The following is a 57,671-nucleotide window of genomic DNA, read 5'->3' as shown; positions in this document are numbered from 1 at the left end:
CGCGCAGTGCGGGCATCGCCTTGGTTCCGTCGCTGACCACAGCGGTTTCGAACCCTTCGCCCCGCAGGACGATGGTCAGCATTTCGGCCAGGGCCGGATCGTCGTCCACCACGAGCACGCGCGCCTTCATGCCCCACATGGTTGCACTTCTCACTCCTGGGCCGGACAGCACCCGCCGATCGTCACCGCAGGTCGTCATGCCTGCACCGAACGCGGAGGGACTTGTACCGCCGAACGGGGTACTCAAGGCGTGGACCAGCCGCGGCGCGCGCACCGCCCGCGATCACCGAGGGCGTCCGGGCGCTTCAGCCGGTGATCTCGGCCGCCAGCTCGGCGTAGTCCAGGCGCTCGGCGCCGTCGATCACCCGCCACGGCGACCACCAGCCGATCTCGGCGAGCTGCGCGTACACCGCGCCGCAGCGCCGCTGCAGCGAGGAGTCGGATTCGAAGTTGTCGCGGCGCCGGGTCTCGGTGCGCTCCCGGTGCTCGGCGCGGGAGGCCGCCACGTCGGCCGGGACCCGCAGCAGCAGCTGCAGATCGGGCCGCGGCACGGCGAACCTCTCGACCTCGAGTTCCCGCACCCACCGCACGAACTCCCCGTCGGCGTCCTGGTGCAGCCGGGCGGCGCCGTAGGCGGCGTTGGAGGCGACGTAGCGGTCCAGCAGCACCACGTCGTGCGCGGCGAGGTCCGCGCGCAGCTCCTCGGCCGCGTCCCGCCGGTCCAGCGCGTAGAGCACGGCCATGCCGTGCACGGACTCGCCGAGGTCGCCGTGGCCGCCGTGCAGCGCTTCGGCGACGAGTTCGGCGTGCACGTCCGCGGAATACCGCGGGAACGCGGCGTGCGCGACGGTGCTGCCGCCCTGGCGAAGCCGCTCGGTGAGCCCTGCGGCGAGCGTGCGCTTGCCCGCGCCGTCCAGTCCTTCGATCACGATCAGCCGCCCCACGCCGAGGACGATACGCAGCGACCGCGCGCAGACCGCCGATAGGGTTGACGTGGCGCGAAAACGGTTCACATCCGGGTGCGATGCGGCAAAACTCGACACCCGTGGCGCCCACCCCGCTCGACGGCTACCGCACGTTCCGCGATCACCTCGCCGCGGACGAGTGGCGCGACCTGCTGCGCGTCGGCGCTCCGGTCCGGTACGAACCGGGCGACGTGCTGCTCAAGGAGGGCGACGACGGCGATCACGTGCTCGTGCTGCTGTCCGGCGCCTGCCAGATCGTCGGCGCGCGGCTCGATCAGGGACGGGCGCTGCTCGCGGTGCGCTGGGCGGGCGACGTGATCGGCGAGCAGGCGGATCTGGACCAGCAGCCCCGGTCGGCCAGCGCCTACGCCCTGTCGAAGTGCGCGGTGCAGCTGCTGCGCGGCACCGAGTTCGCCGCCTTCATCCGCCGCCGCAGGCTCGAACGGCAGCTCACCCGCTACGTGAGCGCGAAGTTGCGGTCCAACAGCACCATGGTCGCCGAGCTGGCCGGGTTGTCGGTGAAGTCGAAGGTGGCGTGGCTGCTGTGCCGGCTCGCCGCGGCCGACGAGGTGGACTGGTTCGTGCAGCTGTCCCAGCGCGAACTGGCCGATCTGCTGGGGATGTCGCGGACGTCGGTGGCGGCGAGCCTGTCCGACTTCCGCGCCCTGGGGTTGCTGCGCACCGAGCCGCAGGGAGTGCAGGTGCTCAAGATCGACGCGTTGCGGGCCGAGATCAGCCCACCTGACCACGTGTGATCCACTTCATAGTCGGGGGTGTCCGAAATCGGACACCCCCCCAGCACACCCGCTCGATGCTGGATCTCGACGAGCCGGGCGGCGCCGATCCGGCGCAGCGCTCGGCCGAGGCAGGAAGGAAACACCATGTCGACCGGTACCAGCCCCCACGTGCGACGCACCAAGCAGCTGCCGCCGTACCGCGCGGTGTTCGCCGTGGACACCAAGGACTTCAGCAACAGCCCCAGCGCGCACCAGCAACAGCTCAGCCGGGACATCCCGGACCTGCTGGCGCAGGCCCTCGACCAGGCCGGGCTGTCGCGCCTGTGGGAGAACCGGGTGTTCGGCACCTCCACCGGCGACGGCTACTACTTCGGCGTCGACGCCACCGACGTGCCCTTCCTCGTCGACCCGTTCCTCACCGAACTCGACGAGGTGCTCCAAGACCACGACGAGGTCGTGCGCGCCCGCGACCGCGCCCTGCGCCTGCGGCTGCGCGCCAGCATCCACCTCGGCCCCATCCCCGACAGCGGACTGTCCACCGCGATGAACGAGACCCACCGCCTGCTCGACTCCGCACCCGTCCGCAAGATCCTCGAGGAATCCGACCCGGACTCGACCTTCCTCGCCGCGATCCTGTCGCAGCGGGTGTTCACCGACGTCATCCGCGGCGCCTACGTGAAACTCCGCCCGGCCCGCTTCGCCGAACGCGCCGTCAAGGTCAAGAGCTACGAAGACGTCGGCTACCTCTACACGCCCACCGCCTCGGTGAACCCGGACTCGCTCGACGGGGTCGACGCCGCACCGGTCGACGCCGCGCAGCTCCAGAAGGACCAGCAGGGCGCACCGGAACAGGCACATCCGCCGCAGCCGATCACCAACACGGTGAACAACACGGTGCACAACGAGTTCTCCGGCTCCACCGGCGGTTCCGTGCTCCAGGTCGGACAGGCGCGGGACATCGGCTTCAACGGGCAGAACTGAGCGAACGTGCGGGAGCGGCGCGCGGCCCTGCGCGACGGGGCGCAGGGCCGGGTCCGAGGAACCGCGGAGGGGACGGTTCCTCGGACCGGCGGCCCACGTTCGCCTTCCTGGGGGTAGGCGAACCCGGCCGCCCCGCGGCCGGTACCGGCCGCGACACGCCTGGGATCACCCGGACGGTGCTGCCGCCCGGACCCGCGCGACGCGCGGTGCACGCCCCTGACCTGGATCTCCGCGCCACTCCTGGCGAACCGGGGACAGGCAGGGGCGAGGGCCGTCACAATCGGGTGTCGGAGGGCTCGCCACGAGTCGATCTGCGGTGGACAATCACTGCCAAGTGATCATCACCGATCCGATGGCCAGGAGGCACAAGTGCAGATACCGGGGCCCGACACCCGCGTGGTCGAGCTGCGGGTGCACGGCATCCTCGGGACCACCGGGGATGCGCTGACCGACTCGGTGGCCTCGGTCGACGTCGCGGGTGACGGGGTGGGGCGCATCGTCCGGCCCGCGGATCGGCTGCGCCGCCCGGTGCCCGGTCCGATGCTCACCGCCGGCGACCGCACGGTGCCCCGGATCGTCGAAGGCTACGTCTGGGGCGGGATGACCTCCGGCGGCTGGGCGAAGGCCAGCTGGGCGCTGATGTTCCCGTTCGCGCTGAGCAACGTCGCGCACTGGATGCTGCCCCCGCCCAAGCCCGGAAGCGCCGTCGGCGGGGCGCTGTCGCACGTGCTGCGCGCGCTGCTGCGGGTGAGCGCGCTGCTGCTGACCATGCTGTTCGTCGCGCAGCTCGCGGTGGTGCTGCTGGATCTGCTCGCGGCGCAGTGCCTGCGGCCCGGAGCGCAATGCCTGACCTACGTGCCGGAGTCGCTGCGCGCCGTTCCCTCGGTACGAGCGGTGCCCGCGATGCTGCTGCTCGGTCTGATCGTCTTGCTGATGCACCGGCTCTCCAGCGTGTCCTGGAAGGTGTCCGGGGCGTGGAAGTCGTTCGGGGGACGCGGCGACAACTCCCGGCACTCGGCGCGGGCCGCGGTGCTGCCGGGCGCCAACGTCGTCGCCGATCCGGACACCCCCGCGCTGCGCGCGCTGCACGTCGTCGGGGCGCTGGCGGTGATCTCGGTGCTGGCGCTGGGCGGGCCGCTGACGCCGAGCGCGGATCCGCGCTGGCTGTTCGCCGAGCTGCTGCTGGTGGTCTCGCTCGGCGGCACGCTGCTGCTCGACGACCCGAGCGGCATGGGTTCGGGCCCGGTCGCCGCGGTGGTGCGCGGGCTGCTGAGCCGCACCGCGCGCCGGAGCGTCGTGGCCGCCGCGGGGGTGCTGCTGTTCTCGGTGGCGATCCTGCCGGGATCGCTGAACGGTCCGCTGCCCGGTTCCGGCTCGACGGTGGACGTGATCACCGTCGGCCTGCTGCTGACCTGCGTGGGCATGGCGGTGCTGCTGGTGCCGGCGGCGCTGCTGGCGCGTCCCGGCTGGTCCTCGGTGCCCCGCGATCTGCGCCCGTGGGCGGGCGGCTGGATGGCGGCACCGGTGCTGATGTTGGCGTGCATGCTGGGCGCCGGGTTCGGCGCGGGCCTCGCGCTGACCCTGCGCCAGGCGCTGGGCGCTCCGGAGTTCCTGCGGCTGCCCGCCGCTTACGACGACGTGGCGTTGTTCTGGGGCAGCGCCGCCGTGCTGCTGGCCGTGGGCGGAGCCGGTCTGGGCTGCTGGATGCTGATCAGGCGCTGGTTCCCGCACGGCACCGACGACGTGCCCGCTCAGGTCGCGCTGCTGCACGCGGGCAGGCAGCAGGACCAGCGCAACGCGGCCGGGTCCTGGCGGATGGCCGACGTGCAGCGCCGCTACTCGCACCACGTGCTGCTGCTGGTCGCGGCGGTGCTCACCGCCAGCACCGTGTTGGCGCTGGGCCTGCGGGCGTGGAACTTCCCGCGCACCGAGTGGGCGGACTGGCTGCGCACGCTGGGCGTGCTGGCCCTGGGCCTGCTCGCGGCGGGGCTGCTGCGGATGGTGCAGCTGGCCGCGAAGGAGCGCACCGCCGGGCGCTACCTGGGGATCCTGTGCGACCTCACGTTGTTCTGGCCGCGCGAGGCGCACCCGGTGGTGCCGCCGTGCTACGCGCTGAAGGTCGTCCCGGAACTGGCGGCCCGCGCCGCCGAGCACTTGGCGGAGCCGGACACCCGAGTGGTGCTGGTCGGGCACAGCCAGGGCAGCCTGCTGGCCGCGGTCGCCACGGCGCGGCTGCTGGAGTCGCTGCCGGAGGCCGACCGGGAACGGGTCGGGCTGGTCACCGCGGGTTCCCAGTTGCAGTGGGCCTATCCGCGGGCGTTCCCCGGAGTGGTGCCGCACGAGTCGCTGCGCGATCTGGCCGGGTCGCTCAGCGGGCGGTGGCGGTCGTTGTGCCGCGGCACCGACCCGCTCGGTGGCGCGGTGACCACGTGGAACCGGCAGGTCTTCGACGGGATGCTGATCGGCGTCGGGCTGCGCCCGGACGGTTCGCACGGCCCGCTGCCGCCCGCGACGCGGGGCCCGACGGGCGCGCTGGTGCTAGGTGGCGATCACTGGCTGCCCGATCCGCAGCGCGGACCGTTCTCGTTCCGCCGCTGGGTTCCGGGCGTGCTGGGGCATTCGGACTACAGCGGGGACCCGGAGTGGGACCGGGCGGTCGCGATGGCCGCCGGATTGGAGATCCCGGTCCGGGGAGCCACGTTGCCGCTGCGCACGCCCGCGGCGACGGCGGTGGCGCAGGCCGCCGACCCGCTCGGCGCGCTGAGCGAGCCGCACCGAGCGAGCGAGGCCGACGAGGCCCGCCGCGGCGCCGCCGCGTCCACCGGGTGCGTGGCGCCGGCGGACGACCCGGCACCGGGCGAGGACGCGACCGTGACGGACCTGCTGGGCTGGGATCCGGACGAGGCCGCCGAGTCGGACGAGGCCGCGGCCTCCACCGCCGCCCGAGCAGCCGACGAAGACCCCCCGTCCCGCTCGGCGCTACCGGAGATCACCGACCCGCGAGGCCGGGTCGCCCCGTGGGAACGCGGCAACGCCCTGCGCGCCGCGGACCGCTGACACCTCCGGAACACGCCCACCCGACCGACGAGACCACCGCACGAACGAACGTGCCCCGGTCACCCCGGCACCACCGGGCGCCTTCCCCCCTGAGTTCCCGGCCCTCGATCCGCCTGCCAGCGGCGAAGCCGCTGAGCAGCGACCGCGCGAGCAACCGGCCACCGCCGCGGGTTCAGCCGCCTCCTCGCGAGGACAGCGACTGCGCGTGCGGCGGAGCCCTTCGCGAAATCGATCCCGGGGCGAGCAGACAGGTGAGGTTCCGCCACCCCGCCCCAAAGCGAACGGCCCCGCTCCCCCGAGCAGGGGAAGCGGGGCCGTTGGTGTGGTCGCTTAGACGGAACCGCCGGAGGCCACGTCGCGCTGCTGCGCGCCGAGGCGGGAGTGCTTGCGGCTGTAGAGGAAGTACACCACCACACCCGCGATCATCCACACGATGAACCGGACCCAGGTCAGCGCGGTCAGGTTCAGCATCAGCCACACGCAGGCGATGATCGCCAGGATCGGGATCAGCGGCACCAACGGCGCCTTGAACCCGCGCGGCAGGTCCGGCCGCGAACGCCGCAGGATGATCACACCGGCGGAGACCAGGATGAACGCGAACAGCGTGCCCACGTTGACCATCTCTTCCAGCTTGTCCGCCGGGAAGAACGCCGCGGCGAGCGCCACGACCAGGCCGACGATCAGCGTCGCGCGCACCGGGGTGCCGTTCTCGCTGTGCGTCTTGGCGAGCCCGCGCGGCAGCAGGCCGTCGCGGGACATCGCGAACAGGATGCGCACCTGGCCGAGGAACATGACCATGACGACCGTCGTGAGCCCGGCCAGCGCGCCGACCGTGATGACCCCGGCCGCCCAGCTGATGCCGTTGAGCTGGAACGCGGTCGCCAGCGTGGCCTTCTCACCGTCGGGCGTGGTGCCCAGCTGCTTGTAGTTGACCATGCCGGTCACCACGATGGCGACGGCCACGTACAGCACGGTGACGATCGCCAGCGAGCCGAAGATGCCGCGCGGAGCGTCGCGCTGCGGGTTGCGGGTCTCTTCGGCGGTGGTGGCGACCACGTCGAAGCCGATGAACGCGAAGAACACCAGCGAGGCGCCCGCGAGCAGGCCGAACACGCCGAAGCTGCTCGTCTCGCCGCCCAGCAGCAGCGACAGCAGCGACTGGTCGAGCTTGGAGGCGTCCTCCGCAGCGGACTCGGCCGGCGGGATGAACGGCTTGTAGTTGTCGGCGTTGATGTAGGACAGGCCCACCACGACGACGAGCAGCACCACGAAGACCTTGATGGCGCTGATGACGAGGCTGACCCGCGCCGAGAGCTTGGTGCCGACCGCGAGCACGGTGGTCAGCGCGCCGATCAGCAGCAGGGCGCCCCAGTCGAACTGCAGCGGCCCGAGTTCGAACTTCGTGGGCACACCGCTGATCCCGACGAGCTCGAGCACCTGCTGCAGGTAGCTCGACCAGCCCTTGCTCACCGCAGCCGCCGCGACCGCGAACTCCAGGATCAGGTCCCAGCCGATGATCCAGGCGATGAACTCGCCGAAGGTCGCGTACGAGTAGGTGTAGGCGCTGCCCGCGACCGGAACGGTCGAGGCGAACTCCGCGTAGCAGACCGCGGCGAGGCCGCAGGCGATCGCCGCGATGACGAAGGACAACGACACCGACGGCCCCGTCGTGTCGCCGGCCGTGGAGGCGGCGAGCGTGAAGATGCCTGCGCCGATGACGACCGAGACGCCGAAGACCATCAGGTCCCAGGCACCGAGGTTCTTCCGGAGCTTCGTGTCCGGCTCATCGGTATCTTTGATCGATTGCTCGACCGACTTTGTTCGCCACAGCCCGGTCCCTGGCACTGTCGCCCTCCTCTTCCAACCCGAATGGTGGAACGCACCCTAGCGGGGGAGTGTTGCACCGGATTCGCTGGAAAACAGTGTGGCCGGAGCAATTCGTTAATGCTCTGTGACCGCTCCGTCCACCCGGCGGACATCGTGATCCTCCGAATGCATCGGATCGATCACTGTCCGTGCGCATATCGCGCGTCGCCGCAGGTAGGAGGCCCGCCAACAAGACAATTTCCCGGTTTTCCCCAGATCATCGGGAAAGCCTGCACGAGCGGATAAATCGCCGAAGATTCAGTCCTGTCCCGAGACCGCGGACGTGTTCTCCGCGGCCGGGTCCACACCTCGGTCAAGGTCGGGTTCGAGGTAGATCAGCCGGGCCGCGGGGACCTTCGCCCGGACCCTGGCCTCCGCGTCGTCGATCTCCGCGGCCACCTCGGCGACGGTGATCGACGGGGCCAGTCCGATCTTCGCCGCGATCAGCAGCTCGTCCGGGCCGAGGTACTGGGTCCGGATGTGGATGACCTTCTGCACCTTGCCGCCACGCAGCTCGCCCACGACGTCGTCGAGCACCGAGCGGGTCGCGCCCTCGCCGATGAGCAGGCTCTTCGTCTCGACGATGAGCACGATCGCGATGACGCCCAGCAGCACGCCGATGCACGCGGTGCCGATGCCGTCGAACACCGGGTCACCGGTGAGCACGGACAGCCCGACGCCGCCGAGCGCGAGCACCAGGCCCAGCAGCGCACCCGCGTCCTCCAGCAGCACCACCGGCAGTTCCGGCGTCTTGGCCTGGCGGATGAACTGCCACCAGCCGAGCCCGCCCTTGATCGCGCGGGATTCCTTGATCGCGGTGGCGAAGCTGTAGGACTCCAGCGCGATGGCGACCACCAGGATCACCACGGCCACGATCGGCGAGGTCAGCTCCTCGGGGTGCTGGATCTTGTGGATGCCCTCGTAGAGCGCGAACACCGACCCCAGGCTGAACAGCATCAACGCCACGACGAACGAGTAGAAGTAGCGGTCCCGCCCGTAGCCGAACGGGTGCTCCTCGGTGGCTTTGCGCACCGAGGTCTTCTGCCCGAGCAGCAGCAGCCCCTGGTTGGAGGTGTCGGCGACCGAGTGCACGGACTCCGCGAGCATCGACGAGGACCCGGTGAACAGGAACCCGCCGAACTTGGCCACCGCGATGCCCGCGTTCGCGGCCAGAGCCGCCAGGATCGCCTTAGTACCGCCGCCTGCTGACACGATGTCGCTCCCGAGTCCGATGGTCGAAAAGTCCTCGGGGAATGTACCGGCATGATCGGCCGACTCAGGTCGATACCGGACAACTCGCGGCCCACCGGCGGCGCGATCGCCACGATCCGAGCGGCTCGTCGGGCGGTGGCTACGCCCCGGCGGCGGCGCGGAACAGCTGCGCCGTCCCGTCCTGGCACGCCGGGTGGGCCAGCACCGCCGGATCGGAGGCCGCCAGCCACACCGACTGGCCCTTCACCACGTCCAGCTCCACCCGCTGCTCACCGGGGCCGCCCGTGGACAACCGCACGCCGCCCTTGGTGCACAGCAGGATCTGCGGGCCGTGCGAATCCAGCCGCACCGCCGTCGAGTTCGCAGGCGACCAGTCCACCCTGGAGAGCCGGAACTCCTCCGCGGGCGTCTGGTAGACGGTGAGGTTCCCGTCCAGCGACTCGCCCTTGTGCACCCGCATGTCGGCGCAGGTGAAGTCCAGCACCCGCAGCAGCTCGGGCACGTCCACGTGCTTCGGGGTGAGCCCGCAGCGCAGGATGTTGTCGGAGTTCGCGAGGATCTCCACCCCGGTGCCCTGCAGGTAGGCGTGCAGGTTGCCCGCGGGCAGGTAGATCGCCTCGCCCGGCTGCAGCACCAGCCGGTTCAGCAGCAGGCTCGCCAGCACGCCCGCGTCGTTCGGGTAGGCCTCCCCCAGCTCCAGCACGGTGCGGCACTCCAGCGCGAACTCGCCGTGCTCGCGGACGTGCCGCACGCACGCGTCCAGCAGCTCCGGCAGCAGGTCGCGCAGGTAGTGCTGCGGCAGCGTGATCCAGGTGGTGAACAGCGCCCGCAGCCCGTCCGCGTCCGGTTGGGCCGCCAGCAGCCCGGTGTGCGGACGCAGGCTCGGCACGTCCAGCTCCCCCAACAGCCGCACCGTGCGGTGCGCCTCGCGGAAACCGGCCAGCGCGTGGAACTCGGTGAGCGCGCAGACCAGCTCCGGTTTCGCCGTGGGGTCCGGGTAGTTGCGGTTCGGCGCGTTGCGCGGGATGCCTGCGCGTTCCTCCCGCGCGAAACCTTCCGCGGCCTGCTCCGCCGACGGGTGCGCCTGCAGGCTCAGCGGCTCGTTCGCGGCGAGCACCTTGAGCAGGAACGGCAACCGGCTTCCCCAACGCCCGGTGCACACCGGACCCAGGTGGTGCGCCGGGTCGGCGTCGAGCAGGTGCAGCAGCGACTCCTCGGACCCGTCCGGCCGCACCAGCTTCGACGGGTCGCCGGGGTGCGCGCCCATCCACAGCTCGGCCTCGGGGTGCGGAGTGGGAACCGGCCGGCCGAGCAGATCCGCGATAGCGGTACGCGAGCCCCACGCGTAGGGGCGCACCGCGTTCCGCAGTAACTCCACAGTCCTTCTCGCTCTCTTCACCGCTGGTCAGGCATACCGCTGCGGCGTGCCGGGCTCACCGCGCACGCCACGACGCCTACCTCGGCGTCAGCTTCGACCAGCATCGTCGGCGTCGGCCCTGGAACAGGACATCGCCTCTCCGCCACCAGTGCATCAGGGGCACCCCTGGTAATTGCCCAAGGTTTTCCCGCCCCGTCCGTTCAGCGCACCGCCAGTGCCTGCCTGCCCGGACCTCCGAGCGTGCCTGCCGCGAGGCCCAGGTAGACCGCGGCGAGATCGAACCGCAATGCGAGCAGCGCCACCCGCAGCACCGCGTCCGCGTGGGCCGACTCGCCGGGAACGATCAGGTCGGCGCTCGGCAGCGACCCGGTCGCGGCGCGTTCCTCGTTCTCCGCGCGAGCGTCGTGCCGGGTGCCGATCAGGAAGACCCGCGGTGTCGCGCCCTGGTCCACGTCGGGGTCGGCGAACAGGTCCGAGCCGGATTCGCGCACCGAGCGGTACAGGGCGTACCGGGTCGTCGCCTGCGCGTGGTTCGTGACGTCGCAGGCCAGCCCCGCGTGCACGCCGAGCGCGTACGCGCCGTGGCCCGCGACGGCGGTGGCCAGCTGGTCCACGCCCCACAGCAGCGGTTCGTGGTCGGCCAGCCGCAGCGCCAGCGCCTTCGCCGGATTCATCAGCGGTTCCTGGCCGGGGTGCGCGCGCTCCGCCTCCCGGTCCAGTTCGTCGGCGAGCTGATCGGTGTCGCAGCGGGTGAGCCCCAGCGCGATGAGCACACTGAGCCCCACCGTGAACACGTGCGCGAAGGTCAGTTCGTCGGGCACCGGGATGCGCGGGGCCACGACCTTCGCGCGGCCCGCGCCGGACGCGGCCACCGGCCCGTCCTCGGGCACGGACAGCACCACCGAGGCGCCCCGCCGGGTCGCGGTCGCCACGCCGTCCGCTAGCACCGGGTCACCCGGATCGGGCGTGTGCGCGAACACCACGTCCAGCGGGCCGACCCACACCGGGACGGTCTCCGCCACGATCACCGGGACCGGGCACGACGGCCCGGCCAGCGCGGCGAGCACCCCGCACACCGACGGGCCGAGCCCGGGCCGCGAGACCAGCACCAGCGAGCGCGGCCTGCCGTCAGCGAGGTCGTCGAACCCGGCCTCGCGCACGTTCTCCGCAGCCGCGCGCACCTGCGCGCCCGCGAGCGCGGCCGACCGCAACAGCCCGCGCGAATCGGCTTCGGTGAGCCGGTCAGGGTCGTCGAAGAGGCTGTCGTCGAGCACCGGAGGTCACCTCTCCCCGGTCGCGCCAGGATCGTCGGGGCCGCCGACGGCCTCCTCCAGCAGCAGCACCGGGATCCCGTCCCGGACGGGATAGCCGCGCCCGCACGAAGTGCACGTCAAGTACTCCTCCTGCGCGGCACCGGCGACCTCGGCGCGCAACGCGCCGTGGTCCGGCCCCGGGCAGGCGAGGATCTCCAGCAATGTCGGTTCCAGAGCCACGGCCACGTTCCCTCCTGAGTCCACACCCGGTCCACGCCCAGCGGGCGGCATCACGCGTTCAGCCCCGCACCACTGCGAGCACCTCGTCGCGCAACGCGGCGACCGCGGTGGCGTCCGGCGCCTCCACGTTCAGCCGCAGCAGCGGCTCGGTGTTCGAGGGCCGCAGGTTGAACCAGGAACCGTCCGACAGCTCCACGGTAAGCCCGTCGAGCTCATCGATTCGAGAGTCCGGACGGTCCCGGTAGGTTTCGGCCACGGCGCGCATCCGCCCCGCCTGGTCGTCCACCGTCGAGTTGATCTCGCCGGAGGCCGCGTAGCGGGAGTACTCCGCCATCAGCCCGGACAGCGGACCGGCCTGACCGCCCAGCGCGGCCAGCACGTGCAGCGCGGCCAGCATCCCGGAGTCGGCCTTCCAGAAGTCCCGGAAGTAGTAGTGCGCCGAGTGCTCGCCGCCGAAGATCGCCCCGGTCTCGGCCATCGTCTGCTTGATGAACGAGTGCCCGACGCGGGTGCGCACCGGCTTGCCGCCGCGCTCGGCGACGATCTCGGGGACCGCGTGCGAGGTGATCAGGTTGTGGATGACGGTGCCGCCCGGTTCCTTCGCGAGCTCGCGAGCCGCGACCAGCGCGGTGATCGCGCTCGGCGCCACCGGGTCGGCGTTCTCGTCCACCACGAAGCAGCGGTCGGCGTCGCCGTCGAAGGCCAGGCCCGCGTCCGCGCCGACCTCGCGCACCTTCGCCTGCAGGTCCACCAGGTTCGCCGGGTCCAGCGGGTTCGCCTCGTGGTTGGGGAAGTTGCCGTCCAGCTCGAAGTACATCGGCACCAGCTCGACCGGCAGGCCCTCGAACACGGTGGGCACGGTGTGCCCGGCCATGCCGTTGCCCGCGTCGACGACGACCTTCAGCGGCCGGATCTCCCGCAGGTCCACCAGGTGGCGCAGGAAGCGCGCGTAGTCGGCGGCCATGTCCCGCTCGGACACGGTGCCCTTCGCGCCCAGGAACTCGGGCACGCCGTGCGCGACGAGCTCCTGGATCTCGGACAAGCCGCTGTCCTGGCCGACCGGCGCCGCGCCCGCCCGGCACAGCTTGATGCCGTTGTACTGAGCGGGGTTGTGGCTGGCGGTGAACATGGCGCCCGGCAGCTCCAGCGTGCCGGAGGCGAAGTAGAGCAGGTCGGTGCTGGCCAGCCCGATGGAGATCACGTCGACCCCCTGGCCGGTGATGCCCTCGGCGAACGCGGCGGCCAGGCCGGGCGAGGAGTCGCGCATGTCGTGGCCGACGACGACGGCGGGACCGCCGACGAGCCTGGTGAACGCGGCGCCGATCTCCCGAACCACGTCGGCGTCGAGCTGCTCATCCACCACCCCGCGGATGTCGTACGCCTTGACGATCTCCGACAGGTCCCGCACTCTGCACATCCCTACGTAGTCCGGCCAACCTCGGTGCGGTCCGAGCCTACCGGCGATCGGTGATCTTGCGGAGAGCTCCCGACGGCCACGAGCGGCACGTCACGTTCCGCGCGCCGGCTCACTCGTCCCGGGGGTCGGGCAGCGCGCGCAGATGCCCGCGCCTGCCGCCGCCGACCGAGAAATCCGGTGACTCCACCGGCAGGTCGGAGTGCCCCGCTTCGCGGACCGCTTCGGCGAGCGCCGTCAGGTCGTCCACGGACCGGTCGGGCAACGCGAACTCGCCCTCGTAGCGGACGACCTCCCAGCCCTTCGGCACCGTGAGCCGCAGCGCGTGCTCTTCGCACAGGTCGTAGCTGTGGGGTTCCGCGTACGTGGCCAGCGGTCCGACCACCGCGGTGGAGTCCGCATAGGCATACGTAAGCGTCGCAACGGCCGGGTTGGTACACCCGGTCCGCGAGCACCGCCTCACGCTCCGCACGACTGGCACGATAGCGCCCTCCGTCCAGCCCGTGCCGGAGGCACGCGGAAACGTCCTCGCCCGCCCTTCCCGGGCACGGCCGCCGCAGCCCGCTCACCGGGGCATTCGCACTGGTGGACGGGTTTGTTCGCGCTGCGCTGAAGTCGCGCCCGGCGATCCGGTGACACCGCGTGCTCGCACCCGGTGCCGCAAGGGGACCCGAACGGGCATCCCCGTGGGGAGCCTGAGGGCGTACCCTCAGCCCGTGGTGACCGCACGTGGATATCGCCGCCGGACGCTGGCCCGGCGGGATCGTCGAGGACGCGGCCTTCGCGGCCCCCTGTACCCGTCGTCGGTCCCGGTGGCGCGCAGCCGTTCGCAGCGGTTCGACGCGATCGTCCTGGAGGCCCTGGAACCGATCGAGCAACGCTGGCACGCCGAGCTGACCGAGCTCGACGTGGCCGTCGACGAGGTCCCGGAGGTGCAGGTCACCGCGCCCGAGAAGGTCGTGTGGGACGACGACGTGGTGGTGGACGCGAACGTGCCGCTGGCGCGCCTGGTGCCCGCCGGGGTGGACCGCCACGGCCTGCCGACCCGCGCCCGCATCGTGCTCTACCGGCGACCGCTGGAAGCGCGCGCCCGCGACGGCCAGGACATGGCCGACCTGCTGCACGACGTGCTCATCGAGCAGGTGGCCACCTACCTAGGCCTGGACCCGGACGTCATCGAAGGCCAGTGAGTCCAGGGGTCGAGTGGCGGAACCTCAGCCGGTGGTCGGCTTGTGGACGTGGGCTATGCGCTTCGCGCATCCAGGCACGGCCTTCGGCCGCAACGCACGGCTTCGCCGGAAAAGGCTGGCTTTGCACCTGCCGTTCCAGGTGAGCAGCGTTCTTGGTCTGCGTCTTGTCAGCGGCGGAGCCGCTGAGCAGTCACCAGCTAGAGCAGGCCGATCACCGGCGGGTTCTCAGCGGCTTCCTCGCGAGGACAGCCAGTTCGCTGTGTATCGGACATGCATGAGAAATGGCTCCCGCAGCGAGGAAGCCGCTGAGGTTCCGCCACCCGGACACCTGTGCAGGCCTAGGGGGAAGACGAGCTCGGAGTCGGCTCTCGGCGGCGGGAGGGGAGGGCTCCGATGGCGGTGAAGAGGATCGCGGCGGCCTGGAGGACCAGGAGTGCGGTGCGGGAGGAGTCGCCGTAGCCGATGCGGACCTCGCTGGCGGAGTCCGGCATCGGTACCGCGACCTGGTGGCCCCATGCTTCTGCCAGCGGGGCTTCCTCGCCGTCGATCTCCGCGTGCCAGCCCGGCTCGTGCTCGGCGGCCAGCAGCAGCACCCGGCCGATGCCGCCGTCCGAGACTCGCACCGCGACCTCCGGCAGCGTCGCGGGCACTCGCAGCGGGCGGGCCTGCGGTGAGGGAACGCCCTCCAGCCGCGCCTGCCGGGCGAGGTCGGGTCCGAGCAGCTGCACCGGACCGGCGGGCAGCAGCACCCGCAGCACCGGTGAGCCGTCGCCGAGCGTGCCGTGATCGGCGACCAGGTCACCGGCCGCGGTCCGCACCCTGTTCGCCGTCGCCGCGTCCGGCACCGCGACGTGCCCGACGCCTCGCGCGGCGGCGGCGGCGAGCGCGGTGCGCACCCGCTGCGGATCGCCGGAGAGCAGCTCGGTCCCCGCCTCCCGCAGCCACCGCACCGCTCCGGGCACCGGAACGAGGTCGTCGTCGCCGAAGTGCGGTGCGCGGCCCTCGACCACCCGAGCGGGCGCCGAGCCCGGCTCGATCACCAGCAGACCGCCCGGCCCGTCGAGTTCCGCGGCCAGCGCCGCGGTCCCGCCCGCCGGTTCACCGCGCAGCGGACCGCGCCCGGCGAGCACCGCGCTCACCCCGGTGACCAGCAGGGCTCCGGTCAGCGCTCCGGCGAGCACCCGGCGAGGCACCTGCTGCGGCATCGGTCCCGCCGCCAGCACCATCCACAGCAGGCCCGCCGCGGCGACGATCAACGGCGCCCCGGTCGCGCCGGTGGTGGCCGGGCCGCCCGCGAGGGGTTCCGCCACGACGACGTCCACCACCACGGCCGCCGACCACCCGGCGAGCGCCGTGACCGCTCCCGGCACCATCGCCCGGCTCGGCGCGAGGGCCACCGCCAGCAGCACCGCGAGCACCAGCAGCCCGCCCGCCCAGGTCGCGGGCGACCCGTCGGCGCTCAGCGCCGCGAGCCAGCCGCCCGCGGGCGTCTCGGAGAGGCGGGCGCCGAGCCCGTGCAGCAGCAGCTCCGGGTGCTTCAGCAGCACCACCGGCCACGGCAGCAGGCAGGCGATGGGCAGCAGCACCAGCGCCGCCAGGCCCGCCATCCGGCGCTGCGCCCGGCGCGCCTCCCCCGGCACCGCCACGAAACCGAGCAGCGCCAGCAGCACCAGCAACGCCTGCGCCAACGGCGCGAACGCCCCGAGCACGGCCAGGCCGAGCGCCGTCGCGCACGCCGTGCCCAGCCAGTGCCGCGACTGGGCCAGCATCGCCAGCCGGGACAACCCGATCACCGAGGCGATGCCCGCCAGCAGCGGCGGCACCAGGACGTGCGCCACGACCACGTCGAGGCGTCCCTCCCCCGCCGAGGCCGTCGCCACCGGCAGCAACGCGTACGCGCCTGCGGCCAGCGCCCGGTGCGTGCCCCGCATCGGCAGCGAGCGGGTCGCGGCGTAGGCGGTGAGCCCGGCCAGCGGAACGCCGAACAGCAGCAGCACCGCCACCACCGCGGGCGGCCCGCCGAGCGGCGCGAGCACCGTCCCCAGCATCGCGAGCACCAGCAACGAAGCCGAAGCGGGCGCGCCGGTGCCCCCGTTCACGGGATGCCAGGAAGCGAGGTAGTCCCGCCAGGTCGTGCTCAGGTCCACGGCGGGCAGCAGCCTGCCGCCCTGCAGCTCCGCGCCGAAGCGGGCGTGCTCGGCGACGAGCCCGTGCGTGACCAGCGCGAACGCGATCAGCACGGCGGTCAGCACCACGGGCGGCGTGAGCAGCAGTTCCCGCAGCACGCGCCGCCGGTCCACCTGCACCAGCAGCAACTTCCGGTCCGGTTCCGGCGCGTACCGGGCGTCGCGGGGAACGGGTGAGGGCCGTGGCTTCGACTCCTCGACGGGCGCCGCTTCGACGGGCACCACCACCGGGCCCGTGGGGCGGCGCAGCCCGCCGACGCTGCGCCTGCGGCCACCGGGCTTGGCGAGCGCTCCCGCGGGCAGCGCGGCGGGCCCGACGGAGCGGGGCACGGCGGCGTCGTCGATGGCGGTGACCCGGCCTGGCCCGAGCGCGCCCGGTGTGCGGCCGAGCACGACCTCGCGCCGCACCCGCTCGCGCACGAGTCCCGCGAACGCGGCCCTGATCCCGTTGCGCAGCCGGGTCAACCGGCTGGTCAGCAGCCCGCGGACCTCGGACGGGGCCGGTGTGGTGGTGCGCCGCCGCGAACGCGCCGGACGCAGTTCCATGCCGCCGCCGACCAGCGCGGACACCACTGCTAACTCGGCGGACACGTCCCGGCGGCGCCACAGCAGCGCGTAGCCCGCGGCCCGCAGCAGCGACAGCGCCAGCAATCGCGGCACTCCCAGTACGAACGACCAGAACGAGGCGTTGACCAGGAAGGTGCGCACGCCTCCGACCCGTTCGGCGGCCCGCAGCGAACGCTGCTTCGCCGCGTCCGGAACCCGGTCCCCGCCGCGCAGGTCACCGGCGTGGCGCATCCGGGCACTGGGCACGCACAGCACCAGGTGCCCGTCGGAGTTGGCCCGCCAGCCGAAGTCGATGTCGTCGAAGCCCAGCGGCAGCGCCGCGTCGAAACCGCCGAGGCGCTCGAAGACGTCCCGCCGGATCAGCGCGCCGGCGGTGGACACCGCCAGCACCTCGGACACGGCCAGCATGTCGGTGGCGCCGCGCCCGCCCTGGGGCACGTCGATCTCGCCGGTTCCGTCCACTGCGGACTCGTCCGCGAGCTCGGAGTCGTCCGCCGCACCGGGCGGCGCGTCCTCGTCAGCCGATCCCGCGGCCTCGACCTCGTCCACTTCGGACGATTCGGCGGTGTCGTCGGACTCGGTGGCGTCGGCATCCGCTTCGGCGTCCGCGGGGGATGCGCTCGCGGCCGGGGAGCTCTGCCCGGAAAGCCCCCAGTCGAGTTCCGGATCGGCCTCGGCCGACCCGATCCCGGTCTGGCGATTGCCCGAGGCGTCCGTGGACACCCCTGCGTCGACCACCAGTCGCGGATCGTCCCAGTCCAGGCCCAGCGGCCCCAGCACCGCGGCCGTCGAGTCCAGCTCGGCGACGCCGAGCAGCTGGCGCAGGCAGTCCGGGGCGGGCGCGGAGTCGTCGTGCAGCAGCCACAGCCACCGGCCCGGATCGCCCCACCGCGCCACCGCGTGCTCCGCCGCGGCCGACACCGCGGCGCCGAAACCAGTGTCCTGCGGCAGTTCCAGCACGCCGTCGACCAGATCCGCCGCCTCGGCCAGCAGCTGCGCGGTGTCGTCGGCGGAACCGGTGTCGACGGCGAGCAGGTGCCTCGGCCGGACGGTGAGCTCGCGCAGCGCGGCCAGCACCTCCGGCAACCGGCGGTCGCCGTCGTGGCACACCAGCACCGCCACTACCGGCGCGGTGTTCAAGCGCGGCGCGGTCCCGACCACTGTGTCCTCCCCTGCCGTGGTGCGATCACCGCACGACGGTAGTGGACCGAGGCCCGGCAGCTCAGAGCCTGTCTCACGAATGCGCGCCGCGGAAGGGGCGGTGCCGGTGATCCCGGCTGCGGCCGGTCCGTTCCGGGAGCGCGCGGGCAGGAAGCGGCCGGTGGGAGGCCGGGCCCGGCGAGGCGCCGATCCGCGCTCGGACCGGCGGGGCCGGGCCCGGCCTCACACCGCCTGTCGCTTGAGGCGGCGGCGCTCCCGTTCGGACAGCCCGCCCCAGATTCCGAAGCGCTCGTCGTGCTCCAGCGCGTACTCCAGGCATTCCGGCCGCACCTCGCAGCCCGCGCAGATGCGTTTGGCCTCGCGAGTGGAGCCGCCCTTCTCCGGGAAGAACGCTTCCGGATCGGTTTGCGCGCACAATGCGCGTTCTTGCCACTCCTGTTCCGGCTCACCCAGTTCGAAGAGCTGGGCGAGCACATCGGCATCCGTGGTCTCGGATTCCTGCGCCTGCGGATCCCCCCATTGCATCAGGTTCCCCTGCTGCAGCGGATGACTCTGTTCCATCAAGCGGCCCTGTTCCATCAGGTGGGCTTGACCTGTCTCCCACATTGGTCCTCCCCCGATCGCTCCCGTTCCCCGCGGTCCTCCCCAGGACCGTTCGGGATGCACTCCGGACGCGAGGCGCGCAGCGTCCCGCGTCGCCGCCCGGGCAAGGCACCGGCCCTCTCACCGCGACCGCCCGTTCGACCATGGTCACCACCAGGGCTCCCTTTCCCCGGCCACCGCTTCGAATCCGCCGCGGAGAATCCACGAGGTGGAAAACCGATCCGGACGATTCGTCGCGATTCGCCGCTGACGACCGGTCTGCCTAGCGGAGGACCGCTGGGCGAACCCGCCGCCGAGCAATCATTTCAGCGGAGAATGACACCGCTGTGATTACACCGGTGTAGCTCCACTCGGTCAAGCGGAGCCAACCCGTTGAGGGACCCCGCCGCGCCCGCCGCATGACGCAACTTCGGCGCACTTTTGTTCGCAGCCCAATACTCCAGGTGGCGGCGTCGCGCAGCGCCGATCGACGCTTTTCACCCGCCGGTCCCGTGCAACCGCCGCGGGACGGGGACAATGGCGGGGTGAACAAGCGCGTGAGTCCCCTGTTCCTCGGCCTGCTCGGTGCGACCGTCCTGGGCGGTGTGCTGGCCACGTTCGACAACTCGTTCGCCAGCGTCACCGGCGTGGTGCTGATCGTGCTGGGCGGTTGGGCGACGTCGTTGTGCCTGCACGAGTTCGGGCACGCGATCACCGCCTTCCGCGGTGGCGACCGCGCGGTGCAGGCGAAGGGCTACCTGACGCTGGATCCGCGCCGCTACACCGACCCGGTGCTGAGCATCGTGCTGCCGTTGCTGTTCGTGATCGCCGGTGGCATTCCGCTGCCCGGTGGCGCGGTGTGGATCAACCACCACGCGCTGCGCTCCCGGCGCACCGAGTCGATGGTGTCGCTGGCCGGGCCGCTGACCAACCTGGTGCTGGGGATGCTGATCACGGCGGTGGTGCAGCTGTTCCCGATGCCGGGGTACTTGGGCGCGGGCCTGTCCTACCTGGCGTTCCTCCAGGTGATCGCGTTCGTGCTGAACATCCTGCCGATTCCCGGCCTGGACGGGTACGGGGCGATCGAGCCGTGGCTGTCGTACCGGGCGCGCGAGCTGGGCGAGAAGGCGCGGATGTGGGCGCCGCTGGTGCTGTTCCTGCTGCTGTTCGCGGTGCGACCGGTGGCGCAGGCGTTCTTCGGCATCGCCTACCTGATCTTCGGCGCCGTCAGCGGCGACACCTGCCTGGTCCAGGTCGGCCAGCTCGCGTTCCGCTTCTGGGAGCTCTCCGCCGGGAGCGTGTCCCCGGAGCTGTGCACGCCTTGATCCGGTGACGCAGCGGACATCGACCGCGCCCAGGTTCCCGACCGGAGGGCCTCGTCCACGTGCGAGGATCGCGGGGTGAAGGTCGTAGCACTGGTCGGCGGAGTGGGCGGGGCGCGGTTCCTGCTGGGAGTCAAAGCAGCGCTGGGCATGCCCGCGCTCGGCGGAGGTGACCGCGAGTCCCCGCACGAGGTGACCGCCGTGGTCAACATCGGCGACGACGTGTGGATGCACGGACTGCGGGTCTGCCCGGACCTCGACACCTGCATGTACACGCTCGGCGACGGCATCGACACGGCGAAGGGCTGGGGACGTGTCGACGAGACGTGGTCGGTGAAGGAGGAGCTGGCCGCCTACGGAGCCGAACCGAGCTGGTTCGGGCTGGGCGACCGGGACATCGCCACGCACCTGGTGCGCTCCCGGATGCTGCGGGCGGGGTATCCGCTCTCGGCCGTGACGGAGGCGCTGTGCGATCGCTGGCGGCCCGGTGTGCGGCTGCTGCCGGTCAGCGACGACCGGGTGGAGACGCACGTCGCCATCGAGGACCCGGCCACGGGCGAGCCGGCCGCGGTGCACTTCCAGGAGTGGTGGGTGCGCCACCGCGCGGAGCCGGTCGCGAACGCGATCGTGCCGGTCGGCGCGGAGGAGGCGACGCTCGCGCCGGGCGTGGCCGAGGCCGTCGCCGACGCGGACGTGGTGCTGGTGGCCCCGTCGAACCCGGTGGTGAGCGTGGGCACGCTGCTGGCGGTTCCGGGGTTCCGCGCGGCGCTGCGCTCGACGAAGGCTCCGGTGGTGGGCCTGTCCCCGATCATCGACGGCCGCCCGCTGCGCGGCATGGCCGACGCCTGCCTGACCGCGATCGGCGTGGAGACCTCCGCCGAGGCCGTCGGCAGGCTCTACGGTTCCCGCTCGGAGTCCGGTGACGGCGTGCTCGACGCCTGGCTGGTGCACACCGGCGACAAGGCCGACGTGCCGGGCGTGACCGTGCGCGACGTGCCGCTGCTGATGTCCGATGTGGACGCGACGGCGGAGATGGCCAGGGCCTCGTTCGCGGCGGTCGGGCTCTCGGTTCCGGAGGGGTCATGAGGGATCACGCGGCGCCCGCGGGGCTGCAGCTGTTCGCGGTGACCGGCCTGCCGGAGTTCGGCCCCGGCGACGACGTGGCGGCCTCCGTCGCCGCGAACGCGCCGTGGCTGTCCGACGGAGACGTCGTGGTGGTCACCAGCAAGGTCATCTCGAAGGCCGAGGACCGGATGGTCCGCACCCCGGCCGACCCGGAGGCCAGGGAGGAGCTGCGCCGCGAGCTGGTGCGCTCCGAGGCGACGGCGGTGCTGGCGCGGTTCCGGAACACGCTGATCACCCGCAACCGGCTGGGCATCGTGCAGGCCGCGTCCGGGGTGGACGCCTCGAACGTGGCGCTGGACCGGATCGCGCTGTTGCCTGAGGACCCGGACGCCTCGGCCCGCCGGTTGCGGGCCGGGCTGGCCGAGCGGCTGGGCGTGCAGGTCGCCGTGGTGATCACCGACACGATGGGCCGGACCTGGCGCAACGGGCAGACCGACGCCGCGATCGGCGCCGCGGGCCTGCGGGTGCTGCACCACTACGAGGGCAGCGTCGACGCGCAGGGCAACGAGCTGGCCGTCACCGAGGTCGCCATCGCCGACGAGATCGCGGCGGCGGCGGACCTGGTGAAGGGCAAGCTCGGCGGCGTGCCCGTCGCGGTGGTGCGCGGGCTGCGCACCGAGGACGACGGCTCCACCGCCCGCGACCTGACCCGCCCGGTGGAGCACGACCTGTTCCGGATGGGGACCAACGAGGCCCTCGCGCAGGGCCGCCGGGAAGCGGTGCTGGTGCGCCGGTCGGTGCGCTCGTTCAGCGCGGAACCGGTGGACGAGCAGGCCGTGCGGCGCGCGGTCGGTGCCGCGCTGACCGCTCCCGCGCCGCACCACACGAAACCGGTCCGGTTCGTGTGGCTGCGGGACCGGGCGCTGCGCGCGAAGCTGCTGGACGCGATGCGCACCGCGTGGCTGACCGACCTGCGCGGCGACGGCCGCGAGGAGAGCTCCGCGCAGCGCCGGGTGGGCCGGGGCGACCTGCTGTACTCGGCGCCGGAACTGGTGCTGCCGTTCCTGGTGCGGGACGGTTCGCACGCCTACCCGGACGCGCGGCGCTCCGAGGCGGAGCGGGCCATGTTCACCGTCGCGGGCGGTGCCGCGGTGCAGGGACTGCTGGTGTCGCTGGCCGCGGAGGAGCTCGGGTCGTGCTGGGTGTCCTCGACGTTGTTCTGCCCCGACGTGGTGCGGGCCGCGCTGGAGCTGCCGGAGTCGTGGGAGCCGCTGGGCGCGGTCGCCGCCGGCCACCCGGCCGAACCGGTCGACGGCCCCCGCCCGCCCCGCGACCTCGACGACGGCCTCGTGGAGCTGTGATCTCCTGATCTCGGAGAACCCGGCCGTCGGAACGCCTCGCGCGCCCGACGGCCGGACGGCACCGTCGCCGCCGGAGGCGGTCGGGGACACTGGTGCGGTGACGACGGAGCAGAGCGACCACGTGACCGGCGAGACCGCGCAAGACGAGGGGCTGCACGCGGACGCGGTGCGCACGCTGCGCGACTGGGCGCCGGCCGACGCATCGCAGGAGGCGCTGCGCCACGCGTTCCTCACGCTGCTCGACGCGCGCCCGGACGCGTGCCGCCGCGCGTGCGCGCCGGGGCACGTGACGGCCTCCGCCGTGCTGGTGGACTCGGCCGGGGAGCACGTGATGCTGACCCTGCACCCGCGCGTCGGGAAGTGGCTGCAGCTCGGCGGGCACTGCGAACCGGAGGACGCCTCGCTGGCCGATGCCGCGCTGCGCGAGGCCACCGAGGAGTCCGGGGTCGACGGGCTGGTGGTGGCGCCGGATCCGGTGCACGTGGACGTGCACCCGATCACCTGCTCGCTCGGGCTGCCGACGCGGCACTTCGACGTGCGCTACCTCGTGCGCGCGCCCGCCGGCGCGCAGCCGGTGCGCAGCGACGAGTCCCTGGACCTGCGCTGGTGGCCGATCGACGCGCTGCCCGCGGACTCCGACCTCGGCCCGCTGCTCGACGCCGCCCGCCCGCACCTGCGCTGACCAGAACGGCTCACACCACGAGCCGGAGCTCGCACCGGATCCGCTCCGTCCGAGCCAGCCGCCGATCACCCGTCACCAACGCCATCCCGTGCGCTTCGGCGACCGCGACGTACGCCGCGTCGTAAGCCGTGACGTTCCCCCTGAGATCCCACATCCGGTCCAGCACCGGCGGCGTGAGCGGCAGGCTCTCGATGTAGGTGGTCTTCCAGCGGCGAAGCGCGCTCTCGGCGTACTCCTGGCTGATCTTCCGCCCCAGCACCAACCCGCGGAGGACGTTCATCAGCTCGACGGGCTGGTGCGGGGGAGCGGCCCAGCCGGGGTCGGCGCCCAGCGTTTTCCTGATCTGCGGGCCGCTGTGGTCTCCGCCCAGGAAGAACGCCACCAGGGTCGAGGTGTCGACGACGATCACGCGACGCCCGTCTCGCCCGGCGAACCGGGCGCCTCACCACGCGCCGCCCGCACGGCGTCCACGATCTCGTCCATGCTGAGCGGGCCGCCCCCGATGGGTTCCATCTCGGCGATCTCCGCGTTGCGCGCGAACTTCGCCTCGCGCTCGAGAACGACGAGGAGGTAGTTCTGCATGGACTGCCCGCTGCGCTCGGCGGCGCGGCTGAGCAGCTCCTTGATCTCGTCGGGGACGTTCCGAACCGTTATGGCCGTCATGCAGTCATTGTAGCTGCACTGTGCAGTCACGACGGTCGTCCGCTCGGATGGTCAGCGCGTGCGGTAGTCGCGGGCGGGCAGGCGGGGGCCGAAACGGGGTCGGGTGGCTCCGGCGGCGTTCAAGTAGCGCACGGCGCGGTGGCGGTGGCCCGCGTAGGGGGCGAGCGCGTCGAGCATCTCCGCGTCGTCCATCGGCCGGTTCGCGAGCGCGAGGCCCACGATCGTCGGCAGGTGGTAGTCGCCGACGCTGACCGCGTCCGGATCTCCCCAGGCCCGCTGCGCCACCTCCGCCGAAGTCCACGGGCCGATGCCGGGCACGTGCTCCAGCAGCGCGCGTCCTTCCGCACCGCCGAGGTCCACGGCCCGTTCCAGCCGGTGCGCGACGCCCGCCGCGGCGATCAGGGTGCGCCGCCGGGCACCGTCGACGCCCGCCTTGTGCCACTCCCAGTCGCGGATCTCCCGCACCTGGCGCGGAGTCGGCGGCGCGCACAGCCCGCGCGGCGCCGGTCCCGGCGCGGGAGCGCCGAACCGGCGGCACAGCTCCCGCCAGGAGCGCCACGCCTCCCGGTTGGTGACCTTCTGCTCCAGCACCGCGGCCACCAGCACGTCCCACACCCGGCCGGACGAGCACAGCCGCATCCCCGGCGCGGCCCGCCTGCCGCGCCGGACCATCTCGTGCGCGGCGACGAAACCACCGTCGTCATCGGCGGCGCCGAGCAGCTGCGGGACGCGGCCGAGCACGACCTCCGCCCCGTCGCCCCAGGCCTCGGCGGCGACCTCGCCCGCCGGGTCCACCGCGATCCGCAGCGTCGCGGCACCGTGCGCGGTGGTCGTCGCCAGCCACCACTCCCCGGAGTCCGCCACCGAACTCGTCGGATCGCCGCTGCCCCTGCGCAGCGGCGAGAGCACCCGCGCCAGGTCGAACGGGGCCGGGGGCGACCAGGTGGTGCGCATCAGCTCGTCATCTCCGGTCCGCCGAGAACCGCACGCCACCGGCGGGGATCTCCACCGACGGCCACACGCGGACGCCGTCGAGCAGTTCGCACCCGTCGCCGACCACCGCGCCGTCGCCGACCACCGCGCCGCGCAGCGTCACCCCGGAGCCGATGCGGGCGCCCGCGCCGATCACGCAGCCCCGCACCTCGGAATCGGCGCCGACGTGCGCGCCGTCGAACAGCATGGAGCCGGTGACGTGCGCTCCCGCCTCGACGACGGCGTCGGCTCCGACGGTGCTACCGCCGTCGACCACGGCGTCCTCGGCCACCCGGGCACCCTGCAGGACCAGCGCCTCCCCCGGCCGTCCCGGCAGCGCCACCGACGGCAGCTCACCGCGCACCAGGTCCGCCGAGCCCCGCACGTACGCGGCCGGGGTCCCCATGTCCAGCCAGTACGAGGAGTCCACGTGGCCCTGCAACCGCTTGCCGTCGGCCAGCAGGCCGGGGAACGTCTCCCGCTCCACCGACACCCGGCGACCCGCGGGGATGTCCTCGATCACGGACCGGCGGAACACGTAGCAACCGGCGTTGATCTGGTCGACCGGCGGGTCCTCGGTCTTCTCAAGGAACGCGGTCACCCGGCCGTCGGCGTCGGTCGGAACGCAGCCGAACTGGCGCGGGTCGTCCACCTTGACCAGGTGCAACGTCACCTCCGCCGCGCTGCTGCGATGCGTGTCGACCAAGGACCGCAGGTCGAGGCCGGAGAGGATGTCCCCGTTGAACACGAGCACGTCGCGCTCCCTCAGCAGGTGCGAGACGTTGCGGATGGCGCCCGCGGTGTCCAGCGGCTCGTCCTCGACGACGTACTCCAGCTCCAGCCCGAACGCGGAGCCGTCGCCGAAGTGCTCGGCGAACACCTCCGCCTTGTAAGAAGTGCCGAGCACCACGTGCTCGATGCCCGCCGCCCTGATCCGCGCCAGCAGGTGGCTCAGGAACGGCACTCCGGCGGTGGGCAGCATCGGTTTCGGCGCCGAGAGCGTCAGCGGGCGAAGCCGCACGCCCTGGCCACCGACCAGCACCACCGCCTCCGCGTCGCGCAGCGGGCCGGGCGGACCAACGGGACCGGCGGTCATGCCGGACCTCCTTCCTCGCGCCGGGTTCGCCCCGGCCTCCGGTACGGGTCGCCGTGATGCCCGCCCGGGGGTTCTCCCCCGAACGGCCACCGGGCGTGCCCAGTAGATCCTGACGAAAACCCGTTGGGGGGAATACTGTGACAATGGTGGCGGCATAATGGAGACCGGGCTCCGGCTCAGTGGAATCGGTCACCTCCATGCCTGATCACCGCACCCCGCCACGGCACCGCAGGACCATCCCGGAGCACGGCACGACGCCGTGCTCCGAACGGCACCGCGGCGCCGCGGCAGCGAGTTCGAGGCGCCGGCCCCGTCCGGCGGTCCCGGATCGCATTCGAGCACGAACGCCACGAGCGGCGTCACGACACCACTGCCTCGGCGTCGCGACGGCCCGCACCGTGGTGGCACCATGATCGTCGCGTCGCGGTGGGGAACCACCCCGCGGCACGTGACGAGAACACCGGGCAGATCACCCACACCAATTCCGGCCGCGGGCCGGGGGCGGCGGATACAGTGCGACGACGCGGAACGGAACCGGCATCCGCGCCGCGGCGCGGATCGAAGCCGAACCCCCTGCCGCGACGCGGACGGGGCACGAATACTTTGCCGCGAGACGGCGAGAACACGAAGGGACCGCGGTGCGGCGAGCACCTCAGCGTCGCACCGCGGTAGCGCAATGGTCGCGACGCGGCCGAGAACCCGACGGCGAAAGCATGGAGAGGCACCGCTATGGACCCGCGGGACCGAGCCGACGAAACACTTGCTCGTGCGCGGGCACGGGGCGCGTTCGTCGTCACACCGGACAACGCCACCTCGCCGATGGACGCTTCGACGACCGTGCGGATCCCGCGCACCGTGGTCGCCGCCGCCGACCAGGCACCGGCCGACGCCGACTCGACGATGGCCATCCCGCAGCCCGCCACCCGGCCGCAGGAGCGCCCTGAGCAGCGACCGCAGCCCCAGAGCGGGCAGCAGCAAGCGGGACAGCAGCAAGCCCAGCAGCCGTCCGGGCAGCAGCAGTCTTCGCAGCAGCAGAACGACGGGTACAGCTGGCCGGCGGAGGACTACGGCCAGCTGCCGCCGAACCCGTACCAGGCGCAGCGCAGCGCCGGGCAGTTCGGCCCGCTCGGGTCGCGGGCCGCCCGTAACCAGCAGTACTGAACCGCCTCGCGGCACCGCGCGACCTCGCGCGTCCAGCGAGCCGGACGGCCTCGTCCACCTCGCGGTGCCGGGCGCCGCGCAGCGCGCACCGCCCGGCACCCGGTGCGCTACTTCGCCTTCGCGCGCACTTCCAGCCTCGCCCGGACCGCCAGCGCGGCCCGCAGCGCGAGGCGCAGCGGCGCCCACACGGCGCCCCGGTGCCGGTCGGCGAGGTACCGGTAGGCGCTGCGGTGGTGCTCCACCAGCATCTTGCCGGGCGTCTTCGACGTGGCGTGCCCGCCGACGTGCGTGATCCGCGCGCTCGGCACGTACACGTTGAGCCAGCCCTTGCGGCCCAGCCGGTCGCCCAGGTCGACGTCCTCGAAGTACATGAAGTACCGCGGGTCGAACCCGTCGACGCCGTCGAAAGCCTCGCGCCGCACCAGCAGGCACGAACCGGACAGCCAGCCCGCGGTGCGCTCGGCGACTTCCGCTTCGGACTGCCGGTAGGCGCGGGTCCACGGGTTGCCCGGCCACACCCGGCCGAACGCCGCGTGCCCGGCGCCGCGGCCCAGCGAGGGCAGCAGCCGGGCCGACGGGTAGACGTCGCCGTTCGGTTCCGTGATCAGCGGGCCGAAGGCGCCGCCGCGCGGCCAGCGGGAGGCCGCGGCCAGCAGCTCGTCCAACGCGCCCGGTGCCCATTCGATGTCCGCGTTGCTGATCACCACCCAGCCGACCTCGGGTCCGAGGGCGGCCACGCCGCGGTTCGCTCCCCCGCCGAAGCCGAGGTTCGCCCCGGTCGGGAGGAATTCGACCTCGGCGCGGGTCTCGGCGGCCTGTTCCGGCGTCCCGTCGGTCGACCCGTTGTCCGCGAGGATCACGCGCACCGGGCGGTCGGTGGCCGCTTTGATCGAGTCGAGGTTGCGGTCCAGGGTCTCGCCGGGCGAGTAGGTCACGATGACGATGGCGAGCTCGTCGCCTTGGCTGCTGGAGGAGGCGGTCACGCCGGGACATTCTGCCGAACGGCGTTCGGCGACCTCGGGGCGGTGAGCCCGTGTCAGCGGGTGCGGCGGTGCACGTGGTGCGCACGGGAGTAGGCCTCGCGGTGCTCGGCCGCGCACGCGGCCCAGGTGAACTCCTTCGCGCGGCGTTGCGCGGCGGTCGACAAGGCCGAGCGCCGGGCGGGGTCGTCGAGCAGTTCGGTGAGCCCGCCCGCGATCTCGGCGGGCCCCACGCCGCAGTAGGCGACGGCGTCGCCGCCGACCTCGGGCAGGCTCAGCCGCCCGGTCGTGAGCACCGCCGCGCCGCAGGCCATCGCTTCCAGCACCGGCAGCCCGAAGCCTTCGCCGATGCTCGGGTAGGCGACCACCTGCGCCCCGCCGAGGAAACCGGGCAACTCCGCGAACGGCACGTACCCGGCGCGGATGACGCGGATGCGGTGCGGCACCGCCTCCAGCGCCCGCTCCACCCGGGTGTCCCAGCCCGGTTGCCCGGCCAGCACCAGCGCCGGATCGTCCGCGCGACCGCGGGCCGCGGTGGTGAAGCCCTTGATCAGCGCGGGCACGTTCTTGCGCGGTTCGAGGGCCCCGAGGAACGCCACGTACGGCTGGTCGCGCAGGCCCAACCGGTCCCGCACGGCGCGGACCTCCGCGGGCGACGGTGGGTGGAAGTGGTCCGGGTCGACGCCGTGGTGCATCACGTGCACGGCGTCGCGGTCGGCTCCGGCGCTGCGCGCCAGCTCGTCGGCGGTCGCCTCGCTGGGCACCACACACAAGGTGGCGCGGCGCAGCGCGGCCTTCGTCCAAGCGCGGAAGAAGCGGGCCTTCACCGGCGAGTGCAGCGCGGAGTCGGTGAAGAAGGTCGCGTCGTGCAGCGTGACCACGGACGCGGCCGGGTTCGCCAGCGGCGTCGTGTAGTGCGGCGAGTGCAGCACCTGCGCCCCGAGCCTGCGCACCAGCCTCGGCAACGTGGTCTGCTCCCAGGTGAGCCGGGCCGTGCGCGTCGCCACCGCCTCCGCGGCCGGGATGATCCGGCTGTTCGGGGCGAGCCGCCCGTACAGCGCCGCGTCCCGCGGCTGGCAGGCCACGCTCAGGTGCGCGCCGTCCTGCTCGAGGGCGGCCAGCAGCGAATCGACGTAGCGACCGACGCCACCGCGGTCCGCGGGAACGGCGGTGGCGTCGACGAGCAGGTGCGGCTCACCTCTGTGCACGCGTGCAGCGTACGGGGGCGCCGGAGCCGATCGTGGTGGGTTCCGCAAATCCGGTTCACGTTCGGCCGAGGTGCGCCCGCCACACGTCGCGGGCGGCGCGGCCCCAGCTGAAGTGCTCCGCGCGGCGAGGTCCGGCCTCGGCCAGCTTGGCGCGCTGATCCGGGTCGTCGACGACGATGCGCAGGGCGCGGGCGAGCGCACGCGGGTCGGCTCGCCGCACCGCGAGACCCGCCGTTCCGGCGACCTCCACCAGCGCCGGAACGTCGGAGTGCACCACGGGCGTGCCGACGGCCATCGCCTCGATCAGCGGCAACCCGAAGCCCTCGGCGAGGCTGGGCGCGACGAGCGCGGTGGCGTGGCGCAGCAGCACCGCGAGTTCGGCGTCGCCGACCTGGCGCAGCACCCGCACCCGCTCGACGGGCAGTCCGTGCCGCTCGGCGAGGCGCAGCGGATCCACATCGCCCCAGCCCGGTTCGCCGGCGATCACCAGCGGGATCGCGGGCGCTTCGGGCCGGGCCAGCGCCTGGATGAGGTGCTCGTGGCCCTTGCGCGGTTCGATGGTGCCGATGATCAGCAGAAAGCGCGGCGGCAGCGTCGCGGCGACGATCCGCGCGTGGTCCGGTTCGGGCTCCGCCAGCAACGCCGGGGACACCCCTTCCCCGACGACCTGGATCGCGGCGCGCACCGGGGTCCGGCTGGCGAGGTCGGCGGCGACGGCCTCGGTCGGCACGACGATCGTGTCCGCGTCCCGCGCGGCGCGGCCGATGGCGCGGCGGTGCCAGGTGGCTCCGCGCGGGGTGAGCGTCTCCGGGTGCGTCCACGGCACGGTGTCGTGCACCGTGACCACGAGTCCGCGGCCTCGTTTGCGCGGCGGGGCGAGCGGGGTCATGGCGTGCACCGAGTCACCGCCGGGCCACAGCGGGACGCCGCGTTCCCACGCCGCGATCAGGGCTGTGCGCGGCAGCGGCAGGACTTTCGGGGCGCCGACGCCGTCGACGGCGGCTCGGCCGGGGTCACCGGTGCGGCTGATCGCGGCGGTGACCTCCCAGCCGTCGGGGGCTGTCGCGGCCAACGCCGCCAGCAGTTCGCGGGTGTAGCGGCCCGTCCCGCCGGGCACTGCGGCGACGAGCTGCTCCGCGATCACCACCAGTTCAGGCACGTGCTCACCTTAACCACCGGCTTCCGCCCTTCTCACCAGGTCAGCACCCCTGCGCTCCCCTCAAGATCGACTCGACTCCCGCCCGACCGCGATTTCGCGAGCCGACCGCCGAGGCAGAGCGGGGCGTTTCACCAGCTCAAGCGCGGTTTTCGGAGACGTTCCGCGGGTATGCGGTTCGCACTGTCTCGCGAGGTTGCGCGAGTTGTCCACAGCGACGCGATCCGTCCACAGCTGCAGGGCTGCCGGACGGGGTCGTGGACTGTTCGGCCGCCGCGCGGGGAGCAGGGAGGGGGTGAACGGACCGTTCGTCCAGCCGGATTGGGCGAACGGTCCGTTCACCTCGCTCGCGGCGCGGCGCGGGCGTCGCCGGGTGTGGACAGCGGGACGGTTCCGAGGTGGAGCGGGCTAGGGTTCCGGCGAGGTCGCCGCGGCGGGCTCGGGCGATGTCGGGTTCGGCGTGGCGGTGCTCGCCGAGGGGCGGTTCGGATGCGGGGCGGTGTGCGCAGCACGGTCGTGGTGGTGACGTGGCGCGGACGAGCGCACCTCTCCGCGTGCCTGGACGCGGTCGCCGCACTCGACCGTCCACATCGGACTGTGGTGGTGGACAACGCCTCCGACGACGGCAGCGCCGAGCTGCTCGCCCGGCACCCGTCGGAACCGGAAGTGCTGCGGCTGCCCCGGAACCTCGGCTACGCCGGCGGCATCGCGGCGGCACTGCACCGGGCCGAGACGCCGTTCGTGGCCTGGCTCAACGACGACGCCGCACCGGAACCGGGCTGGCTCGCAGCGCTGGAGGACGCGCTCGACGCGGATCGCGGCGCGTGGGCGGCGGCCTCCGCGATGCGCACGCCGGACGGCGAACTCCAGTCCGCCGGGGTGCGCCTCACCTCCGACGGGCACGGAGCGGACATCACCGATCGTCCGGCCGGCGGAGCGGGAGCCGCCGAAGAGGTGTTCGGGTTCTGCGGCGGCGCGGCGCTGCTTCGGACCGCGGAACTCCGCGCCGCGGGCGGCGTCCCGGAGCGGTTCTTCTGCTACTACGAGGACACCGACACCGCGTGGCGGCTGCGGCTCGGCGGCGGCCGGGTCGTGTTCGTGCCCGGAGCGGGAGTCGTGCACCTGCACGGCGCCAGCACTCGCCCCGGGTCGCCGCGGTTCCACCGGTGGAACGAGCGCAACCGGCTGCTGATGCTCCTGCGCTGCGCCCCGGCCCGGATCGCGGCGGCCGAGCTGGTCCGCTTCGCCGCGCTGACCTCGGTGCTGCCGCTTCGCCGCCTGCGCGGAGCCCCGGTCCCGCCGGTGAACTTCCGCCTCGTGCTGCGGCTGCGGGTGCTCGCGGAGGTCGTCGCGATGGCCCCGGCCGCGCTGCGCGCCCGCCGCTCACCGACGGCGCTCGGCCGAACCGCGCTGTGGACCCGCTGGTCCGGCCGCTGACCACCGGCACGGCCCCGCCGAACCGGGTGAACGGACCGTTCGACCAACCGGGACTGGACGAACAGGCCGTTCACTCACTCCAGCCCTGCCCCTCCGCCCACACCGACCGACGAGTCGGTAGCGGTGAACGGACCGTTCGCCCAACCGGACTGGACAAACGGGCCGTTCACTCACTCCCACCAGAGCCGACGCACAACCGTCCCCAGGTGAACGGACCCTTCGACCAACCAGACTGGACAAACAGGCCGTTCACTCACTCCCACCAGAGCCGACGCACAACCGTCCCCAGGTGAACGGACCCTTCGACCAACCGGACTGGACAAACAGGCCGTTCACTCCGGTGGTGTTCGCGCGGGGTGCCGGGATTGGGCGGATTCGCGGACTGTGTGCATTCGGTGCGCGGGGATAGGGCACGCTTAGGGGGTGGCTGTTACCTCCGAGTCCGCGGCACTGCCTGCCGTCTCCGTGATCGTGGTCAACTACCGCGGCGCGGACGACACGATCACCTGCCTGCGCGCGGTGCGCGACGAGCTGGACTACCCGGCGGACCGGCTGGAACTGATCTGCGTCGACAACTCCCCCGGCGACGACGAGGCGGCGCGCATCCGCCAAGGACTCCCGCAGGTCACCGTCCTGGATCCGGGCGCCAACCTGGGTTTCGCCGAGGGCTGCAACCTGGGTGCGCGGTCCGCGTCCGGCCAGGTGCTGGCGTTCTTGAACAACGACGCCCGGCCCGCCCGCGACTGGGTGCGGGCGGCGGTGGCGGTGCTGCGCGCGGAGCCGACGGTGGGCGCGGTGGCCAGCAAGGTCCTGGACTGGGAGGGCGAGCTCGTCGACTTCGTCGACGGCGGGCTCACCTGGTTCGGCATGGGCTACAAGCGGCACGCGGGCGAACCGGACGACGGTGGGCACGACGCGCCGCGGGACGTGCTGTTCGGCACCGGCTCGGCGCTGTTCGTGCGCGCGGAGCTGTTCGCGGCGCTGGGCGGTTTCGACGAGCGCTTCTTCATGTTCTACGAGGACGTGGACCTGGGCTGGCGGCTGAACCTGCGCGGCTGGCGGGTGCGCTACGAGCCGCGATCGCTGACCTTCCACCGCCACCACGCGTCGATGGCGGAGGTGTCCTCGGCGCGGGAGAACTTCCTGCTGGAGCGCAACGCGCTGGCCGCGCTCTACAAGAACGTCTCGGACGAGACGCTGGCGAAGGTGCTGCCCGCGGCGATGGCGCTGGCGATCCGCCGGGCCACGGCGCGCGGCGACGTCGACGCGCGGCAACTGGAGATGGCGCGGCGCCCGGAAGGGCCGGACTTCGACGACGACGTGCCGATCTCGCGGGACGCGCTGGCGGGGATGCTGGCGATCGACCAGTTCGTGGAGCTGCTGCCGCAGTTGAAGGAGGCCCGCGAGGTCGAGCAGGCGGCCCGGGTGCGCACCGATGCCGACCTGGTCCCGCTGATGCGCAAGGCGATGGAGCCCGCCTACCCGCTGCCGCGCTACCTGGCCGCGCACGAGGTGCTGGTCGAGGCGTTCGGCTTGGACGAGGTGTTCGGGCGGCCCCGCACGATCGCGGTGCTCACCGGGGACGCGGTGGCGGAGCGGATGGCGGGCCCGGCGATCCGCGCCTGGCACATGGCGGAGGTGCTCAGCGCCGAGCACGACGTGCGGCTGGTGAGCGTGAACGCGCACGTGAACCCGCCGGAGTCGGTGTTCCCGGTGGTGGCGGCGAAACCGCGGGAGCTCGGCGCGCACGTGGACTGGGCCGACATCGTGATCGTGCAGGGGCACGTGCTGGAGATGGTGCCCGCGCTCAAGCACGCCGACTCGACGAAGATCGTGGTCTGCGACGTGTACGACCCGATGCACCTGGAGCTGCTGGAGCAGGGTCGCGACACCGACGACGAGCGCCGCGCCGCCGATCTGCGGGGCGTGACGAAGGTGCTGAACGCGCAGTTGCGGCGCGGTGATTTCTTCCTGTGCGCCTCGGAGCGGCAGCGGCACTTCTGGTTGGGGCACCTGGCTTCGCTGGGCCGGTTGACGCCGGGCCTCTACGACACGGATCCGACGGTGCGGTCGTTGCTGGAGGTGGTGCCGTTCGGCTTGTCCTCGGTGGCGCCGCGCCGCACCGCCCCCGCGATCAAGGGCGCGCAGCCGGGCGTCGACGCCGACGACAAGGTCGTGCTGTGGGCCGGTGGCGTGTACAGCTGGTTCGATCCGCTGACGCTGCTGCACGCGGTGTCCCAGGTGGCGCAGCGCCACCACGACATCCGGTTGTTCTTCCTGGGCATGAAGCACCCGAATCCGGACGTGCCGGAGATGGGCATGGCCGACCGGACCCGGCACCTGTCGAGCAGGTTGGGCTTGACCGGCAAGCACGTCTTCTTCAACGAGACGTGGGTTCCCTACGCGCAGCGGCAGAACTACCTGCTGGACGCCGATTGCGGTGTCACCTCGCACTTCGAGCACGTGGAGACGACGTTCGCGTTCCGCACCCGGGTGCTGGACTACCTGTGGTCGGGGCTGCCGGTGGTGACCACCGACGGCGACTCGTTCGCCGACCTGGTGCGCCAGGAGGGTCTGGGCGTGGTCGTGCCCGCGGAGGATCCGGAGGCGTTGGCGGCGGCGTTGGAGAAGGTGCTCTACGACGCGGAGTTCGCCGCGTCCTGCCGGGAGCGCATCGAGGTGGTGCGGGATCGGTTCACCTGGGAGTCGGTGCTGGCGCCGCTCACGGAGTTCTGCCGCGATCCGCGTCCCGCGGCGGACCGGCTGAGCGCCGCGAGTCCGCTGACCCGGACGCAGACGCCGGACCGGGTGGAGGCGGTGCGCCGCGATGTGGCGCTGCTGCGGGAGTACTTGGACGCGGGCGGCCCGCTCGAGGTCGCGAAGCGGGCGGGCGGCCGGTTGCGCAGGCTGGCGGGCGATCGGCTGCGCAAGCGGTGAGCAGCCGGCTGCGGGTCCTGCTCGACGGCACTCCGCTGTTGGGCAGTCGGACCGGGATCGGCCGCTACACGGCCTCGTTGAGCGCCGAGCTCGGCCGGATGTCCGATGTGGACGTGCGAGCGATCGGGTTCACCGCGCGGGGTTGGCGGGCGTTGCGCGGGGCGGTGCCGCCGGGCGTGCGGGCCGCGGGTCTTCCGGTGCCGGCGCGGGCGGTGCGGGCGGCGTGGTCGCGGCTGCCGTTCCCGCCGGTGGAGTTCCTGGCAGGCAGGTCCGACGTGGTGCACGGCACGAACTTCGTGCTGCCGCCCGCACTCTGCGCGGGCGGCGTGGTGACGGTGCACGACCTGGCGTTCCTGGACGCGCCGGAGGAGGTCGCCGAACCCGGTTTCGCCGAGCTGGTGCGGTCCTCGGTGCGGCGAGCGGCGGTGGTGTGCACGCCCAGCGCAGCGGTCGCCGACACCGTCGCGGACCGGTTCGGCGTGGCGCGCCAGGGCATCGTCGTCACTCCGCTCGGGGTGGATCCGGAGTGGTTCGAGGCGATCCCGCCGGGCGCCGACCTGCACCGGCTGGGCCTGCCGGACGACTACTTCGTCTTCGTCGGCGCCGAAGGCCCCCGCAAGGGCGTCGACGTGCTGCTGCGCGGCCACGATCGGCGGTTGCCGCCGCTGGTGATCGTCGGTCCGGGTGAGGCGCGGCAGGTGCGCAACGTGCTGCGCACCGGGTACTTGCCGGAGCGGGAACTGCGCAGCGTCGTGGCCGGGGCGCGGGCGCTGGTACTGCCCTCGCGGGACGAGGGCTTCGGGCTGCCCGCGCTGGAGGCGCTGGCGTGCGGGGTTCCGGTGGTGTGCTCGGACCTGCCGGTGCTGCGGGAGGTCACGGGCGGGTTGGCCGATTTCGTGCCCTACGGCGATCCGGACGCCCTGCGCGCCGCGCTGGAGCGCACCGCACCCGGCGATCCCGCCGCGGCCACCGCCCGCCGGGCGCACGCGGCGGGCTTCACCTGGCGCGGCTGCGCGGAGGCGACGCTGCGGGCCTACGAACGCGCCCGGTGATGCACGGCCGGTGCCGCGGGTTCTCCGGACCGTGACCACCGGATCCGCTAACCGTGCCGTGGTCACCCCGCGGCGAGCGGCTCCCACCGCTCGGCGGAGAAATCCTTTCGTGCGGCCTGACCTACGGGGAAGCGGCGCAACGCCTGACGGCACCGGCGTCCACTGTGAAGACCCGCCTGCGGGACGGCCTGATCCGACTCCGCGACTGCCTCAACGCCCAGCGCCGATGATCGTCGATCCGTGTCTCGCCAGCGGCGAACCCGCTGAGCAGCGACCGCCCGGGACACCGGCACCGCGGCGGGTTCTCGGCGTCCTTCGCGCGAGGACGACGTGTGCGGCAGAGCCGCTCGCGAAGTCGATCCCGCGGCGAGGAGGCCGCCGCCACCCGGACACCTGCGCAGGCCACCGCGAGCGGACGATCAGCTCTCGCCGTCCCAGGCCAGCATGAGTTCGGCGTAGGACGTCGAGTCCGCCAGTAGGTCGGCGTGGGTGCCGAGCCGGGCGCCGTCGCCGTCGAGCAGCAGCACCCGGTTCGCGCGCCGCGCCGAGGCGAGCCGGTGCGCGATCACCACCAGCACTCCGCCGCGCGCGGCGAAGGCGCGTTCGGCGCGGGCCTCCGACGGACCGTCGAGGTGCGCGGCGGCCTCGTCGAGCACCACGATCCGCGCCTCGCTCGCGTGGACCCGGGCCAGCGCCAGCAGCTGCCGCCCGCCCGCGGACAGCCCCTCCCCGCCGTGCCGGATCGGCCCGTCCAGGCCGCCGAGCTCGCGCACGAGGTCTCCGGCGCCGACGGCGGTGGCCGCCGCCAGCAGGTGGTCGTCGGTGGCCGCGGGGCCGAGCAGCGCCAGGTTCTCGCGCACCGTCCCGGCGAACAGGTACGTCTCCTGCGGGGTGAAGGCGATGAGCCGGTGCCGCCGCGCCGGATCGAGCTCGGCGACGGGGACACCGCCGACGCGCACTTCGCCTCCGGTCGGCGCGCTGGTGCCGGTGAGCAGCCCGGCGAGCGTGGACTTGCCGATGCCGCTGGGGCCGACGACGGCGAGGTGATCGCCCGGCCGCAGGCCGAGGTCGAGGCCCCGCAGCACCGGTTCGGCGTGGTCGCCCCAGCGGTGCGTCAGGCCGCGCGCGTCGACGTCCTCGCCGCGCGGTGCGCCCCGGGGCCGGTCCGGTTCGGTGCCGGGGCTGATCTCGCCGAGCCGGTTGAGCGCCACCATCAGCCGCAGCAGCACCGATCCGGTGGTCGCGGCCAGTCCGTGCAGCGCGGGCTGCAAGGTCGCGGTCACGTACACCAGCGCACCCAGCACGGTGCCCGCGGTGAGGCGCCCGTCCGCCACCGCCGCCGGGGTGATCGCCAGCACCAGCACCACGGGCAGCAGTCCGCCGCCACCGATGATCAGGGTGCGCAGCGCGGTCGCCGTGGACATCCGGATGGTGGCCCGCGCCTGCTCGTCGATCGCGGCGCGCACGGTGCTGGTCGCCACGTCCTGCGCGCCGCAGGCGACGACGTCGCGCAGCCCGGTGAGCACCGCGCCCGCTTCCGCCGCGGTGCGCTCGTCGGCGAGGGCGAGCGCCCGCTGGCTGCGGGCGAGCGCGGGCAGCAACCCGCAGAACAGCACCACCGCCAGCAGCACCGGCGGGGCCACCGGCCACAGCAGCAGCGGGTCCAGCGCGGCCACACCGGCGAGCGCGGCGGCGACCGTGACGAGCAGTCCGCGGGCCTGCACCAGCAATCCCGCCGTCGCGTCCCGCACGATCTCGACGTGCTGGGTGATCCGCGCGACGCCCGCCGCGTCCGGCCCGCCGCGCGGCGGTGCGGTCTCGTGCAGCACGTCGCGCACCACCCGGCGCACCAGCGAGTCCCGCAGCGGTTCCACGATGACGCCGATGCGCCGCCACACGAACCGGACTCCGGCGGCGCCGAGCACGGCGGCGGCGGCGAACGTGAGCAGCCAGGCCGCGCCGACGTCGAGCCTGCCCGCGGCGAACCCGTCGTCGACGGCGTTGCGCACGAACGTGCCGGACAGCAGCGCGGGCAGCGCCTCCAACGCGGAGCAGGCCAGCAGCACCGTCCAGCCGCGCCAGTGCCCGGCGAGGGCACGCCGGTAGTCGGCGGCGACGCTCACCACGTGGCTCCTTCCGCGAACACCGCGCGGTAGTCCGGGTCCGCCCACAGCTCGTCGTGCGGGGCGGTGCCACGGATCCGGCCGTCGTCGAGCCACACCACGAGGTCCGCGCGGCGGGCGGTGCCCGCCCGGTTGGTGACGACGATCCGGGTCCGGCCGGGCAGCGCGGCGGCCATCGCGCGTTCGGCGCGGGCTTCGGTGACGGTGTCGAGACCGGCCGTCGCGTCGTCGAGCACCAGCAGCCGCGGCTGCCGGGCCAGCGCTCGGGCCAGCCCGAGGCGTTGCGCCTCGCCGCCGGACAGCGGCGCGTCGGCGAGCCGGGTGAGGTAGCCGTCGGGCAACCGGGTCACCAGGTCGTGCACTTGCGCGGCGCGGCAGGCCGCCGCCACGTCGACTCCGTCGGCGCCGTAGGACACCGCGGTCGCCACGGTACGGCCGAGCAGCACCGGTCGTGCGAAGGCGATGCCGACGGCACCGCGCAGCGCGGCCGGATCGAGCTCCGGCAGCGGCACCCCGTCGAGCAGCACCCGGCCCCGGTCGGGCGGGCGCAGACCGCCGAGCACTTCGGCGAACGTGGACTTGCCGGATCCGGAACGTCCGGCCACGGCCACGATGGTGCCCGCGGGGATCAGCAGGTCGATCCCGGTGAGCGCGCCGCGCACCGCGACGCCGCTCACCCGCACCTCCCCCGGACCGGACGGCAACGGCCGCGCGCCGACCGGGTCCGGGCTCGTCCGGTGCACTTCGGTGATCCGCACCGCGCAGGATCGGGCGCGCGACAGGGCGGTGAACAGCGCGGACTGCCGGAGGATCCCCATGCCCGCGGTGGCGTAGCCGAGCGCGGCGAGCACGTCGCCGACGCTGAGCCGACCGCCGAGCACGCCGACGCCCGCGGCGCCGAGCACTCCGATCTGCACCAGCGGCAGCAGCAGCCCGGCTCGCCACATCATCCGGGCCTGCGTGCGCCACGTCCCGGCACCGGCCGCGCCCAGCCGGTCCAGCGGGCGCAGCACCCGGTGCACCTCCTGCTCGGCGACTCCGGCGGCGGCGATGGTGCGCAGCCCCGTGACGGCGTCGAGCAGCCGCGCGCCCAGCTCGCCGGAGGCCTCCTGGTAGGCCAGCAGGTCCGCGGCGGTGCTGCGCACGTGCGACCGGGCCAGCAGCAGCGCGGGCGGCAACGTCACCAGGTAGACCAGCGCGATCCGCCAGTCCAGCAGCGCGAGCGCGACGAGGGCGCCCGCCGACAGCAGCGCGGCGGTGATGATCTCCACGAGGGTCGCGGTGATCTGGCCCGCGCCCGCGCAATCGCCGGTGATGCGGCTGACCGAGTCGCCCGCCGCGAACGGGCCGCGGTGCCCGATGCGCACCAGGTGACCGGCGAGGTTCGTCCGCAGCCGGACCGTGGTGGCGGCGGTGATCCGCGCCGACAGCAGCGTCGCGGCCACCCGGGCGAACACGCCGCCGCCGCCCAGCGCCAGCAGCACCAGCACGGGACCGACGGCGCCGCCGCCCCCCGAGACGACGGCGTCGACGGCCCTCGCCAGCGCCTGCGGCACCAGCAGCGCGCACCCGGTGGCCGCCAGCGCGGTCAGCGCGAGCAGCACCACCGCCCAGCGCCGCGCCCGCACGGCCGACAGCAGCACGTGGTCCTCGTTCACCATCAGTCGTCCCGCGCACCGGGCGCGTGCTCCGTGCCGCGGGAACACGCCGGAGGTGATCGTTTCACCGCACCTGTCACCTGATCCCCGCTCACGGTCTCGTTCCCATCCCACCGGCCTCTTCCACGGCCGCTCTCCGCACCACCTCCGGCGTCGGGAACTTCACCCGCCCCCGCGCGCAGTCGTGAGGAATCGCAGTCCACCAGCGGAAACGGGTTCCCCATCGGGGCGGCGCACACGGAGCGGGCCCGGGGCTCACCGGCTCCGGGTCGCGCGTCACCCGGGGTGTTCGATCTCGCGAGTGGTCCGCAATGCGCGGAGCCGTCCGCGGAGGTCCGGTGCCGTGCGCCCGTGCCGGGATTGCGCCACCCGCCGCATGGGTGGGAGGGCGCTGGCGTGCCAAGCTCCACGTGGGAGCGGCGCACTTGGACTGCGCCGCTCCCACGCTCAGGCTCAGTTGCAGGTGAGCACGCTGACCGTGCTGTTCGCACAAGCTGCCAGCAGGCTCAGGTTGCTGCCGTTGTCGCCACCGCCGTCGCCACCGCCGAACGAGGCGTCGTGCGCGTCGAGCTCCTGCAGCTGAAGAACCATCTCCATGGTCGTTCCCTTCATCGTTTTCCTCGCTGTCCGGACGGTGTTCCGCCCGGGGTTCGTGGGTGCCGCGCCCGCTGCGCGCGGCACGGTTCTCAGTGCGGCGTCCCCGGCTCGGCGCCGAAGAACGGCAGCACCCGGCCGTGCCCGTCGAGCACGGCGGCGACGGTTCCGAGCACCCCCGCTCCGCCGGTGGCGACGTCCGTCGAGAGCCGCAGCAGCTGGTTGCCGGGCATCGCGATGCCGCCGTCGCCGATCGGCAGCGCATGGACGCCCAGCGCCGCGAGGTGGACGCCGATCGCGTCCGCCCACCCGGGATCGGGGCTGCGGCGGTGCGCCGCAGCCAGCGCCGCGAGCAGGCCGCAGCGGCCGAACAGCAGGCCGGGGTGGATGACGAACTCGCCGAGGCAGGCGGAGAGCAGGTCCCCTTGCCACCGCAGGCATTCGGCCTCCGGGTGGCGCCGCGCGAGTTCCTCGGCCACCAAGGCGATGCCCGCGCTGCCCACCCCCGCGTAGGGCAGCGTGCGGGCTCCGCCGTCGCGGACCTGCAGGCCGCCGTCGTCGGCCCGCACGCATTCGTCGAGGTCCCGCAGCAGCGCCCGGTCGGCGAGGTCCAGCCAGCTCCGCTCGCCGGTGACGTCGTGGAGGTGGGTGAACAGCAGCGCCGGTCCCGCCCAGCCGTCGAGCAGCCCGGCCCGGCCGACCTCGCCCGGCGGCGGCGCCGCGGGCAGCGCCGTCGCGAGCCGGTCGCCGATGTTCAACGCGCGGCGCAGGAATTCGCCGTCGTCGCGCCGGTGCGCGAAGTGCAGCAGGTTCAGCGCGATCCCGGCGAGACCACCGGCGTAACCGTGGTCCTCGGTGCGTTCGGCGAGGCCCGCGGCGGCGTCGAGCAGTTCCAGCGCGACTTCCCCGTGCCCCAGGTTCTCCAGCACGTGGGCGGTGCCGTGCGCGCCGTCGAGCAGGCCGGGACGTTGCGGCGGCGTGCGGCGCACCGCGTCGATCAGCCACTGCTCGTGCTCCGGGTAGCGCCCGGCACCGGCCACGTCCAACGCGTGCAGCACACCGGCCGCGCCGTAGGCGAATCCGGTGCCGCCGACCCGGAATTGCTCGATGTCGCCGGGGAACAGCCGGTCGCTGCGCTCGGGCGTGGCGGTGCCGAGCACGCCTTCGGCGAATCCTTTGCGGACGATGCCCCAGTCCGGCGCGCGCTGGTCCAGTTCGGTGGTCGCGGACGCGGCGCCGTCGGGCAGCAGCCGTTCGCGCAGCGCTTCGCCGTATTCGGCGGGCAGGTCGAAGCGCCGGCGCACGACGGTGATGAGCGCGTCGAGCTTGCCGGGAGCCAGTTCCAGCAGCGGGTTCAGCGGCAGGAACAGCCACAGCGCGAGCGCGGCCAGCGCGTGCCGGTCGACGTCCGGCCCGGTGGTGCCGGGCGGCGCGCGGAATCCGGGGGCGCCGAGCGCGGGGCGCGGCGGGGCCAAGTCGAGCGAGGCCATCTCGAAGTCCACCAGCGCGACCGAGTCGTCCTCGTCGACCAGCACGTTCAGCGGGTGCAGGTCCCCGAACACCACGCCGCGCCCGTGCACCTGGTCGATCAGGTCCCGCACCCGGTCCAGCAGCGCCAGCGCGCGGTCCGCGTAGCGGGCGAGCTCGCCGGCGGTGACGTGCCGCCGGGTCAGCGGGTAGTTCCGGGCCAGCCACGAGCCCAACGACCGTCCTGGCATCGGTTCCATCGCGAGGAAGGTGTGCTCCCACACCGGGAACAGCTCGTGCGCCTCGGGGACGCCTTCGATGCCGCTGAGGTGCCGCAGCACTTCGTGCTCGCGGCGCAGCCGGGCCGGCGCGTCGGTGCCGTCGCGGTCCAGCCCCGCGTGCGGGCGGGCCTCCTTGAGCACCACGTCGGCACCGTCGGATTCCCTGGTCGCGCGGTAGACGCCGCCGCCGTTGGAGAAGTGCAGCGAGGAGGTCACCCGGTACGGCAATTGCGCCGGGTCGCCGTTCTTGCGGGCCGCCAGGTGCGGTTCGAGGAACTCCGGCAGCCGCACCCACTCGGGCACGGAGAATCCCGGTCCGCGCACGTCGGGAACGAGCACGCCGTCGGGTCGTTCCACGGCGGGCACCCGGCTTCCGCCGAGTTCCGCCCACCGCTGCTCGAATCCGCCGAATCGAACGTAGAGCGGGCCGGCGCCGTAGCGGAGATCGCTCAGAATGTAAGGGCCGGGTTCACCGGCGAGCGCCGCGGAGAGCTCGACGAGAATGGTCCGCAGGTGATCGTCGTCCACCGGGTACGCGGTGATGAACTTTCCGCTGCCGGAGCGCGGCGCGTATTTCGAGTTCCGCACCAGAAGCACGGCCTGATCGCGCAGGTGCTTGAACGCGACCCGATTGCGCAGACAATGGTCGCCGACGACGCGCAGCACTCGTTCCGCATTGTCGATCGTCGCCGAGACGTGCACCTTCCAGCCCTGTTCCGGCAGTTCGACGCCCTGCGGTCGCAGCATCCGCCAGATCCCGAGCGAACCGTCCCGCCAGCTCGAACCTTCGGGAACCGCCAGCAGCCGCGCGTATTCACCTCGGCCGCCGGAATCACCGGAAGAGCCGTTCTGCTCATCGTAGAAGAGCGGATCGGCGAAGCAGAATGCTTCATACCGGAGATCCATGGCAGACCTTTCACCGAGCAACGATCATGACTTTTCCGCGACAACCCGATCGGCACGACACTTCGCCGGTCGCCATGAAATTTCCTCATGGCCACCGGAAAATGCCAACCCGCCGAACCGGTGATCGCACTGGACTCAACGAGTGACTACTTAGGTCTCGTTACCGCGAGGTAGAACGCGAAACGCCAAATCGGAGGCCACCGCGAATCACCCGTTCGCCCGTAACGGCCGCCTTCCCAGGAGAAACGGTTCAGCCAGAACTCGCACCGGCCGAATCGAATGCACGAATACCAGGAACACCGAACCCGCAACAATGCGTACACGAGAAAGCGGACAACACATCTCAAAAGTGCACGTGCCACTCCAAGACTGCACATCCATGCATCAGTGCAACGCGTGGGCCTGCCCGGCCGCGCCGTTCGACGCCGTCAGGCCTCGCCGCGCAACGCCGGGCCGTCCTGCAGGAAGGCGTCGGCCAGCGCGCTGCGCCAGTCCCGCAACGGGCTCAAGCCCGCCTCGGCCCACGCCCGCGGCGACAGCACCGAATAGCCCGGCCGCGGCGCCGGACGGGGGAAGTCGGCCGTGGTGCACGGCAGCACCCGCTCCGGATCGGCGCCGATCTCGGCGAACACCGCGCGCGCGAACTCGAACCAGCTCGCCCGCCCGCCGTTGGTGCAGTGCAGCACCCGCTCCGCCGGATCGCGGCGCGCGGCCAGCAGGCCGGCGAGCTCCAGCAGCCCGTCGGCGAGATCACCGGTCCAGGTCGGCGCCCCGATCTGGTCGTCGACCACGGTCACGGTGTCCCGCTCCCCCGCCAGCCGGACCATCGTCTTGACGAAGTTCGCTCCCCCGGCGCCGTACACCCACGCCGTGCGCACCACCCAGGCGCGCTCGGCCGCCGCGAGCACAGCCTGCTCCCCCGCGAGCTTCGTGCGCCCGTACACCGCGCGCGGCTCCGTCGCGTCGGTCGGCTCGTAAGGCGCGTCCGCGGTGCCGTCGAAGACGTAGTCGGTGGACAGGTGCACCAGCGGAACCCGCCGCCGCGCGCAGGCCCGGGCCAGCGCCGCCGCTCCGTCCACGTTGATCGCCGCGGCCAGTTCGGGTTCGCTCTCCGCTGCGTCCACCGCCGTGTGCGCGGCGGCGTTGAGCACCACCGGGCGCAGGTTGTTGTCCCGCGCGGCCTCGGCGAAGGCGTCCACCTCGTCCGAGACGTCCTGCGCGTCGCGGATGTCCAGCTCTGCCGAGCCGGGCGCGTGCACCAGCCCGGCGATCCCCTTCGCCCGGCGGTGCAGCTCGCGGCCCAGCTGGCCCCGGCCTCCCGGCACCAGCAGCGCGATCTCGCCGCGTTCCACCGAGCTCATCCGGTGACCAGAGCCGCCGACTTCAACGGCTCCCACCAGGCCCGGTTCTCCCGGTACCAGCGGACCGTGCCGGCCAGGCCGTCGTCGAAGGCGACCGTCGGCCGGTAGCCGAGCTCCGCGCTGATCTTCGCGTGGTCCACCGAGTAGCGGCGGTCGTGGCCCTTGCGGTCCGCCACGGACCGCACCATCGAGGCGTCCGCGCCGAGCTCGGTCAGCAACCGCTCGGTCAGCTCCCGGTTCGTCAGCTCGGTGCCGCCGCCGATGTTGTACATCTCACCCGGCCGCCCCGATTCGGCGACGAGCTGGATGCCCCGGCAGTGGTCGGTCACGTGCAGCCAGTCCCGCACGTTGCCGCCGTCGCCGTAGAGCGGCACCTGCTTGCCGTCGAGCAGGTTCGTGATGAACAGCGGCAGCATCTTCTCGGGGAACTGGTACGGGCCGTAGTTGTTGGAGCAGCGGGTCACGCAGACCGGCAGCCCGTGGGTGCGGAAGTACGCGCGGGCCAGCAGGTCGGAGCCCGCTTTGGCCGCCGAGTACGGCGAGTTCGGCTCCAGCGGGTGCTCCTCCGGCCACGAGCCCTCGTCGATGGAGCCGTAGACCTCGTCGGTGGAGACGTGCACGAACTTGCCCACCTCCGCCGCCAGCGCAGCCTGCAGCAGGGTGTCGGTACCGACGACGTTGGTGAGCACGAAGTCCGACGCGCCCAGGATCGATCTGTCCACGTGGGACTCGGCGGCGAAGTGCACGACCACGTCCACGCCGCGCATCAGCTCGCCGACCAGCGCGGCGTCGCAGATGTCGCCCTGCACGAAGCGCAGCCGGGGATCGTCGGCGACGGTGCTCAGGTTCGCCTTGTTGCCCGCGTAGGTGAGCTTGTCCAGCACCACGACCTCGGCGTCGGCGAACTCCGGGTAGGCGCCGCCGAGCAGCTGCCGCGTGTAGTGCGACCCGATGAAACCGGCACCACCGGTGATCAGAACTCGCATGACACCTTCCGCAAGTGGTGGGACGGACCCGCGGATCCGGACCCGGACGGGGTCTTCGCCGAGCAGTCTGCCACGTGGGAAATCGGGGAAAGCACGGTACCGAACCACAATCGGTGATCAGACGTGTCCGGCGATCGAGTGACACCGATGGTCCCTCCCGCGCGCAACCCCATCGGTAGATCACCGTTAGCCTGCACGGTGACCCCGCCGAAAATCACCCCGGCGAGGTGTAACGCTCGCAGGCAGGCCCAAGGAGGATTCGGCGTGGACGACCGGTCGCGACGGCCAGGTGGCCCACCAGGGCAGCCGGGCAGGCCCGTCCCCCCGCGCGGGCCGCAGGGCGGCCCACCTGCCCCTCCGGGCAGGCCCCGGCCAGGCGGACCCGCACCTGCGGGACGACCGAGCGGCGGCGAACCGCGCCGCCCCGCGCCCCCCGAACGGCCCGCACCGTCCGAGCGCCCCGCCCCGCCGGACCGCTCGGCATCGCGGCGCTCCTCGGGCGACGGACCGCGCAACCCCGCGGCGCCCCCGGCACCACCGCCACCGGACGACTCCGACGGCCCCGGCTCGTCCCGCCGAGCCAACACCGTCGGGCGCACCGTGGTGGCCCTGCTGTCGGTCCTGGTGCTCGGCACCACCGGCTACGCGTGGGGCGCGCTGCGCAACCTGAACAACGGCCTCTCCGGCAGCGACGTCATCGGCAGCGGGTTCAACTCGCCCGACGGCGCCACCGACGTGCTGCTCATCGGCAACGACAGCCGCACCGACGCCGACGGGAACCCGTTGCCGAAGGACGTGCTGGAGTCGCTGCGCACCACCGATGACGAGGGCGGCGACCTCACCGACACGATGATCCTGATGCGCATCCCCAACGGGGGTCAGCGCGCCAGCGCCGTGTCCTTCCCGCGCGACACGATGGTGCAGCTCGGCAACGGTTACGGGGAGCAGAAGCTCAACTCGGCCATGGGCCGGGCGAAGAGCGACGCCCGCGCCCGCCTGGAATCCGAAGGCGTCACCGACCCCAAGCAGCTGGAACTCCAGTCCAAGGCCGAAGGCCAGAAGTTCCTGATCAAGACCATCCAGGAGCTGTCCGGGGCGAGCATCGACCACTACGCCGAGGTCAACCTGCTCGGCTTCCACGACATCACCACGGCCGTCGGCGGCGTCGACGTGTGCCTGCTCGACGACGTGGACGACAGCGACTACTCGGGCGCGGTGTTCGAGGCGGGCCCGCAGACCATCGCGGGCGCCGACGCGCTGGCGTTCGTGCGCCAGCGCCACGGCCTGCCGCGCGGCGACCTGGACCGCGTGGTGCGCCAGCAGGTGTTCATGTCCGGCCTGGCGGGCAAGATGCTCGCCGGCGGCACCTTGAGCAACCCCACCAAGCTCAGCGGGCTGATGGAGGCGCTGAAGAAGTCCGTGGTCCTGGACCAGGGCTGGGACGTGGTCGACTTCGCCCAGCAGATGTCCGGTATCGCCGGTGGCGACATCGACTTCCAGACGATCCCCATCGAGCTCGTCGGCGAATCGGGCGCCGAGGACGTCGAGGCCAACCCCCGCGAGGTCAAGCAGTTCGTGGACAACCTGCTGCTGCCCCCGGAGGAGCGCCAGGCCAAGGAGCAGGCGGCGAAGGCCGCCGAGGAGCAGCGCAGCGGCACCAGCGTCAGCGTGTTCAACGCCTCCGGCAAGACCGGCCTGGCGGGCGAAGTGCTCAGCACCCTCAGCCAGGAGGGCTTCTCCCAGGGCGGCAGCTCCAACGCCGACTCCATGCCGAGCTCGCTGGTCTACCACGCGGCGGGCGACGAGGCCGTCGCCCAGCAGGTCGCCGACTCGCTCGGCGGGCTGCCGCTGAAGGTGAGCAGCAACCTCACCGCCGGCTCCGTCGAGGTGTACTTGGGCAGCGATTACGCCGGTCCGGGAACGCAGAACTTCGCGGGCGGCAAGCAGATCCGGCTCGACGGCGGCAGGCAGGCCGCCCCGCGGCCCGCGCAGCAGCCGGGCGGACCGGAGCAGCCGATCAACGCCGGTGGAGTTCCCTGCGTGAACTGACCGCAACCGCACGACCGATCACCCCGCCGAACCGGGCTCAACAGGCCCGATCGGCGGGGTGATCCGGTTAAGCTGGATCAACCTCGTGGTCGGCCCGCTGTCGGGGCGGGCCGTCGAGGACGGGCCGCAGTATCGGGGGAGGAACCGTGGCCGACGAACAGGTTCCGCGGGACGCGGACCAGGCGGCCGAACAGGCCGCGGACCGGTCGGCGGACACCTCCGAACCGCGGGGAGAACCCACCACCCGCCGACGCCGGGGACGACGGCTCGCGCGGATCACCGGCCGGGCGCTGTTCGCGCTGCTGTCGGCGGGCGTGCTGGCGATCACCGCCGCCGGGTGGACCGCGCTGGACCGGCTCAGCGGCGAGGTCAGCAGCGCCGAGGTGCTCACCGAGACGCCGGACGCGCCGCCTGCCGACGACGGCGCCACCGATCTGCTGCTGGTCGGCAACGACAGCCGCACCGACGCGCAGGGCGAGCCGCTGCCGCTGGACGTCCTGCGGGAGCTGCGCACCGAGAGCACCAGCGGGCTCAACACCGACACGCTGGTCCTGCTGCGCGTCCCGCACGACGGAGCGCAGCCGACGGCGGTGTCGCTGCCGCGCGACACCTCGGTGGCGATGCCCGGCGGCACCCAGAAGATCAACGCCGTGTACGGCCTGGCGAAGGCCGCCGCGGCGCGGCGCGACTCCGGTTCGGGGGCCGACGCGGAACGGCGCGCGCAGCTCGCGGGCCAGCGCGCGCTGGTGCAGAGCGTGCAGGGCCTCGCCGGTGTCCGGGTGGACCGCTACGCCGAGGTGAACCTGCTCGGGTTCTACGAGGTCACCGATGCGCTCGGCGGTGTCGAGGTGTGCCTGAACCAGGCCACCTCCGACAAGGACTCCGGCGCGGACTTCGCCGCCGGGCGCCAGACCATCTCCGGCGGCGACGCGCTCGCGTTCGTGCGGCAGCGCCACGGCCTGCCCCGCGGCGACCTGGACCGGATCGTGCGCCAGCAGGTGTTCATGGCGGCGGTGGCGAACAAGCTGCTGTCCACCGGAACGCTCACCGATCCGGCGAAGCTCGCCGGGCTGCAGGACGCGGCACGGCGCTCGGTGGTGCTCGACCAGAGCTGGGACGTCACCGGGTTCGCCGCCCAGATGCAGGGACTGGCCTCGGGCAGCGTGCGGTTCGTGACGCTGCCGGTGCGCTCGGTCGGCGACCGCGACGAGCACGGGCAGAGCGTGGTCAAGGTGGATCCGGCGCAGGTGCACGACTTCATCGCGGGCCTCGTCCCCACCGCCGGCGTCGTCGGCCGGCCTGCGCTGGACCTCGACGGCACCGCCCGGCACCAGGGCGAGGCCCCCGCACCGTCCGGGCCCATCACCTCCGCGGGCATCCCCTGCGTGAACTGACCGCGCCGTCCCCGAAGCCGTCCGCTCGGACCCGGACATAGGGTGCGGGCATGAGCGTTACGCAGGCATTGCTCGGGCCGATGGTGGCCGCGGGACCGCCCCGGCCGTTGATCACGCACTACGACGACGCCACCGGCGCCCGCGTCGAGCTGTCCAGGGCCACCGTCGCGAACTGGGCGGCGAAGACGGCGAACTGGCTGGTCGACGAGTTCGACCTGGAACCGGGGGCGCCCGTGTCGGTGGCGCTGCCCGCGCATTGGCAGACGCTGGGCGTGCTGCTGGGTTCGTGGTGGTGCGGGGCGCACGTGGTCGACGCCCCGAAGGGCGCCGAGGTCGCGTTCGTGCCGGGTTCGGCGGTCGAGTCGGGCGCGGGCGCGCACGTGGTGGCCGCGGTGGGGCTGGACGCGATGGGCGGGCCGGTGCGCGGGCTGCCCGCCGAGGTCGTGGACTACGTCTCGGACGTCCGGGTGCACGGCGACGACTTCGCCCCGCGCACGTCGATCCCCGGCAGCGCACCGGCGCTGCTGGGCGCCACCGTCGACGAGGTGCTCGGGACCGCCGCCGCGCGCGCGACCGAGCTGGGCATCGGTTCCGGGGCGCGCGTTCTGTCCACGATGGACTGGACGTTGCCGGGCGGCGTGCTCGACGGGCTGCTGGCGGTGCTGTCGGCGCAGGGTTCGCTGGTGCAGGTCAGCAATCCGGACCCGGCGAAGGCCGAGCGGCGCCGCTCCGACGAGAAGACCACCGTCGAGCTCGACGGCTGACCCCGGCGGGTTCCCCGGAGCCGCGATCTCCGCGCTCCGGGGAACCTCCGGTCGAGCCGGGCCGCCGCCGCGGGCCGCAGCCTGCCCGCGGCGGGCCCGGCCGCGCGGCTCGACCGCCGCAGGTCTCGATCACGCGTCGACGGTCTCCTGGCGCTGCGCGGCGTCGCGGTTCTGGAACAGGCCCTGCAGCGTGTACTTCGTCCCGCTGAAGCCGAGGGCGAGGCTCGTCGCGGCGAGCACCAGCACGTATTCGAATCCGCCGTCGGTGGAGAAGAATCCGCTGCCGAGGTGCGCGGTCACCAGCGCGCCGAGCATGACCGCGGCCAGCAGCACGCCCGCGACGGGCATCAGCACGCCGAGGATCAGCGCGAGGCCGCCGAGCAGTTCGACCAGCGCGGTGAACCAGGCCGCGGCGGTGGGCAGCGGGATGCCCATCTGCTCGAAACCGGCGCCGACACCGGACATGCCGTTGAGCACGAACTTCTGGTACGCGTGCAAGACGAAGGTCACGCCGACGACCAACCTGGCCAGCAGGACGGTGACGTCGCGGAGACGGTGCTGCATCAGCTCACCTTTCACAAACGCTCGGGGTATCGACGCTCCAGCATATACATGAACCTTCAAATAAAAGCGGTTGAGATGCCGTTCACCCCGTCCGCGCCCCAAGTTCGCCCGGACGCCGGTGGGCGATGTCGCCCGAACGCCGCAGCTCGCCGCATCTACCCAAAGTAAGATACTGATGAGTAGCATCGGGGCGTGCGTGCTGACGAGACCTTGTTCCTCCGCGACGGCGACTGCTTCGTGCCCACCGAGGCCGCGGGCAACCCGTGGGGCGAGCTCACCGGTGGCGGCCCGATCGCCGGACTGGTCGCCCGCGCGGTCGAGCACACCCTCGACGAACCCGACCTGTTCGTCGCCCGGCTCACCGTCGACCTGCACCGGCCCGTGCCCCGCAGCGGCATCGCCGTGGCCACCCGCACCATCCGCAGCGGCAAACGGCTGCGGATCGTCGAGATCATTCTCAGCCAAGGCGGCACCGAGGTCACGCACGCGACGGCGCACGTGCTGCGGCGCAGCGAAGCCGACGGCGAACCCGAGGTCGAACGCACGCCGTTCGCCGGGCCCGGCGACATCGCCGAGACCTCGCTGCTGCCGGGCGGCCTCGGGCTACGGTGGGGCGTGCACGACGTGGTGCAGGTCCGCTGGGTGCGCGACCAGTTCTCCGGCTCCCCCGCCCAAGCCTGGATGCGGATGCCGCTGCCCCTGCTCACCGGCGAGCGGACCAGCCCGCTGTCCCAGGTCGCGATCCTGGTGGACTGCATCAGCGCGGGCAGCCCCATCGGCACCCTGTTCGGGCCGTGGATCAACAGCGACATCACCCTGTACCTGCACCGCGAACCCGCCGGCGAATGGCTCGGCATGGAGATGGACCGCACCGTCGAACCCACCGGCATCGGCGTGACCCGCGCCCGGCTGTTCGACGAACGCGGGCCGATCGGCACCGCCCACGAAGCGGTCCTGGCGCACCGGCTGGGCTGAGCTCGCACACCGCCCGGCCTCCGGGAACGAGACGGTCCTCCCGATACGGATCGCATTTCACCCCGCGCATTCGTTACGTGACTAGTACTTATTTCACCGAATGGGGTCATCCTGGACCCGGAGGCATTGTGCCCCCTCCAGCCACCTAGCAGTGTGATCGTCGGCATGAATCCATGCCGACGAACCGCTGCGGAGGCATTGATGGACGAGCAGCTCACCTCGGAGAACTACGAAACTCCCACCCTGGTGGAAATCGTGGAATTACCCGAGAGCTCCTCGGTGAATTCATTCCCGACGTGCTCGGTGACCCGGACCGACCCAAGAATGGAATGAGCATGCGCCACCATCAATCAGGGTGGATCACCCTGCCCGACGTGCCGGGCCTGCAAAAGGTGGTCGACCGGTTCTCCCCGCAAGGCCGCATCGTGCTCGCGCACGACTCGGGAAATCCGTGGCTGGTAGGTCATTTCGTCCTCGAGGACCTGGTCCCCGCGTCGCTCGGCCCGGTCCGGGTGGCGCTGCTGGGGCACTGCCCGATCGACGCCACCCGGCTCGCGTCCATCGTGCGCGGGCTGCGCTCGATCACCGACCTGGACGCGGTGCTGCACCGGCTGCCGGGCGGCGTGCACCTCGCCGCCTCGGTCGGCGGTGACGTGCGCGTGCAGGGCGGGATCTCCGGGTTGCGGCAGGTGTTCCACACCCGGATCGACGGCGTGCCGATCGCCGGTGACCGTGCCGACCTGCTCGCGGAGCTGGCCGGCACGGGCATCGACGAGCACGCGCTGGCGCTGCGGGTGGCCGCCGGACCGGTGGGGCCGCCGCTGGACGAGCGCACCGCGTGGTCCGGGGTGCGGGCCGTGCCGCCCGGCTCGTACCTGCGGATCGAGGCCGACCGCGCGCACCAGGTGCGCTGGTGGCGCCCACCGGAACCGGACGTCCCGCTGCGGCGCGGCGCCCGGATCACCAGGGAGGCGCTCGACGCGGCGGTGGGGAACCGCACCGAGGGCCGGTCCGGCGCGGACCTCTCCGGCGGAATGGATTCGACCTCGCTGTGCTTCCTCGCCGCCGAGCGGAATCCGGAACTGGTCACGTTGAACCGCCGGGAATCCGACACCGAAAACGAGCACAGCCGGCTCGCCGCCGAATCCGCCGAGCAATTGCCCACCGCCGAACACCTGGTGCTGCACCCGCGGGAGATGCCGTCGGCATTCGACGACCCCGGCACCGCGATGGGCCAGGAGCAGCCGTCGCCGCTTTTCCACGGCCTCGCCAGAATTCACCGGTGCGGGGAGTTCCTGGCCGAACACGGCGTGCACCGCCAGCTCGCCGGTTTCGGTGGCGACGAACTTTTCCACGGGCCACCCGGATATCTGCATTCGCTGCTGCGGAACCGGCCGGTGAAAACGATTCGGCAGTTGCGCGGTTACCGCACGCGCCACCGGTGGCCGCTGCTGCCGACGGTGTCCGCGCTGTTCGCCGCGCACGACGTGTCGCACTGGTGGCGGGAGCAGGCCGACCGCCTCACCGCGCCGCCACCCGCGACGCAGCCGCCCGCGCTCGACTGGGGCGTGGCACCGCTGCGCGCGGCTCCGTGGGCGAGCGCGGAGACCGTCGCCGCGGCTCGTTCGGCGTTGCGCGGCGCGGCGCTGGCGGCCGAGCCGCTGTCGGCCCACCGCGGGCAGCACCAGCTGCTCGCGGCGCTGCGCACGGCGGCACCCGCCTACCGGCAGTTCGCCCGGTGCTACGCGGAATCCGGAGTGCGGCTGGAACTGCCGTACTACGACGACCGGGTGGTGGAGGCGGCGATCGCCGTACGCCCCGACGAACGGGCGTCACCCTGGCGGTACAAGCCACTGCTGGCCGAGGCCGTGCGCGGCACCGCACCGGACGCGGTGCTGCACCGCTCGGCGAAGGCGGGCGCACCGGAATCGGGGATCGGCGCGGACGTGCACATCGGTTTCCGCCGCAACCGCAACGCGATCCTGGCGCTGTTCGCCGACTCCGAACTCGCGGTGCACGGCCTCATCGACACCGGTGTGCTGCGCAGGCACCTGCTGGCGCCGCACGTCGGGCCGAGCACCCTGGTCGCCTTGGAGCACCTGCTGGGCTGCGAGACCTGGTTGCGCGGCGTCACCCGAGGCTCCGCTGGGAGGACCGATGCACCTGCGACTGCGTCCTGACGTCGACCCCACCGACGTCACCGACGGAACCGTGCTGCTCGACGAACGCACCGGCCGCCGCTGGCGGCTCAACCGGACCGGCACCCAGGTGCTGCGCGGCCTGCTGATCGGCCAGGACGCCGACCGCATCGCCAACGAGCTCGCCGACCGGCACCGCATCCCGGCCCACGTCGCCAGGCACGACGTGACCGCGATCGTCGAACGGCTCCGCACCGCCACCCTGCTGGAATCCACCGGCCAGGAATGACGGATCACCGGTGAGCGCCCGCATCCGCGGGCGCTCACCGGGCGCGGTGCTCAGGATTCGCCGACGCGGTCCTGAAGAGCCGTGTGCTTGTCGTGGACCATCGCCTCCAGGTCCGCCTGGAAGGTCGCCATGGCGGCCCGCAGCCGGACGCCCAGCTCACCCGAGTCCGCGGCAAGCGTGCGGACCGCGAGCAGCCCCGCGTTGCGCGCTCCGCCGACCGACACGGTCGCGACCGGCACGCCCGCGGGCATCTGCACGATCGACAGCAGCGAGTCCATGCCGTCGAGGTGCTTGAGCGGCACCGGCACCCCGATCACCGGCAGCACGGTCGCGGAGGCGACCATGCCCGGCAGGTGCGCGGCTCCCCCCGCCCCGGCGATGATCACCCGCAGGCCGCGGTCGGCGGCGTCGCGGGCGTAGTCCAGCATCCGCTGCGGTGTGCGGTGCGCCGAGTACACACCGGCCTCGAAGGGCACGTCGAACTCAGCGAGGGCCTGCCCCGCCGCCTGCATCACCGGCCAGTCCGAGTCACTGCCCATGATCACGCCGACCAGTGGCCGCTGCTGCGTCATCTCCGGTTCCTCTCCCACACCGGGAAGCGGAGCCTTCGCCGCACCGGCCGACCCCGCCTTCCCCCTTGATCGTCTCGGCGCCGCACGTGCGCGCCCCACCCGCCCATCTCACCAGCAGCCCCGAAGGCACCCGAACCCCGGCCTGAACCCGATCCCAGCACCTTCAGCGGCGAAGCCGTGCAGTGGGCGAGCGAAGCGAAGCCTGCCTTGCGGCCGAAGGCCGTGCCTGTAAAGCGCGAAGCGCTTTAGCCCACGTCGAAAAGCCGCTCACCCGCGGGTTCTCAGCGGCTTCCTCGCGAGGACAGCTTTTTCCCTCGTGGCGGAGCCACTCGGGAAAAAGATCCCGCAGCGAGGAAGCCGCTGAGGTTCCGCCACCCAACCACCCGAGCAAAACGAGCCCGAGAAACCGACGTCAGTGCACCGGGTGCCCGTCTGCCCACTCGCCGTGGGAGAGGAAGTGGGCGGCGAGGTCCGCCTCCCGGCGGGTCGAGGCCATCTCGTCGCCGAGGACGGTCACGTGCCCGACCTTGCGGCCGGGGCGTTCGGCCTTGCCGTACAGGTGGACCTTCGCGTGCGGGAACCGTGCGAACAGGTGGTGCATCCGCTCGTCCACGCCCATCTTCGGCTCGGTCGGAGCGCCCAGGACGTTCGCCATCACCACGGCCGGAGCGGTCAGCGCGGTGCTGCCCAGCGGGTAGTCCAGCACGGCGCGCAGGTGCTGCTCGAACTGCGAGGTCCGAGCGCCTTCGATGCTGAAGTGCCCCGAGTTGTGCGGGCGCATCGCCAGCTCGTTGATGACGAGCCCGTCGTCGGTCTCGAACAGCTCCACGGCGAGCACCCCGACGACGCCCAGGGCGTCGGCGATGTGCAGCGCCATGTCCTGGGCCTCGTTGCGCAACTGCTCGGACGAGTCGGGGGCGGGCGCGAGGACCTGCACGCAGATCCCGTCCGACTGCACCGTTTCCACCAGCGGCCACGCCGCGCCTTGCCCGAACGGGGACCGCGCCACCAGCGCCGCCAGTTCCCGGCGCAGCGGCACCCGCTGCTCGACCAGCAGCGGAGCACCGCCCTCCAAGAGCTCGCCGACGACGCGCTCCGCGCTCTGCGGGGTGTTCAACGTCCACACGCCGCGCCCGTCGTAGCCGCCGCGGGCGGTCTTGAGCACGCACGGCCAGCCGTGCTCGGCGCCGAACTCCAGCACCTGCGCGACCTCGGTGACCTCGGCGAACGGCGGCACCGGCAGGCCCAGCTCGGCGAGCTTGCGACGCATCACCAGCTTGTCCTGCGCGTGCAGCAACGCGTCCGGCCCGGGATGCACGGCGACACCGGCGGCGACGAGCTCGCGCAGGTGCTCGCCCGGCACGTGCTCGTGGTCGAAGGTGACGGCGTCGCAACCCTGCGCGAAGGTGCGCAGCGCGTCCAGGTCGGTGTGCGCACCGAGCTGAACGTCCGGCGCGACCAGCGCCGCCGGGTCCTCCGGGGAGACGGCCAGCACCTTCAAGGACTGGCCCAGGGGGATGGCGGCCTGGTGGGTCATCCGCGCGAGCTGCCCACCACCGATCATGCCGACGACGGGAGTACGAGTGCGATGGTCCACGAGCAGGGGATCCTACTTCGTGGCCCCGGTCATTCTGCGTTGGTGGTCGGGTGGCGGAACCTCAGCGTTCCTCTCGCTGCGGGATCAATCTCGCGAGCGGCTCCGCCGCACACGACATCGCTGTCCTCGCGAGAGAAACGCTGAGAACCCGCGGGTGACCAGCTTTTCGACGTGGGCCGTGCGCTTCGCGCATCCAGGCACGGCTTCGCCGCAAAGCACGGCTTCGCCGCAAGGCCCGGGCCTTCGGCCGGTTCTCGTGTCAGTCGAGGGTGCCGAGCATGGCGCAGGCCGTGGGGTGATCCGTCGGAAGTGGTTCTTGGCGGACTCGGACGGGGCCCACCGGGTGCAGGGCCGGGTCGGCGGCTATCCGGCGGTGCACCAGCACCCGGACCCGGTCGCAGCGGGCCCGCAGGCACGGCTCGCGGGGGGCCAGGACGGCGGCCGTGCCGGAGCGCAGCAGCGACACGGTCTCGCCCGAGTCGAACACCTCCCGGAGCACGTCCGCGGCCAGCACCATCGCCATCATCAGCGGGTAGCCGCCCGTTTCCGGGGAGATGTCCAGCGACACCGTGATCAGCACGTGGTCGGTGTCGACGGACCTGCCCGCCGCGAACGCTCCCCGGTACACCTCGTGCAACCGGGTGCGCAGGTAGGACGCCGTGGTCAGGCCCGTCAGCGGGTCCTGCACCTCGCGTCCCACGGTGTACTCGGCCTGCACGTCGGCCCAGCCGAGCGCCACCGGGCGCAGCAACCAGGCGGGCACCGCGTCCTGATCGGGCGAGACCAGGCCGTCCGTGCCGTCGTCGATGCTCACCGCGTGCAGCGCCGCCACGTCCAGCAGCGCCTCAGCCAGCCCGACACCCGCCTCCGCGCGCGCTGCTCCGAGCCTGCCCAGCGGCTCGGTCAAGTCCTCGCCCAGCGCCACGGCCCGGCACACCGCGTCCACCGCCCGCACACCCCAGTCGCTCGGGAACGGCCAGCCCGCGGCGAGGCTCGCCGTGCGCCAGCGCATCCGCAACGCCCGATCGACCCCGTTGCAGCCCTGAATCCAATTGCTCATCCTGACCCCCTTTCACCGGGGAGACGACCTGCGCGTTCGGTCATGACGGAACACTGCGTGCACGGCTCCCGGAGGCGTCGATCACAATGGTCGCGGCGCTGATTCGCATCACGTTGGCGGATCGACGGCCGGTGGCGCGAATGGTTCGATAAAGCCGATCTGCTCCGATCGGCGGTGTCCGGACAGGGCCGGTCGCCGGACCGCGCGATCACGAGACGGCCTGCCCCGGCGAGGGGACCGACGTGCCGGCCGGAGTCCCGCCTGCGCCCCGACCGAGGCTGCGCACCGGGTTCTCCTGGCCCGCGGAGCCGAACAGCGACAGAAACCCCGAACGATGGCAATCCCGGACAGCGGACCACACAAAGGAAGGTGCGGCGTGGCCACAGCCCCGGCCGAAGCGCAGGGTCCCAGCGACGGCGAGCTGATCGAAGCCGTCCGGCACGGTTCGACGGAGGCCTACGGGACGCTCTACGAACGCCACGTCGCCTCCGCGCACAACATGGCCAGGCAGGTCGCGAGATCGCAGGCCGAGGCCGACGACCTGGTGTCCGAGGCGTTCGCGAAGGTGCTGTCCACGTTGCGCGGCGGGCGCGGCCCGACCACCGCGTTCCGCGCCTACCTGCTGACCGCGCTGCGCCACGTCGCCTACGACCGCACCCGGCGGGAACGCAAGGTGCAGCTGGCCGAGGACGTCACCGAGGTCTCCGGCGCCGAGGTGAGCGTGCCGTTCACCGACACCGCGCTCGACGGGCTGGAGCGGTCGATGGCCGCGCGCGCCTTCGCACGGCTGCCGGAGCGCTGGAAGACGGTCCTGTGGCACATCGAGGTCGAAGGCGAGACGCCCGCCCAGGTCGGCCCGCTGCTCGGGCTCACGCCGAACGGGGTGTCCGCGCTCGCCTACCGGGCCCGCGAGGGCTTGCGGCAGGCGTACCTGCAGGTGCACCTGAGCTCGCTGGACGACGACGAGCCCGGCGTGGCCTCCTGCCGCGCCGCGGCGGACCGGCTCGGGGCG

48 protein-coding genes and 1 pseudogene (1 of these 49 running past the window's edge) are annotated in these 57,671 nt (G+C 72.9%); 21 read left to right on the top strand and 28 right to left on the bottom strand.

Features of this window, described 5'->3' with window-relative positions; translation table 11 throughout:
• Window positions 1-130, bottom strand: partial view of an MtrAB system response regulator MtrA gene (gene mtrA / locus OOZ19_RS27030; RefSeq protein ID WP_221315928.1) — the beginning only. It extends 548 nt beyond the left edge of the window; only the first 130 of its 678 coding nucleotides appear in the window; its start codon is at window positions 128-130; its stop codon lies beyond the left edge, outside the window.
• Between the two features lie 175 nt (window positions 131-305).
• Window positions 306-944, bottom strand: a complete 639-nt coding sequence (locus tag OOZ19_RS27025) for a dTMP kinase (RefSeq protein WP_266092981.1) — start codon at window positions 942-944, stop codon at window positions 306-308.
• Window positions 945-1,045: 101 nt separating this feature from the next.
• On the opposite strand from OOZ19_RS27025, the gene OOZ19_RS27020 reads away from it, so the two are divergent.
• From OOZ19_RS27020 to OOZ19_RS27010, 3 genes are all read left to right on the top strand, one after another.
• Window positions 1,046-1,720, top strand: coding sequence for a Crp/Fnr family transcriptional regulator (locus OOZ19_RS27020; protein WP_266092980.1), 675 nt, complete (start codon window positions 1,046-1,048; stop codon window positions 1,718-1,720).
• 126 nt (window positions 1,721-1,846) lie between these two features.
• Window positions 1,847-2,683 (top strand): hypothetical protein, encoded by an 837-nt coding sequence (locus OOZ19_RS27015; RefSeq protein ID WP_266092979.1) that lies wholly within the window; start codon window positions 1,847-1,849, stop codon window positions 2,681-2,683.
• 369 nt (window positions 2,684-3,052) lie between these two features.
• A complete protein-coding gene (locus tag OOZ19_RS27010) occupies window positions 3,053-5,740 on the top strand; it encodes a hypothetical protein (RefSeq protein WP_266092978.1) in 2,688 nt (895 codons plus the stop codon).
• A gap of 330 nt (window positions 5,741-6,070) precedes the next feature.
• Here OOZ19_RS27010 and OOZ19_RS27005 read toward each other — a convergent pair whose 3' ends face one another.
• The 7 genes from OOZ19_RS27005 to OOZ19_RS26975 form a co-directional block, all read right to left on the bottom strand.
• A complete protein-coding gene (locus tag OOZ19_RS27005; protein WP_266092977.1) occupies window positions 6,071-7,585 on the bottom strand; it encodes an amino acid permease in 1,515 nt (504 codons plus the stop codon).
• A gap of 279 nt (window positions 7,586-7,864) precedes the next feature.
• Entirely contained in the window at window positions 7,865-8,818 is a 954-nt protein-coding gene (locus OOZ19_RS27000) for a cation diffusion facilitator family transporter (RefSeq protein WP_266092976.1), read from the bottom strand.
• Between the two features lie 139 nt (window positions 8,819-8,957).
• On the bottom strand, window positions 8,958-10,196 hold the full coding sequence (manA, locus tag OOZ19_RS26995; RefSeq protein WP_266092975.1) for a mannose-6-phosphate isomerase, class I: 1,239 nt from the start codon (window positions 10,194-10,196) through the stop codon (window positions 8,958-8,960).
• A gap of 200 nt (window positions 10,197-10,396) precedes the next feature.
• Window positions 10,397-11,470 (bottom strand): hypothetical protein, encoded by a 1,074-nt coding sequence (locus tag OOZ19_RS26990; protein WP_266092974.1) that lies wholly within the window; start codon window positions 11,468-11,470, stop codon window positions 10,397-10,399.
• Window positions 11,471-11,476: 6 nt separating this feature from the next.
• A complete protein-coding gene (locus tag OOZ19_RS26985) occupies window positions 11,477-11,695 on the bottom strand; it encodes a Trm112 family protein (RefSeq protein ID WP_266092973.1) in 219 nt (72 codons plus the stop codon).
• 52 nt (window positions 11,696-11,747) lie between these two features.
• Window positions 11,748-13,097, bottom strand: a complete 1,350-nt coding sequence (locus tag OOZ19_RS26980) for a phosphomannomutase/phosphoglucomutase (protein WP_266092972.1) — start codon at window positions 13,095-13,097, stop codon at window positions 11,748-11,750.
• Window positions 13,098-13,215: 118 nt separating this feature from the next.
• Window positions 13,216-13,566: a DUF3499 domain-containing protein gene (locus tag OOZ19_RS26975; protein WP_266092991.1), complete on the bottom strand. Its 351-nt coding sequence runs from the start codon at window positions 13,564-13,566 to the stop codon at window positions 13,216-13,218.
• A gap of 253 nt (window positions 13,567-13,819) precedes the next feature.
• On the opposite strand from OOZ19_RS26975, the gene OOZ19_RS26970 reads away from it, so the two are divergent.
• Entirely contained in the window at window positions 13,820-14,293 is a 474-nt protein-coding gene (locus OOZ19_RS26970; RefSeq protein WP_266092971.1) for a metallopeptidase family protein, read from the top strand.
• Window positions 14,294-14,631: 338 nt separating this feature from the next.
• On the opposite strand, the gene OOZ19_RS26965 is transcribed toward OOZ19_RS26970, so the two are convergent.
• Entirely contained in the window at window positions 14,632-18,207 is a 3,576-nt protein-coding gene (locus OOZ19_RS26965) for a glycosyltransferase family 2 protein (RefSeq protein WP_266092970.1), read from the bottom strand.
• Between the two features lie 222 nt (window positions 18,208-18,429).
• Complete coding sequence (locus OOZ19_RS26960) at window positions 18,430-18,732, bottom strand: WhiB family transcriptional regulator (protein ID WP_266092990.1); 303 nt, start codon at window positions 18,730-18,732, stop codon at window positions 18,430-18,432.
• Between the two features lie 602 nt (window positions 18,733-19,334).
• On the opposite strand from OOZ19_RS26960, the gene OOZ19_RS26955 reads away from it, so the two are divergent.
• The 4 genes from OOZ19_RS26955 to OOZ19_RS26940 all read left to right on the top strand — a co-directional run bounded on the left by OOZ19_RS26955 (window position 19,335) and on the right by OOZ19_RS26940 (window position 23,219).
• Window positions 19,335-20,114 (top strand): site-2 protease family protein, encoded by a 780-nt coding sequence (locus tag OOZ19_RS26955; protein WP_266092969.1) that lies wholly within the window; start codon window positions 19,335-19,337, stop codon window positions 20,112-20,114.
• Between the two features lie 75 nt (window positions 20,115-20,189).
• Window positions 20,190-21,197: a 2-phospho-L-lactate transferase gene (cofD, locus tag OOZ19_RS26950; protein ID WP_266092968.1), complete on the top strand. Its 1,008-nt coding sequence runs from the start codon at window positions 20,190-20,192 to the stop codon at window positions 21,195-21,197.
• Entirely contained in the window at window positions 21,194-22,537 is a 1,344-nt protein-coding gene (locus OOZ19_RS26945; protein WP_266092967.1) for a coenzyme F420-0:L-glutamate ligase, read from the top strand. Before cofD ends, OOZ19_RS26945 begins: the two co-directional genes overlap by 4 nt.
• Before the next feature lie 97 nt (window positions 22,538-22,634).
• The gene (locus tag OOZ19_RS26940; RefSeq protein WP_416309511.1) at window positions 22,635-23,219 is read left to right on the top strand and encodes an NUDIX hydrolase; all 585 of its coding nucleotides are present in this window, start codon (window positions 22,635-22,637) and stop codon (window positions 23,217-23,219) included.
• Window positions 23,220-23,229: 10 nt separating this feature from the next.
• Here OOZ19_RS26940 and OOZ19_RS26935 read toward each other — a convergent pair whose 3' ends face one another.
• From OOZ19_RS26935 to manB, 4 genes are read right to left on the bottom strand one after another with little or no spacing between them, the layout of a single operon-like run.
• Window positions 23,230-23,628 carry a type II toxin-antitoxin system VapC family toxin gene (locus OOZ19_RS26935; RefSeq protein WP_266092966.1) on the bottom strand — a complete coding sequence of 133 codons (399 nt, stop codon included), beginning with the start codon at window positions 23,626-23,628 and terminating at the stop codon, window positions 23,230-23,232.
• Window positions 23,625-23,882 (bottom strand): FitA-like ribbon-helix-helix domain-containing protein, encoded by a 258-nt coding sequence (locus OOZ19_RS26930; RefSeq protein WP_266092965.1) that lies wholly within the window; start codon window positions 23,880-23,882, stop codon window positions 23,625-23,627. The genes OOZ19_RS26935 and OOZ19_RS26930 overlap by 4 nt, the downstream gene beginning before the upstream one ends.
• Before the next feature lie 51 nt (window positions 23,883-23,933).
• Complete coding sequence (locus OOZ19_RS26925; RefSeq protein ID WP_266092964.1) at window positions 23,934-24,836, bottom strand: DNA-3-methyladenine glycosylase family protein; 903 nt, start codon at window positions 24,834-24,836, stop codon at window positions 23,934-23,936.
• 7 nt (window positions 24,837-24,843) lie between these two features.
• The gene (manB, locus tag OOZ19_RS26920) at window positions 24,844-25,950 is read right to left on the bottom strand and encodes a mannose-1-phosphate guanylyltransferase (RefSeq protein ID WP_266092963.1); all 1,107 of its coding nucleotides are present in this window, start codon (window positions 25,948-25,950) and stop codon (window positions 24,844-24,846) included.
• A gap of 729 nt (window positions 25,951-26,679) precedes the next feature.
• Here manB and OOZ19_RS26915 point away from each other — a divergent pair.
• Window positions 26,680-27,111 (top strand): hypothetical protein, encoded by a 432-nt coding sequence (locus OOZ19_RS26915; RefSeq protein ID WP_266092962.1) that lies wholly within the window; start codon window positions 26,680-26,682, stop codon window positions 27,109-27,111.
• Window positions 27,112-27,218: 107 nt separating this feature from the next.
• Here OOZ19_RS26915 and OOZ19_RS26910 read toward each other — a convergent pair whose 3' ends face one another.
• The 3 genes from OOZ19_RS26910 to OOZ19_RS26900 form a co-directional block, all read right to left on the bottom strand.
• A complete protein-coding gene (locus OOZ19_RS26910; RefSeq protein WP_266092961.1) occupies window positions 27,219-28,094 on the bottom strand; it encodes a glycosyltransferase family 2 protein in 876 nt (291 codons plus the stop codon).
• Window positions 28,095-28,147: 53 nt separating this feature from the next.
• A complete protein-coding gene (locus OOZ19_RS26905) occupies window positions 28,148-29,278 on the bottom strand; it encodes a glycosyltransferase family 4 protein (RefSeq protein ID WP_266092988.1) in 1,131 nt (376 codons plus the stop codon).
• Window positions 29,279-29,354: 76 nt separating this feature from the next.
• Complete coding sequence (locus OOZ19_RS26900) at window positions 29,355-30,458, bottom strand: glycosyltransferase family 4 protein (protein ID WP_266092960.1); 1,104 nt, start codon at window positions 30,456-30,458, stop codon at window positions 29,355-29,357.
• A gap of 486 nt (window positions 30,459-30,944) precedes the next feature.
• Between OOZ19_RS26900 and OOZ19_RS26895 the strand changes: the two genes are divergently transcribed.
• The 4 genes and pseudogenes from OOZ19_RS26895 to OOZ19_RS26880 form a co-directional block, all read left to right on the top strand.
• Entirely contained in the window at window positions 30,945-31,892 is a 948-nt protein-coding gene (locus OOZ19_RS26895; protein WP_266092959.1) for a glycosyltransferase family 2 protein, read from the top strand.
• A gap of 423 nt (window positions 31,893-32,315) precedes the next feature.
• Window positions 32,316-34,829, top strand: a complete 2,514-nt coding sequence (locus OOZ19_RS26890; RefSeq protein WP_266092958.1) for a glycosyltransferase — start codon at window positions 32,316-32,318, stop codon at window positions 34,827-34,829.
• Complete coding sequence (locus tag OOZ19_RS26885; RefSeq protein WP_266092957.1) at window positions 34,826-35,881, top strand: glycosyltransferase family 4 protein; 1,056 nt, start codon at window positions 34,826-34,828, stop codon at window positions 35,879-35,881. The genes OOZ19_RS26890 and OOZ19_RS26885 overlap by 4 nt, the downstream gene beginning before the upstream one ends.
• Window positions 35,882-35,994: 113 nt before the next feature.
• A pseudogene (locus OOZ19_RS26880) lies at window positions 35,995-36,111 on the top strand (RNA polymerase subunit sigma); the annotation flags it as partial.
• A gap of 189 nt (window positions 36,112-36,300) precedes the next feature.
• On the opposite strand, the gene OOZ19_RS26875 reads toward OOZ19_RS26880, so the two are convergent.
• The 6 genes from OOZ19_RS26875 to rfbB form a co-directional block, all read right to left on the bottom strand.
• On the bottom strand, window positions 36,301-38,004 hold the full coding sequence (locus OOZ19_RS26875) for an ATP-binding cassette domain-containing protein (RefSeq protein WP_266092956.1): 1,704 nt from the start codon (window positions 38,002-38,004) through the stop codon (window positions 36,301-36,303).
• Window positions 38,001-39,665 carry an ABC transporter ATP-binding protein gene (locus OOZ19_RS26870; RefSeq protein ID WP_266092955.1) on the bottom strand — a complete coding sequence of 555 codons (1,665 nt, stop codon included), beginning with the start codon at window positions 39,663-39,665 and terminating at the stop codon, window positions 38,001-38,003. The genes OOZ19_RS26875 and OOZ19_RS26870 overlap by 4 nt, the downstream gene beginning before the upstream one ends.
• Window positions 39,666-40,115: 450 nt before the next feature.
• Complete coding sequence (locus OOZ19_RS26865) at window positions 40,116-40,259, bottom strand: SapB/AmfS family lanthipeptide (RefSeq protein ID WP_266092954.1); 144 nt, start codon at window positions 40,257-40,259, stop codon at window positions 40,116-40,118.
• Between the two features lie 89 nt (window positions 40,260-40,348).
• A complete protein-coding gene (gene lanKC, locus OOZ19_RS26860) occupies window positions 40,349-42,910 on the bottom strand; it encodes a class III lanthionine synthetase LanKC (RefSeq protein WP_266092953.1) in 2,562 nt (853 codons plus the stop codon).
• A gap of 428 nt (window positions 42,911-43,338) precedes the next feature.
• The gene (gene rfbD, locus OOZ19_RS26855) at window positions 43,339-44,271 is read right to left on the bottom strand and encodes a dTDP-4-dehydrorhamnose reductase (protein ID WP_266092952.1); all 933 of its coding nucleotides are present in this window, start codon (window positions 44,269-44,271) and stop codon (window positions 43,339-43,341) included.
• On the bottom strand, window positions 44,268-45,257 hold the full coding sequence (gene rfbB / locus OOZ19_RS26850) for a dTDP-glucose 4,6-dehydratase (protein WP_266092951.1): 990 nt from the start codon (window positions 45,255-45,257) through the stop codon (window positions 44,268-44,270). The genes rfbD and rfbB overlap by 4 nt, the downstream gene beginning before the upstream one ends.
• Window positions 45,258-45,857: 600 nt before the next feature.
• Here rfbB and OOZ19_RS26845 point away from each other — a divergent pair.
• The 3 genes from OOZ19_RS26845 (at window position 45,858) to OOZ19_RS26835 (ending at window position 49,464) form a co-directional block, all read left to right on the top strand.
• On the top strand, window positions 45,858-47,306 hold the full coding sequence (locus OOZ19_RS26845; RefSeq protein ID WP_266092950.1) for an LCP family protein: 1,449 nt from the start codon (window positions 45,858-45,860) through the stop codon (window positions 47,304-47,306).
• 146 nt (window positions 47,307-47,452) lie between these two features.
• Window positions 47,453-48,700 carry an LCP family protein gene (locus OOZ19_RS26840; RefSeq protein WP_266092949.1) on the top strand — a complete coding sequence of 416 codons (1,248 nt, stop codon included), beginning with the start codon at window positions 47,453-47,455 and terminating at the stop codon, window positions 48,698-48,700.
• A 50-nt stretch (window positions 48,701-48,750) separates the two neighbouring features.
• On the top strand, window positions 48,751-49,464 hold the full coding sequence (locus OOZ19_RS26835) for a TIGR03089 family protein (protein ID WP_266092948.1): 714 nt from the start codon (window positions 48,751-48,753) through the stop codon (window positions 49,462-49,464).
• Between the two features lie 129 nt (window positions 49,465-49,593).
• Here OOZ19_RS26835 and OOZ19_RS26830 read toward each other — a convergent pair whose 3' ends face one another.
• A complete protein-coding gene (locus tag OOZ19_RS26830) occupies window positions 49,594-50,028 on the bottom strand; it encodes a DoxX family protein (RefSeq protein ID WP_266092947.1) in 435 nt (144 codons plus the stop codon).
• A 192-nt stretch (window positions 50,029-50,220) separates the two neighbouring features.
• Between OOZ19_RS26830 and OOZ19_RS26825 the strand changes: the two genes are divergently transcribed.
• From OOZ19_RS26825 to OOZ19_RS26810, 4 genes are all read left to right on the top strand, one after another.
• On the top strand, window positions 50,221-51,003 hold the full coding sequence (locus OOZ19_RS26825) for a thioesterase family protein (RefSeq protein ID WP_266092946.1): 783 nt from the start codon (window positions 50,221-50,223) through the stop codon (window positions 51,001-51,003).
• Window positions 51,004-51,204: 201 nt separating this feature from the next.
• Window positions 51,205-51,336, top strand: coding sequence for a hypothetical protein (locus OOZ19_RS26820; protein ID WP_266092945.1), 132 nt, complete (start codon window positions 51,205-51,207; stop codon window positions 51,334-51,336).
• A 41-nt stretch (window positions 51,337-51,377) separates the two neighbouring features.
• Complete coding sequence (locus OOZ19_RS26815; RefSeq protein WP_266092944.1) at window positions 51,378-53,183, top strand: asparagine synthase-related protein; 1,806 nt, start codon at window positions 51,378-51,380, stop codon at window positions 53,181-53,183.
• Window positions 53,161-53,430, top strand: coding sequence for a lasso peptide biosynthesis PqqD family chaperone (locus tag OOZ19_RS26810; protein ID WP_266092943.1), 270 nt, complete (start codon window positions 53,161-53,163; stop codon window positions 53,428-53,430). Before OOZ19_RS26815 ends, OOZ19_RS26810 begins: the two co-directional genes overlap by 23 nt.
• 50 nt (window positions 53,431-53,480) lie before the next feature.
• On the opposite strand, the gene purE is transcribed toward OOZ19_RS26810, so the two are convergent.
• From purE to OOZ19_RS26795, 3 genes are all read right to left on the bottom strand, one after another.
• A complete protein-coding gene (gene purE / locus OOZ19_RS26805) occupies window positions 53,481-54,002 on the bottom strand; it encodes a 5-(carboxyamino)imidazole ribonucleotide mutase (protein ID WP_266092942.1) in 522 nt (173 codons plus the stop codon).
• Window positions 54,003-54,414: 412 nt separating this feature from the next.
• On the bottom strand, window positions 54,415-55,599 hold the full coding sequence (locus tag OOZ19_RS26800; protein ID WP_266092941.1) for a 5-(carboxyamino)imidazole ribonucleotide synthase: 1,185 nt from the start codon (window positions 55,597-55,599) through the stop codon (window positions 54,415-54,417).
• Between the two features lie 259 nt (window positions 55,600-55,858).
• Complete coding sequence (locus OOZ19_RS26795) at window positions 55,859-56,659, bottom strand: hypothetical protein (protein ID WP_266092940.1); 801 nt, start codon at window positions 56,657-56,659, stop codon at window positions 55,859-55,861.
• A 376-nt stretch (window positions 56,660-57,035) separates the two neighbouring features.
• Here OOZ19_RS26795 and OOZ19_RS26790 point away from each other — a divergent pair.
• Window positions 57,036-57,671: RNA polymerase sigma factor (locus tag OOZ19_RS26790; protein ID WP_266092939.1), on the top strand; the 636-nt coding region annotated here is incomplete at its 3' end.

The organism is Saccharopolyspora sp. NFXS83, from assembly GCF_026241095.1.
In the GTDB taxonomy this organism is placed as follows: domain Bacteria; phylum Actinomycetota; class Actinomycetes; order Mycobacteriales; family Pseudonocardiaceae; genus Saccharopolyspora_C.
The sequence above is the reverse complement of the archived record's forward strand: the minus strand, read 5'-3'. Positions and strand labels throughout refer to the sequence as shown.

Bases quoted from the DNA above. Each gene is read 5' to 3' on its own strand.
- OOZ19_RS27015 (WP_266092979.1), top strand. From the start codon at position 1,847: ATGTCGACCGGTACCAGCCCCCACGTGCGACGCACCAAGCAGCTGCCG.
- OOZ19_RS26960 (WP_266092990.1), bottom strand. From the start codon at position 18,732: ATGCAATGGGGGGATCCGCAGGCGCAGGAATCCGAGACCACGGATGCC.
- OOZ19_RS26945 (WP_266092967.1), top strand. From the start codon at position 21,194: ATGAGGGATCACGCGGCGCCCGCGGGGCTGCAGCTGTTCGCGGTGACC.
- OOZ19_RS26930 (WP_266092965.1), bottom strand. From the start codon at position 23,882: ATGACGGCCATAACGGTTCGGAACGTCCCCGACGAGATCAAGGAGCTG.
- OOZ19_RS26925 (WP_266092964.1), bottom strand. From the start codon at position 24,836: ATGCGCACCACCTGGTCGCCCCCGGCCCCGTTCGACCTGGCGCGGGTG.
- manB (WP_266092963.1), bottom strand. From the start codon at position 25,950: ATGACCGCCGGTCCCGTTGGTCCGCCCGGCCCGCTGCGCGACGCGGAG.
- OOZ19_RS26915 (WP_266092962.1), top strand. From the start codon at position 26,680: ATGGACCCGCGGGACCGAGCCGACGAAACACTTGCTCGTGCGCGGGCA.
- OOZ19_RS26895 (WP_266092959.1), top strand. From the start codon at position 30,945: ATGCGGGGCGGTGTGCGCAGCACGGTCGTGGTGGTGACGTGGCGCGGA.
- OOZ19_RS26870 (WP_266092955.1), bottom strand. From the start codon at position 39,665: ATGGTGAACGAGGACCACGTGCTGCTGTCGGCCGTGCGGGCGCGGCGC.
- OOZ19_RS26865 (WP_266092954.1), bottom strand. From the start codon at position 40,259: ATGGAGATGGTTCTTCAGCTGCAGGAGCTCGACGCGCACGACGCCTCG.
- lanKC (WP_266092953.1), bottom strand. From the start codon at position 42,910: ATGGATCTCCGGTATGAAGCATTCTGCTTCGCCGATCCGCTCTTCTAC.
- rfbD (WP_266092952.1), bottom strand. From the start codon at position 44,271: ATGAGCTCGGTGGAACGCGGCGAGATCGCGCTGCTGGTGCCGGGAGGC.
- rfbB (WP_266092951.1), bottom strand. From the start codon at position 45,257: ATGCGAGTTCTGATCACCGGTGGTGCCGGTTTCATCGGGTCGCACTAC.
- OOZ19_RS26835 (WP_266092948.1), top strand. From the start codon at position 48,751: ATGAGCGTTACGCAGGCATTGCTCGGGCCGATGGTGGCCGCGGGACCG.
- OOZ19_RS26830 (WP_266092947.1), bottom strand. From the start codon at position 50,028: ATGCAGCACCGTCTCCGCGACGTCACCGTCCTGCTGGCCAGGTTGGTC.
- OOZ19_RS26820 (WP_266092945.1), top strand. From the start codon at position 51,205: ATGGACGAGCAGCTCACCTCGGAGAACTACGAAACTCCCACCCTGGTG.
- OOZ19_RS26810 (WP_266092943.1), top strand. From the start codon at position 53,161: ATGCACCTGCGACTGCGTCCTGACGTCGACCCCACCGACGTCACCGAC.
- purE (WP_266092942.1), bottom strand. From the start codon at position 54,002: ATGACGCAGCAGCGGCCACTGGTCGGCGTGATCATGGGCAGTGACTCG.
- OOZ19_RS26795 (WP_266092940.1), bottom strand. From the start codon at position 56,659: ATGAGCAATTGGATTCAGGGCTGCAACGGGGTCGATCGGGCGTTGCGG.